Origin of the sequence: Streptomyces sp. NPDC012935 (assembly GCF_042900345.1) — a bacterium.
Taxonomy (GTDB): domain Bacteria; phylum Actinomycetota; class Actinomycetes; order Streptomycetales; family Streptomycetaceae; genus Streptomyces.
On sequence record NZ_JBIBBC010000012.1, the window covers coordinates 111,202 to 168,351 of the forward strand.

At 69.4% G+C, this 57,150-nt stretch carries 45 protein-coding genes and 6 pseudogenes (2 of these 51 cut by a window edge); 27 read left to right on the forward strand and 24 right to left on the reverse strand.

Annotation, left to right across the window (positions count from 1 at the left end):
* On the forward strand, positions 1 to 164 hold the 3' portion of the coding sequence (locus ACFY5C_RS26865; protein WP_389448254.1) for a dTMP kinase. The gene continues 61 nt to the left of window position 1, outside the view; the window shows 164 of its 225 coding nt (coding positions 62–225); the start codon falls outside the window, past its left edge; its stop codon occupies positions 162 to 164.
* 443 nt (positions 165 to 607) lie between these two features.
* On the opposite strand, the gene ligA is transcribed toward ACFY5C_RS26865, so the two are convergent.
* On the reverse strand, positions 608 to 2,698 hold the full coding sequence (gene ligA, locus ACFY5C_RS26870; protein WP_389448256.1) for an NAD-dependent DNA ligase LigA: 2,091 nt from the start codon (positions 2,696 to 2,698) through the stop codon (positions 608 to 610).
* A gap of 222 nt (positions 2,699 to 2,920) precedes the next feature.
* Positions 2,921 to 5,038, reverse strand: coding sequence for an NACHT domain-containing protein (locus tag ACFY5C_RS26875; RefSeq protein ID WP_389448258.1), 2,118 nt, complete (start codon positions 5,036 to 5,038; stop codon positions 2,921 to 2,923).
* A 168-nt stretch (positions 5,039 to 5,206) separates the two neighbouring features.
* Between ACFY5C_RS26875 and ACFY5C_RS26880 the strand changes: the two are divergent.
* Positions 5,207 to 5,473, forward strand: a pseudogene (locus tag ACFY5C_RS26880) (transposase); the annotation flags it as partial.
* 758 nt (positions 5,474 to 6,231) lie between these two features.
* On the opposite strand, the gene ACFY5C_RS26885 reads toward ACFY5C_RS26880, so the two are convergent.
* From ACFY5C_RS26885 to ACFY5C_RS26915, 7 genes are all read right to left on the reverse strand, one after another.
* The gene (locus tag ACFY5C_RS26885; RefSeq protein ID WP_389448259.1) at positions 6,232 to 8,631 is read right to left on the reverse strand and encodes a beta-L-arabinofuranosidase domain-containing protein; all 2,400 of its coding nucleotides are present in this window, start codon (positions 8,629 to 8,631) and stop codon (positions 6,232 to 6,234) included.
* Positions 8,632 to 8,892: 261 nt separating this feature from the next.
* Complete coding sequence (locus ACFY5C_RS26890) at positions 8,893 to 9,309, reverse strand: hypothetical protein (RefSeq protein WP_389448613.1); 417 nt, start codon at positions 9,307 to 9,309, stop codon at positions 8,893 to 8,895.
* 133 nt (positions 9,310 to 9,442) lie between these two features.
* Entirely contained in the window at positions 9,443 to 10,345 is a 903-nt protein-coding gene (locus ACFY5C_RS26895) for an STM4011 family radical SAM protein (protein WP_389448261.1), read from the reverse strand.
* Positions 10,346 to 10,355: 10 nt separating this feature from the next.
* Positions 10,356 to 11,693, reverse strand: a complete 1,338-nt coding sequence (locus ACFY5C_RS26900; protein ID WP_389448263.1) for an STM4012 family radical SAM protein — start codon at positions 11,691 to 11,693, stop codon at positions 10,356 to 10,358.
* Positions 11,690 to 12,505 carry an STM4013/SEN3800 family hydrolase gene (locus ACFY5C_RS26905; RefSeq protein ID WP_389448616.1) on the reverse strand — a complete coding sequence of 272 codons (816 nt, stop codon included), beginning with the start codon at positions 12,503 to 12,505 and terminating at the stop codon, positions 11,690 to 11,692. Before ACFY5C_RS26905 ends, ACFY5C_RS26900 begins: the two co-directional genes overlap by 4 nt.
* A 97-nt stretch (positions 12,506 to 12,602) precedes the next feature.
* Complete coding sequence (locus tag ACFY5C_RS26910) at positions 12,603 to 13,772, reverse strand: STM4014 family protein (RefSeq protein WP_389448265.1); 1,170 nt, start codon at positions 13,770 to 13,772, stop codon at positions 12,603 to 12,605.
* Positions 13,769 to 14,728, reverse strand: a complete 960-nt coding sequence (locus tag ACFY5C_RS26915) for an STM4015 family protein (RefSeq protein WP_389448267.1) — start codon at positions 14,726 to 14,728, stop codon at positions 13,769 to 13,771. Before ACFY5C_RS26915 ends, ACFY5C_RS26910 begins: the two co-directional genes overlap by 4 nt.
* 170 nt (positions 14,729 to 14,898) lie before the next feature.
* On the opposite strand from ACFY5C_RS26915, the gene ACFY5C_RS26920 reads away from it, so the two are divergent.
* From ACFY5C_RS26920 to ACFY5C_RS26930, 3 genes are all read left to right on the forward strand, one after another.
* On the forward strand, positions 14,899 to 15,225 hold the full coding sequence (locus ACFY5C_RS26920; protein ID WP_107906371.1) for a hypothetical protein: 327 nt from the start codon (positions 14,899 to 14,901) through the stop codon (positions 15,223 to 15,225).
* 79 nt (positions 15,226 to 15,304) lie between these two features.
* Positions 15,305 to 16,381, forward strand: a complete 1,077-nt coding sequence (locus tag ACFY5C_RS26925; protein ID WP_389448268.1) for a DUF6745 domain-containing protein — start codon at positions 15,305 to 15,307, stop codon at positions 16,379 to 16,381.
* Positions 16,382 to 17,009: 628 nt separating this feature from the next.
* Entirely contained in the window at positions 17,010 to 18,248 is a 1,239-nt protein-coding gene (locus ACFY5C_RS26930; RefSeq protein WP_389448269.1) for a Rieske 2Fe-2S domain-containing protein, read from the forward strand.
* A 43-nt stretch (positions 18,249 to 18,291) separates the two neighbouring features.
* On the opposite strand, the pseudogene ACFY5C_RS26935 reads toward ACFY5C_RS26930, so the two are convergent.
* A pseudogene (locus ACFY5C_RS26935) lies at positions 18,292 to 18,729 on the reverse strand (FAD-dependent monooxygenase); the annotation flags it as partial.
* Between the two features lie 241 nt (positions 18,730 to 18,970).
* Between ACFY5C_RS26935 and ACFY5C_RS26940 the strand changes: the two are divergent.
* A complete protein-coding gene (locus ACFY5C_RS26940; RefSeq protein ID WP_389448270.1) occupies positions 18,971 to 19,402 on the forward strand; it encodes an ATP-binding protein in 432 nt (143 codons plus the stop codon).
* Between the two features lie 308 nt (positions 19,403 to 19,710).
* On the opposite strand, the gene ACFY5C_RS26945 is transcribed toward ACFY5C_RS26940, so the two are convergent.
* Positions 19,711 to 20,799 carry a hypothetical protein gene (locus ACFY5C_RS26945; RefSeq protein WP_389448271.1) on the reverse strand — a complete coding sequence of 363 codons (1,089 nt, stop codon included), beginning with the start codon at positions 20,797 to 20,799 and terminating at the stop codon, positions 19,711 to 19,713.
* A 484-nt stretch (positions 20,800 to 21,283) separates the two neighbouring features.
* Complete coding sequence (locus ACFY5C_RS26950) at positions 21,284 to 21,862, reverse strand: TetR/AcrR family transcriptional regulator (RefSeq protein ID WP_389448272.1); 579 nt, start codon at positions 21,860 to 21,862, stop codon at positions 21,284 to 21,286.
* A gap of 388 nt (positions 21,863 to 22,250) precedes the next feature.
* Here ACFY5C_RS26950 and ACFY5C_RS26955 point away from each other — a divergent pair, with 388 nt between their 5' ends.
* The 4 genes from ACFY5C_RS26955 to ACFY5C_RS26970 are packed head-to-tail and all read left to right on the forward strand — an operon-like array spanning position 22,251 to position 27,118.
* Positions 22,251 to 22,829, forward strand: a complete 579-nt coding sequence (locus ACFY5C_RS26955; protein WP_389448273.1) for a (2Fe-2S)-binding protein — start codon at positions 22,251 to 22,253, stop codon at positions 22,827 to 22,829.
* Complete coding sequence (locus tag ACFY5C_RS26960; RefSeq protein WP_389448274.1) at positions 22,826 to 23,818, forward strand: FAD binding domain-containing protein; 993 nt, start codon at positions 22,826 to 22,828, stop codon at positions 23,816 to 23,818. The genes ACFY5C_RS26955 and ACFY5C_RS26960 overlap by 4 nt, the downstream gene beginning before the upstream one ends.
* Positions 23,815 to 25,938: a xanthine dehydrogenase family protein molybdopterin-binding subunit gene (locus tag ACFY5C_RS26965; RefSeq protein WP_389448276.1), complete on the forward strand. Its 2,124-nt coding sequence runs from the start codon at positions 23,815 to 23,817 to the stop codon at positions 25,936 to 25,938. Before ACFY5C_RS26960 ends, ACFY5C_RS26965 begins: the two co-directional genes overlap by 4 nt.
* Positions 25,931 to 27,118 (forward strand): XdhC family protein, encoded by a 1,188-nt coding sequence (locus tag ACFY5C_RS26970; RefSeq protein ID WP_389448278.1) that lies wholly within the window; start codon positions 25,931 to 25,933, stop codon positions 27,116 to 27,118. The genes ACFY5C_RS26965 and ACFY5C_RS26970 overlap by 8 nt, the downstream gene beginning before the upstream one ends.
* 180 nt (positions 27,119 to 27,298) lie before the next feature.
* Here ACFY5C_RS26970 and ACFY5C_RS26975 read toward each other — a convergent pair whose 3' ends face one another.
* From ACFY5C_RS26975 to ACFY5C_RS27000, 6 genes are all read right to left on the reverse strand, one after another.
* Positions 27,299 to 27,475, reverse strand: coding sequence for a hypothetical protein (locus ACFY5C_RS26975; RefSeq protein WP_389448280.1), 177 nt, complete (start codon positions 27,473 to 27,475; stop codon positions 27,299 to 27,301).
* 124 nt (positions 27,476 to 27,599) lie between these two features.
* Positions 27,600 to 28,103 (reverse strand): hypothetical protein, encoded by a 504-nt coding sequence (locus ACFY5C_RS26980; protein ID WP_389448282.1) that lies wholly within the window; start codon positions 28,101 to 28,103, stop codon positions 27,600 to 27,602.
* Entirely contained in the window at positions 28,060 to 28,803 is a 744-nt protein-coding gene (locus tag ACFY5C_RS26985; protein ID WP_389448284.1) for an alpha/beta hydrolase, read from the reverse strand. Before ACFY5C_RS26985 ends, ACFY5C_RS26980 begins: the two co-directional genes overlap by 44 nt.
* 513 nt (positions 28,804 to 29,316) lie before the next feature.
* Complete coding sequence (locus ACFY5C_RS26990) at positions 29,317 to 30,081, reverse strand: hypothetical protein (RefSeq protein ID WP_389448286.1); 765 nt, start codon at positions 30,079 to 30,081, stop codon at positions 29,317 to 29,319.
* A 297-nt stretch (positions 30,082 to 30,378) separates the two neighbouring features.
* Entirely contained in the window at positions 30,379 to 31,032 is a 654-nt protein-coding gene (locus ACFY5C_RS26995) for a DUF6328 family protein (protein WP_389448288.1), read from the reverse strand.
* A gap of 577 nt (positions 31,033 to 31,609) precedes the next feature.
* Positions 31,610 to 31,969: a hypothetical protein gene (locus ACFY5C_RS27000; protein ID WP_389448290.1), complete on the reverse strand. Its 360-nt coding sequence runs from the start codon at positions 31,967 to 31,969 to the stop codon at positions 31,610 to 31,612.
* Between the two features lie 158 nt (positions 31,970 to 32,127).
* Between ACFY5C_RS27000 and ACFY5C_RS27005 the strand changes: the two are divergent.
* From ACFY5C_RS27005 to ACFY5C_RS27020, 4 genes and pseudogenes are all read left to right on the forward strand, one after another.
* Positions 32,128 to 32,876, forward strand: a pseudogene (locus tag ACFY5C_RS27005) (transposase family protein).
* Positions 32,877 to 33,189: 313 nt separating this feature from the next.
* Positions 33,190 to 34,002 carry a class I SAM-dependent methyltransferase gene (locus ACFY5C_RS27010; RefSeq protein ID WP_389448292.1) on the forward strand — a complete coding sequence of 271 codons (813 nt, stop codon included), beginning with the start codon at positions 33,190 to 33,192 and terminating at the stop codon, positions 34,000 to 34,002.
* A gap of 490 nt (positions 34,003 to 34,492) precedes the next feature.
* On the forward strand, positions 34,493 to 34,828 hold the full coding sequence (locus ACFY5C_RS27015) for a hypothetical protein (protein ID WP_389448295.1): 336 nt from the start codon (positions 34,493 to 34,495) through the stop codon (positions 34,826 to 34,828).
* Between the two features lie 69 nt (positions 34,829 to 34,897).
* A pseudogene (locus tag ACFY5C_RS27020) lies at positions 34,898 to 35,231 on the forward strand (hypothetical protein).
* On the opposite strand, the gene ACFY5C_RS27025 reads toward ACFY5C_RS27020, so the two are convergent.
* Positions 35,215 to 36,576: a lanthionine synthetase LanC family protein gene (locus tag ACFY5C_RS27025; RefSeq protein WP_389448298.1), complete on the reverse strand. Its 1,362-nt coding sequence runs from the start codon at positions 36,574 to 36,576 to the stop codon at positions 35,215 to 35,217. The pseudogene ACFY5C_RS27020 and the gene ACFY5C_RS27025 overlap by 17 nt on opposite strands.
* Before the next feature lie 146 nt (positions 36,577 to 36,722).
* Positions 36,723 to 37,597, reverse strand: a pseudogene (locus ACFY5C_RS27030) (IS5 family transposase).
* Between the two features lie 145 nt (positions 37,598 to 37,742).
* Here ACFY5C_RS27030 and ACFY5C_RS27035 point away from each other — a divergent pair.
* Both ACFY5C_RS27035 and ACFY5C_RS27040 read left to right on the forward strand, forming a co-directional pair.
* Positions 37,743 to 38,149: pseudogene (locus tag ACFY5C_RS27035) on the forward strand (dihydrofolate reductase); the annotation flags it as partial.
* Between the two features lie 32 nt (positions 38,150 to 38,181).
* Positions 38,182 to 39,024, forward strand: coding sequence for an alpha/beta fold hydrolase (locus tag ACFY5C_RS27040; RefSeq protein ID WP_389448301.1), 843 nt, complete (start codon positions 38,182 to 38,184; stop codon positions 39,022 to 39,024).
* Between the two features lie 262 nt (positions 39,025 to 39,286).
* Here ACFY5C_RS27040 and ACFY5C_RS27045 read toward each other — a convergent pair whose 3' ends face one another.
* Entirely contained in the window at positions 39,287 to 41,479 is a 2,193-nt protein-coding gene (locus tag ACFY5C_RS27045) for an MMPL family transporter (RefSeq protein WP_389448304.1), read from the reverse strand.
* A 354-nt stretch (positions 41,480 to 41,833) separates the two neighbouring features.
* Here ACFY5C_RS27045 and ACFY5C_RS27050 point away from each other — a divergent pair, with 354 nt between their 5' ends.
* A complete protein-coding gene (locus ACFY5C_RS27050) occupies positions 41,834 to 43,042 on the forward strand; it encodes a sensor histidine kinase (protein ID WP_389448307.1) in 1,209 nt (402 codons plus the stop codon).
* Positions 43,039 to 43,713, forward strand: a complete 675-nt coding sequence (locus ACFY5C_RS27055) for a response regulator (RefSeq protein WP_389448310.1) — start codon at positions 43,039 to 43,041, stop codon at positions 43,711 to 43,713. The genes ACFY5C_RS27050 and ACFY5C_RS27055 overlap by 4 nt, the downstream gene beginning before the upstream one ends.
* A gap of 695 nt (positions 43,714 to 44,408) precedes the next feature.
* Here ACFY5C_RS27055 and ACFY5C_RS27060 read toward each other — a convergent pair.
* Positions 44,409 to 45,455: a M4 family metallopeptidase gene (locus tag ACFY5C_RS27060; protein ID WP_389448313.1), complete on the reverse strand. Its 1,047-nt coding sequence runs from the start codon at positions 45,453 to 45,455 to the stop codon at positions 44,409 to 44,411.
* Positions 45,456 to 45,731: 276 nt separating this feature from the next.
* Between ACFY5C_RS27060 and ACFY5C_RS27065 the strand changes: the two genes are divergently transcribed.
* From ACFY5C_RS27065 to ACFY5C_RS27105, 9 genes are all read left to right on the forward strand, one after another.
* Positions 45,732 to 46,190 carry an SRPBCC domain-containing protein gene (locus tag ACFY5C_RS27065; RefSeq protein ID WP_389448316.1) on the forward strand — a complete coding sequence of 153 codons (459 nt, stop codon included), beginning with the start codon at positions 45,732 to 45,734 and terminating at the stop codon, positions 46,188 to 46,190.
* Positions 46,187 to 46,537, forward strand: a complete 351-nt coding sequence (locus tag ACFY5C_RS27070) for an ArsR/SmtB family transcription factor (protein ID WP_389448319.1) — start codon at positions 46,187 to 46,189, stop codon at positions 46,535 to 46,537. Before ACFY5C_RS27065 ends, ACFY5C_RS27070 begins: the two co-directional genes overlap by 4 nt.
* Before the next feature lie 2 nt (positions 46,538 to 46,539).
* Positions 46,540 to 46,983 carry an SRPBCC domain-containing protein gene (locus ACFY5C_RS27075; protein ID WP_389448321.1) on the forward strand — a complete coding sequence of 148 codons (444 nt, stop codon included), beginning with the start codon at positions 46,540 to 46,542 and terminating at the stop codon, positions 46,981 to 46,983.
* Between the two features lie 455 nt (positions 46,984 to 47,438).
* A complete protein-coding gene (locus ACFY5C_RS27080) occupies positions 47,439 to 49,028 on the forward strand; it encodes a hypothetical protein (RefSeq protein WP_389448324.1) in 1,590 nt (529 codons plus the stop codon).
* 890 nt (positions 49,029 to 49,918) lie between these two features.
* Entirely contained in the window at positions 49,919 to 50,461 is a 543-nt protein-coding gene (locus ACFY5C_RS27085; RefSeq protein WP_389448326.1) for a hypothetical protein, read from the forward strand.
* A gap of 792 nt (positions 50,462 to 51,253) precedes the next feature.
* The gene (locus ACFY5C_RS27090; RefSeq protein ID WP_389448329.1) at positions 51,254 to 52,234 is read left to right on the forward strand and encodes a branched-chain amino acid ABC transporter permease; all 981 of its coding nucleotides are present in this window, start codon (positions 51,254 to 51,256) and stop codon (positions 52,232 to 52,234) included.
* 10 nt (positions 52,235 to 52,244) lie between these two features.
* Positions 52,245 to 53,237, forward strand: a complete 993-nt coding sequence (locus ACFY5C_RS27095; RefSeq protein ID WP_389448332.1) for a branched-chain amino acid ABC transporter permease — start codon at positions 52,245 to 52,247, stop codon at positions 53,235 to 53,237.
* Positions 53,227 to 54,099: an ABC transporter ATP-binding protein gene (locus ACFY5C_RS27100; RefSeq protein WP_389448335.1), complete on the forward strand. Its 873-nt coding sequence runs from the start codon at positions 53,227 to 53,229 to the stop codon at positions 54,097 to 54,099. Before ACFY5C_RS27095 ends, ACFY5C_RS27100 begins: the two co-directional genes overlap by 11 nt.
* A 2-nt stretch (positions 54,100 to 54,101) precedes the next feature.
* Positions 54,102 to 54,842 (forward strand): ABC transporter ATP-binding protein, encoded by a 741-nt coding sequence (locus ACFY5C_RS27105; RefSeq protein WP_389448338.1) that lies wholly within the window; start codon positions 54,102 to 54,104, stop codon positions 54,840 to 54,842.
* A gap of 22 nt (positions 54,843 to 54,864) precedes the next feature.
* Here ACFY5C_RS27105 and ACFY5C_RS27110 read toward each other — a convergent pair whose 3' ends face one another.
* Positions 54,865 to 56,112, reverse strand: a complete 1,248-nt coding sequence (locus tag ACFY5C_RS27110) for an ABC transporter substrate-binding protein (protein ID WP_389448341.1) — start codon at positions 56,110 to 56,112, stop codon at positions 54,865 to 54,867.
* A gap of 629 nt (positions 56,113 to 56,741) precedes the next feature.
* Positions 56,742 to 57,150: the final stretch of an ABC transporter substrate-binding protein gene (locus ACFY5C_RS27115; RefSeq protein WP_389448344.1), read on the reverse strand. Its footprint extends 848 nt past the window's final position; only the last 409 of its 1,257 coding nucleotides appear in the window; the start codon falls outside the window, past its right edge — the gene reads right to left on this strand; its stop codon occupies positions 56,742 to 56,744.

The following is a 57,150-nucleotide window of genomic DNA, read 5'->3' on the forward strand; positions in this document are numbered from 1 at the left end:
TTGCCCTCCTCACCCCCGCCGTCCTCGTGGCCCTCGCCGCGGTACTCCCGGCCCTGGCCCTGCTGCCGTTCCTCCCGGGCGGCACCGACCGCGCAATCAAGCTGCTCACCGCGCACACCCGGTACTTGAGCACCCTGCTGACCAACAGCCGACCCGCCCCGTGAGCGGTTCGGACGGCCGCAGCACTGGAGATGGGGTGGGCACAAGCCGAGGTGGGCCAGAGGGCAGCCAGCGACTGCTTCGGTCGTTCAGGGTCGATGGAGAGGTTGTTCAGGGCCCCGCCGAGGCCGGGGGGGGGGAGGAGGCGTCAGGTCGCTGACGGGCCAACACGCGACTTCGTGGGGAAGCCCCGGCTGGACGGGGGAGACCAGCCGGGGCCGCGTGCGGTGTCGTGCGGCGGGCGGTCGCCTCTCGGCGGGAGGCTCCATGAGGCTTCAGCCGGACGATCGTCCCCGTGGGCTATGGGTGGGCCCGCTATGGGTGAGGCCCGGGGACACTGTCCCCTCCGTGGTCACATACAGGCGACCGGCGAGCCGTGTCGGGTTGTTCCCTTCGCTGCCGGGGTTCCGCTGTGAGGTAGGGCACCACCGGGTCTCACAGCTGCGGGTCATGTCAGGAAGTCGGCGACGAGGGTGGCGAATTCGTCCGGACTGGCCAGCCTGATACCCAGGTCTTCGGCCTTGGCCCGCTTGGATCCGGCGCCCTCGCCGGCGACGACCAGCGTGGTCTTCTTGGAGACGCTGGAGGACGAGCGGCCCCCGGCCCGTTCGATGAGTTCGTTCATCTGGTTGCGGCTGAGCTTCTCCATCACGCCGGTCATCGCGCCGGTCACGACCACGGTCATTCCGGCCAGCGGGCCGCCGGCCGCCTCCTTCGCCCTCCCCACGCTGCTGTCGGCATTGCCGGCCGCGGGGGCGGGCGGGGTGGCGCCGGGTTCGGTCATGTTCACCCCGGTGGCAGCGAGTTTGTCGATGAGTGGGGCGAGTTCGGCGAGTTCGGCGACGATGGAGGGGGCCTTCTCGGTGCCGATGCCCTCGACCTGCTGCATGGCGTCGGCGTTGGCGGCACGGATGTTGTCCATCGTGGCGAAGTACCGGGCGATCCGGCGGGACATGGAGCGGCCGGTGCCACGCACTCCGAGCGCGCACAGCACGCGCGACAGCGGCTGCTGCTTGGCCGCGGTGATAGCCGTGAGGAGATTGTCGGTACTGGTCTCGCCCATCCGCTCCAGTCCCAGAAGCTGGTCGCGGGTGAGGGTGAACAGGTCGGCGAGGTCGGCGACGAGATGGGCGTCGACGAGCTGGACGATGCGGGTGGTACCGAGGCCTTCGATGTCGAGTTGGTCGCGGCCGGCGGCGTAGGAGAGGGCGGCGACCAGGTGGCAGCTGCGGCCCATCGTGCAGCGCCAGCGCTGCTCGCTGGTGTCGATGCCGGCACCGCACCGCGGGCACTCCTCGGGGAAGAAGATGGGCTGTTCGTCGCCGGTGCGCAGGTGGGCGACGGGGGCCTCGATGCGGGGGATGACGTCGCCGGCCCGGTGGACCGTGACGTGGTCGCCCAGGCGCAGGTCGCGGCGGGTGATGTCGGCCGGGTTGTGGAGGGTGGCGTAGGTGATGGTGGCGCCGTCGATGTCGACGGGTTCCAGGACGGCCCGCGGGGCGATGATGCCGGTGCGGCCGACGTTCCACTCCACCTCGAGCAGCCGGGTGATCTTCTCGACAGCGGGGAGTTTGTAGGCGATCGCCCAGCGTGGGGCGCGTGTTCCGGAGCCGGCGGTCTGCTGATCGGCGGCCAGGTCGGCCTTGATGACAATGCCGTCGATCCCGAACGGCAAGTCGGGTCGCAGGGCGGCGATTTCCTGCACCCGGGCCAGTACTTGCTCGACGCTGTCGGCCGTGGTGCCGGGCACGGGCGTGGTGGCGGTTGTGTTTACTCCGTACGCGGCGGCCTGCGCCATCTGGTCGCTGTGTGCGTTTTCGCCCAGCCGCGCGGCGAGCGCCGTCTCGGTGTCGGGCAGGGGCAGCAGGCCGTAGCCGAAGAACGTCATCGGCACGGTGTAGGCACGCTCCTTGGCGCGCAACGTGCCCGCCGCCGCGCCGCGCGGATTGGCGAACGGCTGCCCGCCGTGGGCGGTGCGCACCTCGGTGGCGTGTTCGAACTGAGCGGTCGTCATCAGGACTTCGCCCCGCACCTCGACCGTGACCGGTTCGGCGAGTTCTTTCGGCAGGCCCTCAATCGTGCCGATCGCGTGCGAGACGTCCTCCCCGGCCGTCCCGTCGCCGCGGGTGATCAGCTGTCTCAGGCGGCCGCGGGAGTAGCGCGCGGCGATCGCGAGGCCGTCCAGCTTCGGCTCGACACTGAACCGCTCGACCTCGTGGCCGATCCTGCGGGCCAGCGCGGCGGTCCAGGCGGTGAACTCCTCCGACGAGAACACGTTGTCCAGGCTCAGCATTGCCACCGTGTGCGGGACGTCGCCCTCCGCGGCGCCGCCGGCGACCTTCCCCGTCGGCGAGCCGGGCAGCACCTGGTCGGGATGGTCGGCCTCCCACGCGGCGATGCCCCGGACCAGCCGGTCGTAGGCGTCATCGTCCAGCACTGAAGTACCGTCCGCGTAGTAGGCGGCTGACGCCTTCATCGCATCCTCGACTGCCTGCGCGTAGGCGGCGGCGTCCACGATCACTGCAGCTGGTGTTGTCATGCCCGCCATCCTGCCCGCCACCACTGACAACGCCCCTGGCGCGCGTGGATCCCCGGTGTGAGAGCAGGGCGGCCACGCCGTGGACGTCAGGAGCGCCGTCAACGTCGAGCGCGCTGCGTGCAAGGACTGTTGGCTTACCACCCAGCGCCGTGTCCGGTCCCCCATCCGCCACAGGGCTGGCGCGTGCTCCTCCGACCCCCGACAGTCAGAGCAGACCGGATGTTAGAGGGCAGCCAGGTGGCGTTGCAGATCAATGTGCCGGAATTGGTACACCGATCCAACCCGCCGTAGTACCCCGCGATGTTCATGTGCGTCGTGCAGGAATGCCAGCAGGTACCACGGGGTGTTGTGGCGCACAGCCAGGTAGGCACGGGCGACTATGAAGTTTCCCCACGCTGTCGCCCCCAATCGTGTCGTGCCCCCGACCGCCAGTGCGCAGAGCACTACCGTGAGCCCGATCGTGAGCCCGAGCATGAGGCCGTCCGTGAATCCGAGCACGACCCCGAGCACGCCCCCGACCATGATTCCGATCATGAGCGCGTGCGCGAGGTGACTACGACGGTCCGAGATCAACAGAGCGTGCGGGCTGGGGCTGGAGGCCACGTCGGCCCTGTTCGTCTCAAGTCCGAACGTGGGCCCGGTGAGGAGCCCAACCGCGAGTCCGCCTGCGAGTCCGGTCGCGAGTCCGGTCGTGAGTCCACCCACGAGCCCGAAAACGAGCCCGCTCACGAGGCCGGGTAGGGACCCTGATGCTGACAGGCGAAGCCCAGTGCGAGGAGTGTCCGGGCCCTCAGGCCCTGCGATGAGCGCGCCCATGAGCCCGGCCACGAGCCCGAGTGCGAAACCAGTCGTAAGCCCGGCCGCGAGTCCGATCTCGAGCCCTTCCGTGTGCCCTGCGAAAAACCCGATGATGAGCCCGGACATGAGCCCAATGGTGATCGCGGCCACGAGCCCGAACGCAAGCAAGCGGGTGCGGCGTGGAATGGCGCTGGACAGCTCCCACCAGGCGACGTCGGGGCTGCCTGCACGCTGATTGTGTTGAAGTCTGGCTAGGAAGGCGAGGGTTTTGTGGGCCTGGTGGGCTGTCCAGCGGGGCGGGTTGGGCTGGTGCGGGGTGTAGGCGGCGGGGATGAAGGCCTGGAAGAGGCGGGCGTTGATCGCGGCGTGGTCAGGGTAGGCGGTGGTGTCGCACAGTTCGTCCGGACGGGGAGCTTGAGGGGCCCCAGGAAACGCGCCGGGGCGGGGGTTGTAGATGGTGCGGGCGAGGAACAGTGCCAGCGGGGTGGCCAGCGCCTGTCCGACCGGGGTAGTGGTGCCCAAGCGGCTGATCACGGAATCCCACCGGTCGAAGGCCGGCGCCGAAGGACCGCCCGCGTCCCGGCGCAGATAGGAGGCGGCGGTCTGAGCGCCGAGGGGGAGGAGCTGGATGATGGCGGCGCCGTTGAGTCGGATGTTGGTGCCCGGCCGGGTCAGGGCTGTGCGGTAGGGGATGGTGCGGCTGGTCAGGACCAGGGCCTGTCTGGCAGGCAGTGTGCGATTGAGCGTGTCGAGTGCGGCAGCGTGCCGAGCGGGGGGCAGTTCGTCCAAGCCGTCCAGCAGCGGCAGGATGAGGTCCGCGTTCAGCAGGGACGTGGCCAGATCCTTCGCCCTGTCGCCAGTGGTGTGATTAAGAGCGACCGACGACGGAGCCTCGGCGGCCAGGCCGGGGTAGGTGCGGCGTAGCTGGTCGGCCATCCAGGTTTTCAGCGACTGGCGGGGGTCCCAGGAGGCCAGGGAAAACAGCACCGGCACAGGGTCGCTGTCATTCCGGCGGGCAATGAGATCCTGCAGCAGCCGGATCAGCAGCACGCTCTTGCCCGCACCGGGCTCTCCCAAGATCACCAGGCGCCGAGTGGGAACCCGCTCTGAGAACACCTGCCCGATCTCCGCATCCTGGCCTGCCAGCCCAGAGGCATCCGGTGGCCATAAGGCCGAATCACCTGGAGGACCGCCTGGCCGGGCGCGGGCCAGGTCTCCCAGCAGTGTCCAGGACTCAGCTATGTCGTCGTCGGCGGCCCGCCAGGCGACGGGCAGCGGGTAGGGGTCGTTGACCCGGCGCACCTCCGCCTCACTGTCCCACTGGTTCTTCACCGCCACCGCCAACTCGCCCACGACCTTGCCCAGATTGACCGGGCCGGCCTCCAACCGGTCAGCATGGAATGCCGCCCAGGCAAGGTAGACCGGCGCCAGCCCCAACAGGACAGACACAGCAGTTTCGGCCGTGTCGAGATCAAAGCGCTGGGCCACAACGAGCGCAGCGACAGCCCCGAGCACCGACAGCAGCAAGTACACCTTGCCCACACGCCCCGGCCCCAGGCCGCGTCCCCCGCTTCTCATAGCAGGACATTACTTCCTGCCCGGCACGCTGAGCACCCTGTATGGCGCATTGAGGAACAGGAGCAGCCCAGGTCTTCAGGGGGACTGGCACGGTGGCTGGTTCGCCGTTTCTAGGGCCTGTCCGATGGGTCAGTGACGAGCTGGACTACCGATCGTTCAAGGGCATGGGGAGCGGGTGATCTGACCGACTCCGAATGGGCCCAATCGGAGCCGCACTTGCCGAAGAACACCGGTCGAGGCGGCCGGTCGACGGAACACCGGCAGGTCATCCACGGATCTTCTTCCGCATGCGGACCGGCATCCCTTGGAGGGACCTTTCGAGGAGGTTCGGTGAGTTGGCAGACCTGTTACCTCCGGCACCGGCACCGGCGCTGGACCGTGGACGGCACTTGGAAAAAGCAACCTGTCCAGTCACAACAGCCTGTCCACCCGGACCTGGCTCGAGGACCATCCCCGCATCCACCATGCCTTCATCCCGGTGGGCCCGTGCTGGCTCACCCTGCAGGAAGGCTGGTGGCGCATCTTGGGGCAGACCTACACCACCAACTCGCCGACTACGGCGCCGCTATGCGTACACCATTTCTGGAACCCGGCTTCGATGGAGATACCGGCTCGCCAGACTTGCGTACTACAGCCAAACACTCCAAGCGAAAGGCCGGAAGATGCATGGGGCACGGACACCGACGGAGCAAGCTCTGGCGCGTTCGTACACCAGCGCTGACGGAGTCGGGTTCAACATCACTCAACTGACCGTCGAGCACCATCCGGACCGCACGGTGACGTTGACATTCGGACTCACTGTGCAGCGACCTGACGACTTGGACGAAAGCTGGGTGGTCACCCTTCCATGGGCCGACAAGTCCTTCGTGGACGTGTTCACTTCGCCCGCCCCCCACCCGGACCGGTTGCAGCAGCTGGTTCACATCGTCCGCGCCCTGCTGGAAGAGTGGTGGGATACTAAGAGCCGCAACAGGCGGTCGGCGAGGATGGGCCGTCAAATCTTCTGAGGCGGCTTCCGGAATACGGGCTGAGCCGGGATTTGCCCGTTGGGTCAGGCATTGGGCGTCAGGCAAGCCCTGGTATGACGCGGAGGCGGGCCACGCGCGCTCGGACGGTTGGACAGCGTCCGCCTCAAGCAACAAGGCGCGCTCACGCTTTCACAGGAAGCGCCAGAGGTGATCGGCCGTGCCGTTGTCGTCGAACTGGACCACTTGCGCGCTGTCGGCGGTCGACATGCGGTCCACACCCAGCACCTTGTTGCTGTTCTTGTTGAGAACGCGGTACCAGCCGTCGCCGTTGTCGATCAGCCTCCAGAGATGATCGGCTGTTCCGTTGTCCTCGAACTGCACGACGACGGCGCTGTTCTCCGTCGACATGTGGTCGACGCCGAGGACCTTCCCGCTGTGGCCGTTGCGGATCAGGCACCAGCCGTCGCCCTTGTCGACGAGCTGCCAGGCGTGGTCGCCGGTACCGGTGTTGGCGAACTGCACGACACGGGCGCTGTTCTCCGTGGACATCCCATCCACTGCCAGGACCTTACCGCTGTGCTTGTTCGCGAGACGGCGGAAGGGCGGCTCTGGCGTCCACTGCCTGCCGTCAGGCGCCGCCGTGGGGAAGGAGGTGATCCGAAGTCGGGCCGCACCCGAGGGGATGAGGGTGACGGTTTCCACGGGTGCGGTGCTGCGGGCCGGGCTGTTCTGGAGCGGGGCGACGACATGTTCGTCGTCTGCGATCCACTCCGGTATGCGCCGGGCCTGCGCTGAGATCCGCACGGGCGCGGCCTGTGGAGTGAAGGGCTGGTCCGGCACGCCGGAACCGGGCAGTGTGACGGTGAGCTGCGTGTCCGGGACCAGGCCGTAGTTCCACGGAGCCGTGGCGTGGACCTCGTAGGCAGGGAAGGGATCCGTCCCGCCCATGCGCTCGTAGCGTTCGCCGAGGTCCAGGGAGTACGTGAGCGGGCCTCGCTCGACGCTCACGGCGCCGTGCTGACCGGGCCAGCCGCGCAGCCGGGTCTGCTGGGGGAAGCGGACGCGGACGACGTCTCCCTCGCGCCAGGTGCGTTCCACGTGTGCCCAGGAGGGGCCGTCCGAGGCCGCGAGCGTGGCGCCGTTCACGCGGAGCTCGGGGCCACGGCACCAGCCTGGGATGCGCAGGTGCAGGGGGAACCGCACGGGGCGGGGCGTGGAGACGGTGAGGGTGACCGTGTCCCCGAAGGGGTAGTCGGTGGTCTCGGTGACGGTCACGGTCGTGCCGCCGGCGACCTGGGTACGGACCGAGTTGGGTGCGTAGAGCGCAGCGGCGAGGCCTCCGTCAGGGGTGGCGAGCCAGAGTTCCTCGGTGAAGTACGGCCAGCCCATGCCGTAGTTGTGGGGGCAGCAGCGGTACTGGTCGACGCCGGCCTGGAAGGCCTGCATGGCGAAGCCGTTCTGGAACTGCCCCTGGGTCTTGGTCCGGTTGTCGAGGTCGATGCTGTTGGCGCTGGTGATGTAGTGGACTGATGTGCCTCGCGGGTCGAGGGATGCGGGGAGCATGTTGAACGCCAGGTCCTCGCAGCGGTCCGCCCACACGGGATCCCCGGTGATCCGCGTCAGCAGCTCGTGGCTGGCCATGAACTCGACGATGCCGCAGGTCTCGAAGCCCTGGCGGGGGTCCGTGAAACCGGGCCGGTAGTTCTCGTCCCCGGCCATCCCACCACCTGGGAATCTGCCGTACTCGGCCATGACGGTGTCGTAGGCACGGTAGGTCGCCCGGGTGAGGTCGGCGGAGTCGATCAGCTGCGCGTACTGGGCGGGCTCACGGAATCCCTGCGCGATGTTGACGTTGTGCCGGCTCGGTGTGACGCCGGCCCAGTCGGCTCCGTGGGTGTGCATCTTGGCCGCGAGATCGAGCAGGAACGACTCACCCGTACGGCGGTAGAGCCATACGGCGATGTCGAGTCCGTCGCCCCAGCGAAAGGACACCCAGCTGGTGTTGAAGGCGCCCGGCCCCTGGGCGTTCATGAAGCGCAGGAAGCGGACCAGGAAGGGCACCACGCGCTGATCGCCGGTGTACTCCTCATGGCTCCGCAGGGCTTGCAGCAGCGGCAGGAAGGGCCAGAAGTCGGGGCCGCCGTTGAGGGAGGAGCGTAGGGCCCGCGGCCCGAAGAACCCGTCGCTCTGCTGCGTGGCGAGGATGGCGTCCACCCACTCGCGCGACCTGGCCAGCGCACCGGCGTCGCGCGTGGCGATCGCCAGCGGAATGTAGCCCCGCAACCAGTACGGCACCTCCTCCCAGGCATTGCGCTCGGGGTGCACCCAGCCGGTGGTCGAGAAGTCCAGGAAGTGGGAGCCGGCCTCGAAGCGACCGCACAGGCCGCCGAGTTGCAGCCGGAGCTGCCCGGCGAGCCAGCCACGGGCAGTGACGCTGCCCGGCCGAAGCCTGTGGAACTTGTCGGGTACGCGGGTCTCGGCCGACGGAGCGGGCGCCGCCGCCGCGGCCCCGGCGAACGAGGTGCCGAGAGCCGCGGCTCCCAACGAGAACGAGCCCGCGCCGAGCAGCGCCCGTCTGCTGATGGACATGGGGATGACCTGCCTTCCGGAAGGAGCCGGAGCCGACGTGGAGACATCGTCGTCTCACCTGGCGAGGCACAAGCTGCGAGCATCTACAACGTTGGAAATTCCGGCCGTTGGCATGACAGCACGCCCGAAGGGGCCTGTCCAGGGGTAGCGCACCGAAGGGCGCGGTGGCGAACCGCTCACATGCCTGGCCTTCTCGGGCCTACAAGTACTGCGGTTGACCGGCCAGGGTCGGACGACTGCCCGACCGTTCTGTCTGACCAGCTATGAATCCGAGCGCAGCCCCAACGCGCTGTGCTGAATCACCCCGGCGGGCGCATCGGCCGCCCCGGACTCCCGGCGCGTCAGCTCGACCAGTTCCGAGCGGAGGTCCTGCGCTTCTTCGCCCAGCACGATGGCACTGAGCACCAGCTCGAGCATGAGGCAGTCGTAGTCGTCGTCCGTGCCTCGGTAGCGCTGGGGGTCGCGTTCCACGACCGCCGAGGCAATCCGCCAACCACCGTCATCCACCGGCGCGAAGGTCGCCGCGAAGACACCGCGACCGGTCCAGCTTCGGTGCAGGAAGACAACCTCGCCCTCCGCGAAGACGTTCCACTTCTCGTCCATGTCCCGCGCCGCGTAGCCGCGCTGGATCCGCTCCCAGTCTTCACCGGACCAGATCCGCCGGGGCAGTCGCGGCATCGGCTGAGGGGTGGATATCGGCTTGAGGCGACGGGAAAGCATCGACCGGGTTATGCGTTCGGCAGCGGACATGCGGTGATCTTACGGAACGAGCCGAACGCGACCGCAGCAGGTCCTTGAGCGATCTCACGGGTCAGCCGACGTCGCGGCTGCTTCGGGGCGTGATGGTCAGGGCCCGGGTGGGCTGTGCCTCGGCCAGGCGCGCCGGGATACGTTCCAGGACCCCGCCGGCGAACACGTCGTAGAGCGGGAGGGTTTCGAGGTGGACGTACCCGATGTGGCAGTCGCAGACCTTGAGCGGGCAGGGGCGTGGGCGCAGGGCGGCGCGGTAGGAGCCGTCGTAGACGTTGCCCAGTTCGGCTCGGACGAAGTGGCAGCGGCGGACGGTGCCGTCACCGTCGACCGAGATCACGGATTCTCCGGTGCGGCAGGGCAGGCCGGCACTGGCGTGCGGGTGGCGGCTGTAGGGGAACAGGGGGTCGAGCGCGGTCCAGTCGTCGGCCTCGGCGTCCTGGTAGGTGTGGCCCTCGGCTGCGTTGATCCACACGTACACATGTGCCGGTAGCTCGGCGCGCAGGCGGCGGGCCGCCTCCAGGTGTTCGGGCAGGCCGACGACGCCGACGCTGAAGCGGACCCCGCGGTCGGTGAGGTCGTGGCACTTGGCCAGGAAGCGGTCGTAGGGGGTCTGGCCCGGGTGGTAGGTGCACCACAGCGCAAGGGTTTCCGGGTCGGCGTCGGCCAGCCAGTCGGTGCGGCAGCTGAGGTTGGTCTGAATGGCGACACGGCGGATGTGCGGCAGGTGCGACAACTCGGCGAGGGTGCGCCGGTACCAGGAGCGGACGAGGCCCTCTCCCCAGGGCGTGAACAGCAGGGACAACCGGTCGTCGCTGTCGGCCGCCCAGCGGGCGAAGCGTTCCAGGGCGGCCCGGTCGGCGCGCAGTTGAGCGGTGGAGTCCCGTCGCTTGGCGAACGGGCAGTAGGGGCAGTCGTAGTCGCAGGAGGCGAGCGGGCCGCGGTAGAGGACGGTCAGATCCATGGCGGGCCGGTCACTTCTTCTCGTACGCGGCCATGGCGGCCTGGACGGCGGGGGAGAACAGCTCGGGTCCGACGGCGTCGGAGTGGGCGAGTCCCTCCGGGGTGAGCCGCAGGTGCGCGGAGGCCGCCTCGGCCAGCCAGCCCCGGTCGGCCAGGCGGTGGAGTTCCGGGCCGAAGTCGTCGAGGGGCGTGGTGCCGAAGCGGGCCTCGTAGTCCTCGAAGGGCAGGCCCTCGGCCTGGAGGAGGGACTGCAGCAGGTGGCGGCGGCGCGCCTCGTGCGGGTCCATGCGGTAGCCGACCTCGGCGCGGGCGAAGTCGGTGGTGGCGACGTAGTCGTCGATGATCCCGCGGATCTCGTGCATGCCGACCGCGTAGTCGAAGGAGTAGTGCAGGTCGGCCGTGTACGAGCGGGCGCCGCAGCCCAGACCGATCATGCCGTCGCTCTGGCAGGCGTAGTCGTCGGCGCCCTGCTGCGGAGCGTCGGTACGGCGGAACATCCGCATCGACTGCTGGGTGTAGCCGCGGGCGATGAGATGGTCGCGGCCTGCGCGGTACAGGCGCAGCCGCTGGGCGTCCCAGTCCGGGTCGGGGCCGTCCGCGGCGCGGTGGCGGTCGAGTCCGGTCAAAGGCCTTACGTAGAGCGGGTAGAGGTACAGCTCCTCCGGCTGCCAGGCCAGGGCGGCGTCCAGGGACCGTAGCCAGGTCTGCTCGGTCTGGCCGTCGATGCCGTAGATGAGGTCGATGTTGAGGACCCGGATGGCCGTGTCGCGGATGCGGGCGAGCGCGGCCTCGACGTCGGCGCGGCGCTGCGGGCGTACGGCGGCCCTTGCTTCGGAGTCGATGAAGCTCTGGATGCCGAGGCTGAGACGGGTGGTGCCGCGCTCGGCCAGGACCGAGAGACGGTCCGCGGTGGCCGTGGCGGGGGAGGCCTCGACGGACAGCGGGATTGCACGGAGGTCGGCGCCCATGCCCTGCTCGGCGATGTCGCAGAGGCGTTCCAGCTCGGCCGCGGTGAGGAAGGTGGGGGTGCCTCCGCCGAAGGCAGCGGTGGCGAACCGCACCGGCTCGCTGTCGCCCAGCGCTTCGCGCACGGCGCCGGCCTGCCGGTGAAGGGCGTCGAGGTAGGCGCCGGTCAGGCCGTCGGGGGCGCCGATGCGGGTGAACAGGTTGCAGAAGCCGCAGCGAACCTCGCAGAAGGGTATGTGCAGGTAGAGGGCCAAGGCGCTCTTGTCCTGCGCCGCCCACAGGGATCGCAGCGCAGGCCGGTCGGACAGCCGACGGTAGGCGGTCTTGTGCGGGTAGGCGTACACATAGTGCTGGTACGGGCTGGTGAGCTGGGCGGTGGTCATCGCGGGGCCTTGGCTGGGTCGAGGAAGAAGTGGGCGTACGGCACGGTCCACACGGACTCGTGGCCGAGGCGGTGACCGGTGTAGCCGTCGTCGCCGTAGGCGGTGCCGTGGTCGGAGCAGACGATCGCGAAGCAGCGGCGGCGGGAACTGGCGGCGACGAAGAGCCTGCCGATGTGCCGGTCGACGTATTCCAGCGCGGCGGCGTGCGTCTCGCGGGTGTCACCGGCCTCACGGGTCGCGCCGGGCAGGTGGAACCAGTTCGGCTGGTGCAGGGCGGAGACATTGATGAAGAGGAACAGCCGCTGCTCCGCCGGGAGTTCGGCGACGACGTTCTCGGCGCAGGCGACCTGGTTCTCGAAGGACTGCGGCGAGGTCACACCGAACTCCCTCTCCCAGTGCGCCTCCTGGAAGAGCCCGGGCAGTACGGTGCCGAGCGGGCCCTGCTTGTTGAAGAAGCCGACGCCTCCGATGCAGACGGTCCGGTAGCCCTGCTGGGCGAGCCCGGAGACGAACTCGGGGGTGTCGTACACGAACGTGCCGTCTGCCGTGGTCTCGCTTCCGGCGAAGCTCGCCGCGAACAGCCGCGGGTGCGGCCCCGGTTCGGCCGGGGTGGGCAGGAAACCCGCGAAGATCGCCTGGTGTGAGGCGTAGGTGAAGCTGCCCGGCGCGTGACGCTTCTCCCAGCGGCCGCCGGGCAGGTGGCGGGCGAGATTCGGAATACGCCCCTCGGCCGCCAGCTCGACGGCCACGTCGTGGCGCAGCGTGTCGAGGGTGACCAGGAGGATGTCGTCGTGGCCGACGACCTCGTTCATGTCGGGCTCGGGCATGGAGCCTTCCCGCACGTCGGGCTCAGGCGTGGGGAGCCTGTGCACGTCGGGCTCAGGCGTGGGAAGTCTCTGCACGTCGGGCTCAGGCATGGGATGTTCCTGTTCTGTGCTGGTGGAGCGGGCCGGGTGCAGCTGGAGCGCGCAGGGCGGCCGTCACCTGCGCGGCGTACGTGTCCAGGCCTTCCGCCCCGCTGCCGGGCAGTCCGGTCAGCCGGGGCAGCAGGTCCCCGAAGGCGTTGACCTCGCCGACGAAGGCCCTGCGCCAGCCGATCGCCGGCAGCAGGTCCACGCCGACGCACAGGGTGCGCGGGAAGCAGGCCGCGGCCCGCTCGCACACCTCCAGTACGTCGGTCCAGCGGCCGCCCGCCCCGCCGACGGCGTGCCGGACGGTGGCGAGGTCGCCTCGCCTGCCGCCGAGGTGCAGATTGGTCAGGGGTGTACGGCTGGTTCGCACCACGGCGTGGGTGGCCCGGCCGGCCACCACGACGACGCGCAGGTCGGCCGCCCTGCCCTGCTGGGAGGCCTTGGGCACCCAGCGCTCCAGGTGCAGTCCGTCGGGTGCGAGCGCGTCGACGATGGTGGCGACGTCCCGCTCGCTGTCGTAGCGGCGCACCCGGAGGGAGTTGTGGAGCGTGCCGTCCGGGGCGAGCTCGACGGATGTGGTGGCCCTGATCCGGCCGCCAGCGCCCGTCTCGACGGCGAGGACTCCTGACGCCGAGGACCCGTGAGCCAGCTTGACGAACAGCCGGGGCATACGGTGCTCGCGCACCAGCATCCGTACGTCGTCCCAGCCGCGCACCGGGGCCCCACCCGGACCTGAGGTGGGTGAGGCGGGTACCGGCACACCTGCCGCGTCGAGCACACCGTGGCAGGCACGTTTGTCGAACAGCACGGCGAGATCGCCGGTGTCGTCGAGGCGGATGCCGCCGCGCAGGGTGCGCAGCGCTGCGGTGAAGCGGGCGTACCAGCGGGCCGAGCCCTCGACCCGGGTGGGATCCGTGGTGCCCCGCAACAGCCGGTCGACCTCGGGATTCTCGCCGGGGGAGTCGACCCGCACGATCTCGTCCGCGGCGAAGTCGGCTCCGCCGCCACGCAGGACGTCCTCCCATGCGACGACGCGCGGGCCGGGCAGACCGGCCGCGCGCACCGCGTCCGCGAAGAGGGACACCCGCCGGTTCTCGGGATTGCCGACCACGGCGAAACGCGACGCGCCGCGCCGGGAAACCGGCGGGGCCAGGGAAGGTGTACTCACTCGCCCACCGCGACGTAACGCCAGACCGTGCCGTCGTCCTCCGTGTCCTCCTCCGCGTCGTTGCGGTCGAGGTCGACCTCAACGCCCGCGGCCTCGAGCGTCTGGCGCACCCGCTCCTCGACCGCCTGGCTGAGGTAGTGATGGTGCAGGTCAAGCTTTCTCAGGTGAGTCAGAGGCTGACCGCTCAGCAGCGCGGCGGCTCCCTCGTCGGTCAGCACCCCCATGGACAGATCCAGCACTTCCAGGCGCTCCACCACGGGAGCGGAAGCCACGGCCGCGGCCACCGCGTCCTGCATCTCACTGTTGCGCAGCGCAAGATGGCGCAGGCGCGGCAGCCGGGCGCCCGACAGGATCGGCTCCAGGTCGGACGCCTCACTGTCGCCGCCGTAGTCGGGCGTGCCGAGCCACAGGTCGAGGAACTCCAGGGCGGGCAGGTCACTCGCGCCGATGCCGCGCACCACCTCGGCGGGCAGACCGCCGGTCTCCACGACGAGCCTACGCAGCGCGCTGTGGCTCAGTGCCGTGAACTCCAGCCCCGACCCGCCCCGCACACCGAACTCCTCCAACGCCTGGAACCCGGCGAGAAGCGGAGACACGTCGGTCTGGTTGATCCAGGAGATCTCGCACTCCTCCATCACCATGTCCCCGAGGAACAGCGCCCGCAGCGCGGGGAAGCGGTCCCGGGCGGCCAACAGTGCCTCGATCACGGGGGAGGGGTCGGAGTCGTACGCCTCCTGCCAGGCCCCCACTATCAGCGCCCGCACCCGAGTGGTGTCGACGGCTGCGCAGAACCGGGAGAACGCCTTCTGCCACTCCTCGTCGGCGTCGTACACGTCGCTGGTGATCCGCCAGGCGACGGAGTCCGGCTCGGGCAGGTCGTCCGTCGTCGCGTCCGGGCCCGGAAAGTTGTGCGCGGGCAGCCCGTGGAACAGGTCGAGGTGGTCACCGATGGTCATGCGGCCGCTCCCGAGGAGGAAGAGTGTGCGGTCTGTGATGTCGGCAGTTCTACCAACAGCCACTGACAACAGCGTGCGGCGGGGCGGAGTTCGGAGCGTTGTCAGTGGTGCCGCCTACGGTCGTGGTCATGAGGCCGGTGCGCGGTGCACCCGGCGGTGAGGGGACAGCCATGTACCGACAGGGAGACGTGCTGATCGTGCCGGTGACGGAGGAGGCGGTACCGGCGCATGTGGCACACGCGCCCAGGGAGCAGCGCGACGGGCGGGGGCGGCTCGTGCTGGCGCTGGGCGAGGTCACCGGCCACGCCCACGCGATTGTCGGTCCGGGCGAACTGATCCGTGAGCCGGGGCCGTTCGGCCCATTGCTGCTGCGCCTGCCCCAGGGCGGGCGGGTCGTCCACGAGGAGCACGCGGCGATCGCGCTGCCCAAGGGCTGGTACCGGGTGATACGGCAACGGGAGTACGTGCCCGGATCAGTGCGGATCGTGGCGGACTGAACGGCGAAGGCCGGTAGGGACAAGCCGGCAAAGGGCGGAGAGACAGACGGTGGAGAGAACCGGGGTGGAGGGGCAGCAAATGACCACAAAAAACGTCGAGTCCGAGACCGACATTGCGGAAACTCAGGGGGCGGAGAACAACGCCTCCGGCGAACTGGGGCCATGGCGCGCGTGGGCCTCGGCGACCGGCCCAGCCGATCGCGCGGCCGCCGAGGACGGTGTTCGCCGGGCCTACCGGCTCGCGGGACTCGCCGAACCGGAGCGTGTGGTGTGGGTGGGTTCGCCGCGAGCGGCGATCACCCTGATCCGCGACGACCTCTCGGACCGCGGCCCGAGCGTACGGGACGCGGTGCGCAGTGCCCCCTGGGCACAGCAAAGACGCTCGCTGCACGTCGAGTTGGGTGCCGAGGGCTGGTCCGCGCACTGGGCGGCGACAGGCGGACGGTTGTGGGACTCCACCCAGGCCCTCGTGGACCGCATCCGCACCGGCGTCATCGAGGAACTCGCCGGCCGGGACACCGGCAAGGAAGCCGCCGAGATCCGGCTGCTCCTCCTGGACGCCGTCCTCGGACAGCACGACGCGCCGTGGCTCGCCGCGTTCCCCACCGTCGGCGGCCCGCTCGACGCGCTGACTGCGGTCTGCCGCAACGCCGGCTGGTGGTGGCCCTACGCCCGAGTGGCGGTCCTGTCCGAGCGGCCCGTGGCCCTGCACCGCGACGAGGCCGGCCGACTCGACCAGGGCGACGGCCCGGCCCTGGCCTACCCGGACGGCTTCGCCCTGCACGCCTGGCGCGGCATGCCCGTGCCCGCCGCCTTCCTCGCCGAACTGCCCACTCTCACACCGGAGCGCATCCGAGCCGAGGAGAACGCCGAACTTCGGCGCGTGATGCTGGAGTACTACGGCTACGACCGCTACCTGACGGACTCGGGTGCCCGCCCCCTCCACCAGGACGAGACAGGCACCCTGTGGCGCATCGACCTGGTGGACGACGAACCGGTGGTCATGGTGGAGGTTCTCAACTCCACCCCCGAGCCGGACGGGTCACGGCGCACCTACTGGCTACGGGTGCCGCCGTCGACGCGGACAGCGCGAGCGGGCGTTGCGTGGACCTTCGGGCTCGAGGAGCGGGAGTACGCGCCGGTGGCGGAAACGTGAAGGGGAAGGGCGAACGGGAGTGTTCTGCCGGAACGGCGTCCCCGGCGGGCCTGACGCCGCCGTGTGGCGACGCCACGGGGAACGTCGGCACACGGTCCTGGTCCGCTCGTCTGGTGCAGCAGCCATTCCATCCCCGGGGGCGCTGATCCCCTCGTCTTGCGCAGCCGCAGGAAGCCGGGAGGCGCCAGGGGATCGCGACGCCGATCCTGCGCGGACACGCGTCCTGTCTCGCCAGATCCACCCGGTGACAGACCGCTGGAGGTGGTGCCGGACCTCCACCGTCCGGACGACGTCCTCTACGAGGTGCTCGCGGACGGCAAGCCCAGAGGCAACCATCGCCGGTACGACGGAAGTCTCCTCGCCGCTGGGACAAAGGCTCTGGCGAGCACCTTCGCCCGTCGTACGTCAATCCGGCGTGGGTCCGTGCCAGCGGCGCCGCCGGCCGTGTTGTCCGACTGTGTCTCTCCCCGGGTCGGGCCGAAGTCGGGGAGGTAGGGCAACCGGCGGCCCCCAGGAGGACGGTTCTGGGCCGGGACGCATCTACCGCATGCGCCGACGGGTCAGAGATGCCTGGCAGAGCAGGTGACTGCTAGTGCCGGTGCTCGGTGTGTGCGAGGAGAGGAGAGACATGACGGAGACCGACTCCGAGGAAGCGGGGGCAGCGGCTTCGGCGGCCGGGAACGGTGGGGCTTCGGCGAATCGCCATCCACGTTCCGGCACGGTCGACCTGAGGCGCGTCGGGGCGAATCCCGATTTCTGGTACCCGGTGGCACTGTCCAGGAGCGTGCGCCGCGGGCGGGTGGTTGCGACGACGTTCGCCGGTGAGCGCATCGCGCTCTATCGCGGGGCGAGTGGAGCCATCCACGCGCTGGAGGACCGGTGTGCACACCGGCAGGTCCCGCTGAGCATGGGTGTCGTGGAGGGCGAGCTGCTGCGCTGCTGCTACCACGCGTGGGCCTATCGCGGTGACGGACGTATCTCGCAGATCCCGTACCTGTCCAAAGGCGATGGCCGACCGCCGCGGGGTGTGCGCGGGTACCCCGCTCGCGAGGCGTACGGGCTGGTGTTCGTCTTTCCGGGCGCACCGCAGAAGGCGGATGACACGGCATTGCCAGAGCTGCCGGCGTTCGGCTCACCGCGCTACAAGACGATGACGTTCTCGAGGACGGTGCGCTGCCACTACTCGTTCATGCACGAGAACCTGCTCGACATGAACCATCAGTTCCTGCACCGGGGCGTCGTCGGCAGGCTCCACCCCGAGCTGCTCGGATTTCACACCGGGGCGCAGTCGGTGGAGGCACGGTATCTGTTCACTCATACCGGGGGAAAGAGGAACCGTGGTGCCAGCCTGCTGGCTGCCGAGGGCATCGGTGGCAGCACCTCCCGCGACGTCATGACCATCCGCACCCGTTACCCGTACCAGACTCTCGACCTCGTGCCTGAGGGCGCACCACGCCCGGCCTTCTCCCTCTGGGCCGCGTACGTGCCCGAAGACGCCGAGCAGCGCACCTGTCACACCTACGGCCTGCTCATGATCGAAAAGCCCAGGATGCGTGGCGCTCTGAACCTGGCCTGGCCATTCATCAGACGCTTCACCGAACGTGTATTCGCCGAGGACCGCATGGCCGTCGAAGCGGAGCAGCGAGCGTGGGACGAGCACGGCGAGGACCGCAATCACGAAGTCTTCCCTCTGATCCTGGACGTTCGCGAAGTGCTGCGCTCGAACGGCGTCCCCCTGCGATCCCCGGCTGCCCTGCCCGCCACCGATCCGGTGTGCGACCGTTCGGCGCCGTCCTGCACGCAACGCCCGGCGGGGCCGGGTGCCGACCATGATGCGCAGCCCTGCGATGAAGTTCCGGGCGGGTGAATCGGGAACGCAGCATCCGTTCCGTCGGGCGGCTCTGGTGTCGTCAGCTTAGGTTCGGTGGTGTGCAACCAGCTTGGCGCAGAATGGCGTGAACGGCCGCGCGGGAGGGGACAAGCCGCAGGGCTGTGCTGCGTACGGCGACGGCCAGAGAGCGACTGAGCTGCTGGCCCGGACGACCGGCCTGGCGGGCGGCACGTGCGACGGACTGGCTGCGCGGGCGGCGCTCGGCGTCGTAACGAGCCAGTGCGGATTCGACGGTGGGCTCTCCGGCGCGTGCGCCGGCCAGGGTGGCCGCGTCCTCAAGGGCCTGGCAAGCGCCCTGGCCGAGGTGCGGGTTCATGGCGTGCGCCGCATCACCGAGCAGGGTCGACGCGGTCCGCGGTGAACGCGGGCAGGGGCGTGGCCAGTTCGAGGACGTCGTGGTGCAGACGGCGTCGGGGCGGGTCGCGTCCAGCAGGACGGGGCTCGGAGCGTGCCAATTTCCTCATCAGCCATGCCGGTGATCCTGGCACGCCCCAATCGGGGGCCCAAGCGGCTCCACATTGTTGGAGTGAACCCTGCGGGTAGTGGAGCCACAGTGGGCCATCGCGGCGTCACCGTATGCGGGGGAGTCAATCGGGCCCGACTGGGTAGGCGCGGCGTGTGAACGGGGAGCTACGGCATTGGTAAGGGAAGCGGCGCCGCTGGGTGAGGACGGCGGCGCTCACGGCGGGTGTTCTTCCTTGCAGACCACGGTGGCGTTGGAAGGCGGCGGCGCGACGATCGCCGAGGCCCGTCATCTGGCCGCGGATTTCCTGTCCCGGGTACAGGAGCGGTGCGGTCGGTGCGCGGTGCCGGTTTCGCGGCGCGTCGTGGAGCTCACGCAGTTGGTTGTCAGTGAGCTGGTGACCAATGCCTGCAAATACGCTCCCGGGCCGGTGCTGATGCATCTGAGCATCACTGGGCAGGCTGTGGAGATCGTGGTGTGGGACTCCGACCCAGTCCTGCCCGTTGCCCGGGCCGCAGATGCCGGCCGCGTCGGCCAGCACGGCCTGGAGATCGTCATGGCCGTCGCCGAAGGCCTCGAAGCCCAGCGAGAGCCGGTCGGCAAACGCATCACTGCTCGCATCGCCTTGCTCGACGATGCCGACGACAGCCGGGGCCGACCTCAGTAGGACACGCAGGAGCCGTCCACGCAGTTCTGCCAGGAGAACGTCGAGCAGAGCCCTGGAGTGCTGGGTGCCTGGTCAGAGCACTCGGGGGCAGACAGATCACCCACGGGATGCAACGGGTCGCGGACATGACTTCCGGCTGCCCACAGTCTCCTCAACATCCGCGCTGCTGCCGCCGGCACAACGCATGTGCCTCCGAGCCCAGCAGCCGGAGGACACATACAGGGGCTAGTGGGGTACTGGCCCGGGGGGCCGGGGGCTGGCCTTGCCCTTCATGAAGTTGAGCCGGCACCTGCCTCTTGACGCAGGCTTCATGAGCGGGTGGCGGTTGCGCAGTCGTTGTCCGTGGCCGTCGTGCCGTCGCCCGTTTCGATCGGCTTGCTGCGGTCGTACGGGTCGACCTGCTTGGCCTCGTCGGGCTGCTCGTCGGCTGTGCCGAAGGGCGGCTCGAAGTAGCCAGTCGGGGCGGAGCATCCGCCGTTGGTCATGTCGAGCGTGTACGAGACGAGAGACATCGTGCCCGGTTCGGTGATGACCTTGGCCGGATCGTCCCAGTTCATCACCACCTCGCGTCGCACGATCGTACGGACGACCTCGGCGCCCCGCCCGCCGTCGCCGGCCGGGGTGACCGGGTACACGAAGGTGACGTCAGCCGTCACCTCGAGCGCCCCCCGTTCTCCCTCCTCGTACGCGAGTCGGCCGCGTGTCTTGACCACGTCACCGACCAGCTGGGCCTGTGCCGGCCGGAAGCGGCTGAACAGCAGCAGCGGGTCGGTCTCGGGAGTGGGCGCCGTCGACGACAGGGCGGTACGCAGATACTCCTGGACGTCCTTCTGGTGCGGGTTCAGCAGCGCGATCGCCTTCGTGGGCCTCTCGCCGCGCAGCACGCGGGAGTCGAGTCCCGCGGCCGCCAGGAAGTCCCGGCTCCGCCGCAGTGCCTGCTCGACCTGGGCGGCGTCCATCCAGCCGGTCGCTTTGGCCGGTGGCACCGTGATCCCTGCCGCTCCGTCGGCCCAGCGGGCGGCAGGCGAACCCCGGAAGGGCTCGGCGAGGGTGGGGTGCAGAGCCGGCTCGGCGCCGGGCGCCTCCTGCGGGCGTTCTGATTCGGCAGCCAACGGCTCCCCGTCCTGCCCGCCCTCGTTGCCGCCGAACCAGCTGACGACCTGTTGGGGAAAGAGTCCCACCACCAGGAGGGCCACGGCCGCCACCAGCCCGGTCACGTACCAGCCTGTCCTGCGCCGGGGCCGCGCCGGTGAGTACGTACGCCAGCCTTCCGGCTGCCCGGACCGCTCGCGCAGCCGCCGTTCCACCCCACGAGCGCGCGCCGACGGCTCCACGGGCGCCCCGGCCGCACCCGTCACCGATTCATGCAGGAACCGCTCCCACTCCTCTTCAGGCACAGATGACCCGTCTTCGGGCACAGATGACCCGTCCCGCCCCCCAGCCCCGCTCACAACCCACTCCCTTTCTCGAAAAGCTCGATTGCCCGATGGCGCGATTCGCTCCACCGTCTCACCGTCTGATCAGTTGACTATGCACTGGTCGATCGAGAGTCGCACGCATGATCGCATGAGTCAGCCGCCGGGCGGTGGGTCGGACCGCCGTGCCCATCCGGCCACGGGTGGCAGACCGTTGGTCTGCCACCCGCACTGGGAAGAGGCCCACCAGAGGCAGCCGCCCCGCAGCCGCGACCCACTCCCGCATAGGTCTCACCTCCTCTCGCACTTGCATCGGCGACTCGCGGATCCACCGCGTGCGCATCGCGACGGCTCGCGATGGTCGCGGTCGCTGTCGAGAGGAGGTGGCCGATGTGCCGTACCTCGGAAGCGGTCTTGAAACAGCACGTCCGGTCGACGGTGGCGTGCGGTCACACGACGCTGACCTTCACGGCCGCGCCGCACCCGTCCGCAACCCGTCCATGACCAGGTCGAGAAGCCGTGCAGCGCGCGGTCGCCAGTCCTTGGTCGGGGTCATCTGCCACAGGCCGGCGATGGCGAGGACGAAGTCGTCGGCGGTGACTCCTGGGCGGATGGTGCCTGCCTCCTCGGCTGCGCGGAGCAGGAGTTCGGCTGCCTCGGTGACAGGTGTGGGGGAGGGTTTCGCCGGGCCCCCTGGTGCACTGGTGGCGAGGCGGATCGCGTCGGCCAGGCCCGCCTTGGTCATGGCGAACTCGGCCAGTCGGTCCATCCAGGTGCGCAGGGCCTGGTGCGGCGGCAGTTCCTGGAGCAGTTGCGTCGCGCTGTCGGCGACCTGCTGCATCTCGTGGCGGTAGATCTCCAGGACCAGGGTCTCGCGGTTGGGGAAGTTGCGGTAGAACGTGCCCTGGCCGACCCCCGCCTTCTTGGCGATGGCGCTGAGGGGCACGTCCGGGCACTGCGTCAGTTCGGTGAGGGCGACGCACAGGATGCGTTCACGGTTGCGTTGCGCGTCCGAGCGCAGAGGGCTGTCTTTTCTGTGCTGCACCGTCACTCCTTGAGGCACGTGGCAGGAGCGCACCCTTGCCAAGCGGACAACTGTCCGTTACGTTTTCCGGGTAGCGGACAGGTGTCCGGTTGGGGTCCACTCTAGCTCCGGACGCGACAGGCACGTCAGTCCTCTGCCGCCGTTCGCGATGTTCATCTCCCGCCGTGTACCTCATGCACTCCAGGCGCCCCCACAAGCACGAGCGAACCACCATCACGCCCCCCACTGACGACAAGCGCCCCCCGATCACCAGCGATGCCGCGCACCACCGGCGCACCCTCACGGCGAAGCGCACCCCTGGTAGCCGAGACGGCGCCGCCCGGGCCCCGTACCTGCCCGAAGCTCCGGCGGCCCCCCGCAAGTACCGAATGCCTGAAGGAAGTTGCTCATGGCCTTATCGACGTCCAGCGTCATCACCCTGCACATCAACGGCGAGAAGCACACGCTGCCCGTCGACCACCGCACCACCCTGCTCGACGCCCTGCGCGAGCGACTCGATCTGACCGGCACCAAGAAGGGCTGCGACCAGGGGCAGTGCGGTGCCTGCACCGTTCTGGTGGACGGCCGCAGGACGGTCGCCTGTCTGCAACTCGCGGTCGCGACCGAAGGGCGTGAGATCACCACCATCGAGGGCGTCGCGGACGGCGACCACCTGCATCCGGTGCAGCAGGCGTTCCTCGAACTCGACGGATACCAGTGCGGTTACTGCACCCCCGGACAGATCTGTTCGGCGATCGGCATGCTCGCGGAGCACGCGGCCGGATGGCCGAGCGCCGCTTCCGACGACGTGCGTCCTGAGGCTGGGCCGCCGCCGCTGACCCCGGACGAGATACGTGAGCGGATGAGCGGCAACCTGTGTCGCTGCAGCGCCTACACCTCGATCGTCGAAGCCGTCGCGCGAGCCGCCGAGACCGACGCCCCGTCAGCTGGGGACGTGCCGGCACAGTCCAGGGAGGCCGCCGCATGAGGGAGTTCGACTACCGAAGGGCCCCCGACGTCTCGGGTGCCGTCGCCCTCCTCGACGACGATCCGGACGCACGCTACCTCGCCGGCGGCACCAACCTGGTCGATCTGATGAAGAGCGGCGTGGAACGCCCCGCCCGCCTCGTCGACGTACGGGAACTGCCCCTGGACCGCATCGAACCGGCCCCCGGCGGCGGACTGCGCGTCGGCGCGACGGCCACCAACAGCGACCTCGCCGCCCACCCCGAAGTCCGCGGCCACTACCCGATGCTGGCCCAGGCGGTGCTCGCCGGTGCCTCCGGCCAGCTGCGCAACATGGCCACGGTCGGCGGCAACCTCCTCCAGCGCACCCGCTGCGCCTACTTCACCGACACGACCAAGCCGTGCAACAAGCGTGAACCCGGCAGCGGCTGCCCGGCCATCAGCGGCGAGCACCACAACCACGCCATCCTCGGCGCGTCCGAGACGTGTGTGGCCGTACACCCCTCGGACATGGCCGTTGCCCTGACCGCCCTCGACGCCATCCTGCATTACGAAACCGCAGACGGGCAGGGCGAGTTGCCGATCGGTCAGCTGTATCTTCCCGTTGCCGGGACCCCGCACCGCGAGACGGCCCTGCCGGCGGGCGCGCTGATCACGGGCGTCTCCCTGCCTCCGGTGCCGGTCGCGGCCCGCTCCAGGTACCGGAAGGTGCGCGAGCGCGCCTCCTACGCCTTCGCCATCGGTTCGGTCGCGGCCGCGCTCGACATCCGCGACGGGGTCGTGCACGACGCACGCCTGGCGTTCGGCGCGGTCGCCTCCCGGCCATGGCGCGCACACACCGCGGAGCGGGTCCTCATCGGGGCGCCCGCCACGGCCGAGACGTACGCGGCCGCCGCCGAAGCCGAACTCGCCGCGGCCCGGCCGCTGACGCACAACGGATACAAGGTGACCCTGATGCGCAACCTGACCGTGGCCGTGCTGAGCGAGCTCGCCGAGGAGGCCGCGCGATGACCACCACCGCGCAATCAGCCGCCGTACGCGCGGTCGGCACCGGTCACGTCCGGGTGGAGGGCCGGGACAAGGTCACCGGCGCGGCACGCTACGCGGGCGACATACCGTTCACCGAACTCGCCTACGGATGGCTGGTGTTGTCCACGGTGGCGCGCGGCCGCATCCGCGACATCGCCAGCGCTCCCGTCCTCGAGATGCCCGGCGTCGTCGCCGTCCTGGACCACCGCAGCGCCCCGCGCCTGGAGACCGACTACGTCGGCCTGCTGGGCATCAGGCCCGACCCCACCTGCGCCGTCTTCCAGAACGACACCGTGCCCCACCTGGGCTGGCCGGTGGCCCTTGTCGTCGCGGAGACGCCCGAGCAGGCGCGGGAGGCGGCCGAGGCTCTGGTCGTCGAGTACGAACCGCTGCCGCACGACGTCGACTTCACCGGCGAGCACCCGGACTCCTATCCCGTGGACGGCCACATGCCGGGAGTGACGGACAAGGGCGACCTGGAAGCCGAACTGGCTACGTCAGCAGCCGTCGTGGACGAGGAGTACACCACTCCGGAGGAACACCACCACCCCATGGAGCCCCACGCGGCGACCGCCCGCTGGGAGGACGGCCGGCTGGAGGTGGTCGACTCCAACCAGGGCGCCACCTGGGTCGTCGGCGAGCTGGCGAATCTGTTCTCGCTGGATCCCGCGTCGGTGCGGGTGCGTTCGGAGCACGTCGGCGGTGGCTTCGGCAGCAAGGGCGTACGCGCCCACCAGGTGGCGGCCGTGATGGCTGCGACGATCCTCCAGCGGCCGGTGCGCGTCGCTCTGACCCGGCCCCAGATGTTCGCCTTGGCCGGGCACCGCAGCCCCACCGTCCAGCGGGTCAGGCTCGGAGCCGACGCCGACGGGCGGCTGCGTGCCCTGGACCACCGCTCGGTCAGCCGCACCGCCACCGTGTACGAGTTCGTCGAGCCGAGCGCCGGGGTGGCGCGGGTGATGTACGACGCCTACGCCCACCACACCGAGAACCGCGTCGTACGCCTCGACGTGCCCAGCCCCACCTTCATGCGCGCGCCCGGTGAGGCTCCGGGAGCCTTCGCGCTGGAGTCCGCGCTCGACGAACTCGCCGAGAAGTGCGGGATCGATCCGATCGAGCTGCGCCTGCGCAACGAACCCGACAAGGGCCCCGTCTCCGGCCTGCCCTTCGCCAAGCGCAACCTGCGCGCCTGCTTCGAGGAGGGCGCTCGCCGTTTCGGCTGGACGGAGCGCGATCCGCGGCCGGGTGTGCGGCGTGAGGGCCGGTGGCTGCTGGGCACCGGCACCGCCGCCGCGTCCTTCCCCGCGGGCGCCGCCCCCTCCACCGCCGCCATCACCGCCGAGGCCGACGGCCGTTTCACTGTGCGGATATCGGCGGCCGACATCGGCACCGGCGCGCGGACCGCGCTCACGCTCGTCGCGGCCGACGCCCTCGACGTCGTACCGGAGCGGGTGAGCGTGCGGATCGGGGACAGCGAGTTCGGCTTCGCGATGATCGCGGGCGGTTCGATGGGCACCCGCTCCTGGTCCATGGCGATCATCGCGGCCGCCCGCGAGCTGCGGGAACGACTCGTCCCCGGCATGGCGATCCCCGCCGAAGGGATCACCGCACGCTCGGACACCACCGCGCAGATCGCCGCGCTCGCGAACATGGAACGGCACTCCTACGGCGCCCAGTTCGCCGAGGTGGCCGTGGATCCGGCCACGGGTGAGGTGCGTGTACGACGCATGCTCGGCATCTTCGCCGCCGGCCGCATCGTGAATCCGCTGACCGCACGCGGCCAGTTCACCGGCGGCATGATCTGGGGCATCTCCATGGCCCTGCACGAGGAAGCCGTGCGCGACCCGGCCTTCGGCGGGCCCGTCGGCGCCGACCTGGCCGGTTATCACGTGGCCACCCACGCCGACGTCCCGCGCATCGAGGCGGACTGGGTGGACGACACCGACCCCGACGACCCGGTCGGCATCAAAGGCATCGGCGAGGTGGGCATCGTCGGCGCCGCGGCCGCCATCGCCAACGCGGTCTGGCACGCCACCGGCGTACGGCACCGCAGTCTGCCCATCCGCCCGGACCGCGTCCTGACGGCAGGCAGCGATGCTTGACCTGCTGCCGGAGCTGAAGGGCTGGCTGGCCGAGGGGCGTGATGTCGCCGTCGCCACCGTCGTGTCCGTCGGCGGCAGCGCCCCACGGGGCCCCGGTGCGACCCTCGCGGTCGACCGGGCCGGCACGGTGATCGGTTCGGTGTCGGGCGGATGCGTCGAGGGCGCGGTCTACGACCTGTGTGCGCAGGCGCTGGAGACCGGGCAGAGCGTGCTGGAGCGCTTCGGCTACAGCGACGATGACGCCTTTGCCGTCGGTCTGACCTGCGGCGGTGTTCTCGACGTGATGGTCACGCCCGTGCTCGAGGACACGCCCGTCAGGGCGCTGCTGTGCTCCGCCCTGGATGTGGTGGCCCAGGGCGGGCCGGTGGCCATGGCCCGAGTCGTCGACGGCCCGGCCGGGCACCTCGGTGCCACGCTGCTCGTCCACGGCGACGGTTCCACGGAAGGCGGCCTCGGTTTCCACGAGGACCTCGACCGCACGGCCGCGGCACAGGCTCTGGCCGCGCTGGACGCCGGACGCACGGGCACGGTGGAGCTGTCGCCGGACGGCTCGCACTGCCCTGACGGCCTCACCCTGCTCGTGGAGTCGAGCACGCCTCCGCCGCGGATGATCGTCTTCGGTGCGGTCGACTTCGCCGCGGCGCTGGTGCGGGTCGGCAAGTTCCTGGGCTATCACGTCACCGTGTGCGACGCCCGGCCGGTGTTCACCACGCCGGCACGCTTCCCCGAGGCGGACGAGGTCGTCGTGGACTGGCCGCACCGCTATCTGCGGGGCACCCGGACCGACGGCCGGACCGTGCTGTGCGTCCTCACACACGATGCCAAGTTCGACGTCCCCCTGCTGGAGGTAGCGCTGCGGCTGCCGGTCGCGTTCGTGGGCGCGATGGGCTCGCGCCGTACCCACGCCGACCGGGATCGCAGATTGCGCGAAGTGGGCCTGAGTGAAGAGGAGTTGGCGCGGCTGAGGTCACCCATCGGGCTCGACCTCAATGGCCGTACGCCCGAGGAGACCGCCTTGTCGATCGCGGCGGAGATCGTCGCGACCCGCAGAGGCGGAACGGGTCTCCCGCTGACCGGTTCGGGGACACCGATCCACCACAGGGCAACGGCTCCGGCTCGCTCCCCCCGCTCACCCGGCGGGCGGGAGCTGTCCACCGGGGTCACAGACCTCGCTTCCTAGCCCCGGCACCCACCCCCCACCCACACCCCTCGCTCACGCCCTCAGGCCCTCAGGCCCGCCCGAGTGTGAGCGCGCGACCAGCGCACCCGCCGTCCCCGGTTCCGGGTCCGGACCGCCGCCCCGACCACATGTGACACCGCCATCGACGCGCATACGGCCCCGGCGGCGCCGCGCCCGGGATCACCTCACGGGCATGAACTCGGGCAAGGTGAGGGCCCAATGGGTAGGGGGCCCCGCTGCGGCGGGCATGGCGCTGAGATTGCGCAGCATGTCGTTGCGCTGCTTCAGGGCAAGGGCGGTGGTCGGGAAGAGCGCGGCATCGCCCTCGCCGACCTGTTCCGTTGCCTGGCTGGTCATCCGCAGTCGTCGTAGCGCTGGAAGCAGCCCCGGAGTGGGGTGACCGCTACCAGTGACCCGTGCGCGCGCCGGGGCCCGGTGTCGGCCGGCCCCGGTGCGTCCGTGTTCGCCTGCGGTATTGGCCTCAATCCACTTGTGTCAGTACGCCGTCGGCGTCCATGAACCAGCTTCCGCTCTCGACGTCGTAGACCTTCTTGTCCTTGAGCCACTTCCAGGACATGTGCTGCAGGGTCTTGGCGGCCTTGCGTTCCCAGACCGGGTTGTGGTCCCAGCCCTCGACACGGAACATCAACTTCTCGGCCTTCGGGATGGCCTTGTAGAGCTTCGGAACGGAGAAATGCAGTACCGGCCCCAGCTCCTCCGGGGTGTTGGCCGTTCTGTCCTGGTCCCCGTAGACGATGCACACCGGCACGGTGCTGCCGAGCGTTGATTCGTGCGGCACGGTGCTCTCGTTCCAGCCCCACCAGTAGGAATTGCGCCACCGCATGACGCCCTCGGGTGGCCCCGGGGGCGAGCCGCCCCACTTCTGGCCGATGCTGTCGCAGTCCATGATGGCCTGCCACACATGGTCGGCCAGTTCCTTGTCACTGATGCCGGCTTGGAGGCCCGCCTTGCTGGTCAGGTTCATCGGGAAGCCGAAGACCGCGGGCGGCTTTGACTCGGGCTTCGTGGGCAGGGGCGTTCCGGGAGGCGGAGCGAAGGGGTCTGCGATGTTCGTCGACCATCGGCCGTTGGGGGGGGAACATGGGCGCGAGAAGGAACATGCTCGCCACATCCCCGGGCTTCCGCAGAGCGTACGGGCCCATGACGAACGAGGCGGCGGACCAGCCGATGAAGGCGACCTTCTCGTTGGCGCACCGCTTCCTGATGAACTTGACGACTGTGCCCAGCTCGTCCCATTCGCTCTGGGAATTCCCGAGCTGGAACGGGTAGTTCGCTGTCGGGTCGCAGTCATCCGTACCCGGGTAGGTCTTCAGGAGACTCCGCTGGGCCGGGTTGGCGTTGCACGGGTCGTGCATTTCCGGGCGAGGGGAGAGCCCGGACCCCTGGAGGTCCATGATGTACACGTTGTAGCCCTTGCCCGCCAGGGCCTGCGCCCAGCTGAGGCTGGTGTCCGGCTGCGGGGGACTGCCGTCTGCAGGGAGCACGAGGTCGCAGCCGGGCAGGGCCGGAACGCTTCTGCCGTGGAGCATGAGGACCGGCTTGGGAGTGCCCCCGGATCCGGTGTCCTTGTATTCCCGCACGAAAAGCTCGATCTCGGTGCCGAAGTTCGCGGGGATGGTCGACTTGTGCTTGACCTTGTGGTCGACGGGAGTCAAATTCGTCATGGTCGCCTCCGATGGCTGTTCGCCCTGAGGAACGGTTGTTCCCGGGGATCTACGCCCGGAGTATCTGCACGCCCCCGGGCGATATGCAGAGCAGGGCGTGACTGATCGGGAGCGGGGCGGGTACGGCGCCTGGGCGGACGGGCCTGCTCACCTGGGGCCCGGAGGCGGGCAGGACAACTGTCGGCCACGGCGACGAGCCTGATTAGCGTGTTGTCGACGCGTGAGTGCTGGGCACCGCCCTGCCCGACGTCATTGGCCGCCGCTCTGTTGTCGCGTCCTGGGTCAACATGCGGATGGAGGGTATTTGTCACTCTCTCCATGATCGTGTCTTCGGGGCCTGACGTGATCGCGGACTCGTGATCTGCGCAGGATTGTCCCGCTAGCCATCCTTCACCTGTTCGGAGTGTCCGGCAACTGGCGTGCGACTGCGTGAAACTGAAAAAGCATGGTTCAAAGTTAAATGCCATTCAGGTCAAGATTTCGCGCGTATGCATCGCGCTCATGGAGCGTTGCCTATCTCGGGCTGCCGACGCCTGCGGGCAGCCTGCCGACGGCATCCGGCGCTGGATTCGACGTGCAATGGTCCGGCAGCCGTCGGCATAGTTGCTGACCGTCATGCCGCCCGCGCTCATATGCATCTCTCACGACCTCCTCGATAGCGGATCTTGCCTCGGCCTTTGCGTTGGCTCCAGCCCATGTCGCCAACGCCCCTACGCAGATGATCAGCAGAAAGACCCCTACCAGCCAGCGCTTGACGAGCCTCGTCGGCCAGGGGGCGGGACGGAGGTCGCCGCTCAAGGAGTGGCGGGGCGTCACTGCAGGATGGGGGCCGTCCAGGAGCAGCTTGTACGTGATCTTTTGACCCCTGTGAATGACGTGAGGTCGGACAAAGAAGGTGTCGTCGCTGAAGTCTGCGGGTGGGACCCTTCGATCGCCCCCGGTTTCCTCAGCCAGTTTCGCGACGATGCGGGAGCCGAGTGCGAACTCAACGGGCCTGTCATTGAAGTGGGACGCTTCGAATTCTCCGTGACCCACGTTGATCAGCGTGAGGGTCATGGTATGCGGGTGTGCGAGGCGCTGTTGTCCCCGGTACACGGTGACGTCGCTGACCGTGCTCTTGATGAGCGGCGTGATCTCGACGGAGTACTCAGCCTTTCGTCGCGGCACGTTCGCGCGATAAGCCCAGTAGATCGCGGCGGCTCCCACCACCACTGAGGCGATCGTTCCCACCGCACCGGCTATGTCGGTTGCGTTGCTGGCCACTGTCAGGCTGGTCATGGTGATTCTTATAGCAGTGACCGCATGACCGTGTGGTCAATTGTGCTCTGGTCGGACTTCTTCCGGCTGGGGTCGAGCATCATGGACCCTGGCGCCCTGCCTCAGCGCATGAAGTGCGCTGTACAGCGCAGAAGTTGAGCCGGGAGCCAAGTCGGGGGAGTGTGCGGCCTGGCGGTGGCGACCAGGAGGCGATCGTCGCCACCGCATTTTTCGGCATGCCTCTGTTGCCCCCTCGGAGACGCCCAGGTCACCTCATCCTGTCCTGCGGACTCCGCGTGGGAAACATCGTGGAAAACATCAGCGAGGTGGGCCCTCAGCGCCTCCGACCGCGGAGCCATCAGCTGCGGGCCGGCCACTCCCGCTCACCGCTTCAGCACCCCCCGGACCGCGAGCGCCGTGGGGGCGTTGGTCGGCACGGCGTCGTAGGTACAGGGGTAGTACGTACCAGCACAGGGCGAACCACAGCATGACCGAGCCGGCGAGTATTTCAGCGAGGACGCCGGGAACGACGAAACGGAGTATCAGCAGGAGTGTGCAGCCGATGGTCAGGGCGAGGAGGATCATGCCGCACATCATCAGACGGCCGGCGGCCTCCACCACTTCGTCTTTCATGCGTTGTCCGGACAGGAAGCGGTGGATGGAGACGGGTGCTATGAGCGATCCGGTAGCCGCCGCGCCGAGTACGACGGTGGTGACGTAGATTGCCCGGTCCAGCGTCTCCAACTCCCTGAACAAGGGAGTGAAAGCGACACTCAGCAGGAATCCGAAGAGGATCTGCACACCTGTCTGGGTGACCCGCGTCTCCTGCAGGATCTCGTTCCAACGTCGGTTAACGCGTTCACGCGCTGTTTCCGGTGCTTCGCCGCCGGGCTCCGCACTCGGGCTGTCGTGCTGTGCGCAGCATGCGGTGTAGTTGCCTTCCGGTGTGGCTGTCTTCTCAACGGTGGTCACAGCATCCTCCCCATGTCAGGGGATCCGCTTGCCCCGCGTGTGTGCGTTCCATGCAGGTACAGGGGGCGAAGAAGTGCTTCCAACCGCTCGCAGGCGGTTACTCCACGCTATGGATGTCGGGCTTGGAGGCAGCGGGAGCCGGCATGATCGCGCGGCTTCCGCTGCCAGTACGACTGGTTGACCGAGCGTCGTCCGGCCAGACCCGAAACGCATTGCTTCGCCGTGGGCCCTGATCTGCCTTCCGCCAACTGCAATGCCCTGTGGCCGATTTCCGATGCCGGCGTATAGAGCTGTCGGAGCGGTCGCCTTTGGTTTTGTGTCGCGGACGAAGGCCGTCCGCCACGTCCCCGGCGTCTCCTGGCCGTTGACGCTCCGGAGGAGCCGATGAAACGGCTCTCGGGTTCTGGCCCGGAGTGCTGGGGCGATCGGTCGTTGCACGTCTGACGTGCCGCCTCGCACGTCGCGCTGTCGATTTCGCACCTGCCACTGAGGTTTTCTCAGCGAGCATTCTCAGCGTGACCACCTATCAGGTGACAGCTCCGGCGCCTCTGGCGTCAAGCACTTGCCGGGGAGGCAGTCAGTTGAAAGCGTCGGTCATGCAGTCCACCCGGCAGTCGGCAGCCTCAAAGCGCTGGCGGAGGGCGGCAGCTGCTTCTTCGCGCTCCACAAAGAGGTACCCGTAGTGCTGGCGCGCCACCCTGGTCACGTCTCCGACCGTGACGATGGCCGGTTCGCCGTGTGCGGCCCGTCGACGCGCTCCGGCGATTGCCATGTCCGCAGAGCGCAGCAGGTTTCTGGAACGATCCCGGATCACGGCTGCCTGGGCGCGTTTCGCCGAGAGGGGGCGCAGGACACGTCCCCTCCAGATGTAGCCGGCGGCGACAAGGATGAGACCGAGCGCTACGAACAGGAGTCCGCCAGGGGCGTGAGGTCGCATTTATCCAGTCTTCACCACTCGCGTGGTGATCGTCATGCCCGCGTCGGCGACCGATTGTCGGAGCGACTTGGTGTCAGTGAGCCCATGCGAAACGCACGAGGCTCCCGTGCCGTTGAGGGAGGTGTTCGAAGTCTCAACCCACAGGCACAGGAGCCGCGTTGGTTCCGTATTCTGCCGCACTCGACCTGCCTCACGCCCTGGTCGAGTGGGTCACGATGCTCATCGTCACCCGCGAAGGTGACCGCCGCTGCAAGCTCCCACCGCAGCAGCGTGCCCTGGTCGGCCTGGTGTACCTGCGCCGGCACGACACCCTCGCCCAGCTCGCTGCCGGGTTCGGCATCTTCGTCGGCACCGCCCACGCCTACACGACAGCCGTCGTCGACCTGCCCGCCACCGGGCTCCCGGCCTGCTGCGTGCTTTGCGCGAGACGGACCCGGACTACGTCCTGCTCGACGGCACCCTTGCCGAGTGCGACCGGGTCGGCGACAGCCGGGCCGACTACTCCCACAAGCACCGCCGACACGGGGCGAACGTCCAGGTGGTGACCGACCCCGCCGGGCGGCTGCTGTGGATCTCGCCGACGATGCCCGGCCGCGCGCACGATCTCACTGCGGCCCGCGCCCACCAGATCATCCGGATCTGTGAACGCCAGGGCGTCCCGATCCTCGACGACCGCGCCTACATGGGAGCCGGCCCATCGGTGACAACACCCCTCAGACGCCCGCCGGGCCGTGACCTCACCCCGACCCAGCAAACCATCAGCCGAGCGCTGGCCACGGCACGGGCACCGGTCGAACGCGGCGTCGCACGACTGAAGTCCTGGCGGATCTTCCGCAAGTCCCGGTGCAGTCCGAATCGAATGTCGTCAATCTCCGCGGCCGTGCTCACTCTGGAGCGGCAACGCTGAAAGACCTCAGTGGTGATCACTTCCAGATTCCGTTGAGAACTCGGCGACGCGGGTGAGGCCGCCGATGCGGTTGGGGCTGAGTGTGACGTGCGGAGGGTGCGTCATCGCTGCTTGAGCTCGGCGGCAGTCGTCGCAGAGCGGGCGCATGTGCCGCCCAGCGGGCGCGGAAGATCAACCGTGCGTTGGCGGAGCTGGCACGACACGCGCATCCGGAGTTGGATTTCGGAGCCGTTCGAGCTGCTCGTGGCCGTTGGTTGGTTGGCGGGTCCGACAGCGTAGGAGGCCTATCCGCCTCCGTGTATGGTCCGGATTCATGGGTGATCTGGCAGGGCGCTGGCGGGAGTTGAACAAGGCGTACTGGGATGAGCGGGTGCCCATTCATCTGGGCGCGGACTTCTACGACATGGAGGGGTTCCGGGCCCGGCCCGATTCGCTGAAGGACTTCGAGACGGCCGAGGTGGGGGATGTCAGGGGTAAGCGCCTGATCCATCTGCAGTGCCACTTCGGCCGGGACACGCTGTCGTGGGCGGTACGAGGAGCCCAGGTCACCGGGCTGGATTTCTCTCCACCTGCGATCAAGGCGGCTTCACGACTCGCAACAGAACTCGGCATCGACGCACGCTTCCTGACCGCGGACGTCTACGACGCGGCCTCGGCGGTCGAGGGGGAGACCTTCGACATTGTCTACGTCAGTTTCGGGGCGCTGAACTGGCTTCCCGACATCAGCCGCTGGGCGTCGGTGGTCGCTGAACTGCTCGCTCCCGCTGGGTACCTGTACCTCGCGGAGTTCCATCCCTTCAGCTTCGTCCTCGACGACGAGACCGGAGGCACGGTCACACACGACTACTTCGATGAAGGTCCGGAAGCCTCGGGAGGCCCCGGTACGTACGCCGATGAGGCGGCAACGACCGAGGACAATGAGACCGTCGAGTGGCGGCACAGTCTGTCGACCGTTGTCTCGGCGATCGCCGGAGCTGGGCTACGGATCAAGTTTCTTCACGAGCACGACTACACCTTCTACCTCCAACGCCAGTCGCTTGAGCGCCACGACGGCGACATTTACCGGCCTCCCGAGGGCGCTCCGCGCATCCCCCTCACCTACTCAATCCGCGCCGAGAAGGCTTGAGCCACTCGGTCCAGCGTGGATCGAGTGTGTGGCCCCCGGGCTCGAACAGACGTGAAGCCGCTGGTAAGACAGGCCTCTCTCACAAGATCGTTCGCTGAGCCGGAGGCCTCGCCTTGGTCATCCATGCTGCCGCGCTCGACGTTGCGCGCCACGTCGTGGAGTACCTGTCCCGTCTGCCGGCCGCGCACCGACGGCGCATCGGCACTCCGCGCGGCAGTCGCGCACTCGGCCCGTTCCGCCAGGCCGTGTTGGTCCTGCGCTGGTTTCGTGAACGCGGCTGCGCACACTGCCTGGCCCGAGACGCCGGCTTCTCCCAGGCCACGGGCTACCGCTACCTGCACGAAGGCATCGACGTCCTCGCCGACCAGGCCCCGGGCCTGCACCAGGTCCTGGACCGCTGCCAACGCGAGGGCATGACCCACGTGAGCCTCGACGGCACGCTGATCGAGTCCGACCGCGTCGCCGGGGTCAGCGACAACGGCAACGACCTGTGGTTCAGCCAGAAACACAAGGCCTTCGGCGGCAACGTGCAGTTTCTGTCCGCCTGGACGGCACATCGCTGCGGGTCTCCGACGTCGAGCCCGGCTCCACCCCCGACATCACCGCCGCCCGCATCCATGCATTGCCCGCGCTGTACAAGGCCGCCGCCGACGGCCTGCCCACCCTCACCGACAAGGGCTGCATCGGCGCGTGGATCGGCATCCTCGTCCCGGTCCGGCGTCCGAAGGGCCACTCCGAACAGACCCTGCACGCGGACACGCGCACCACCAACAGCCTGATCAGAGGCCGCCCTAGGCCGTGTATCGGAAGTGAATCTTGCACATAGGGTGTCGGCATGTCACTGAGTCACACAGCCCTCCCGCCTGGACGTTCGATCGAACTCACCGAGCTGTGAATGTCTTCGACCTACGGAGGGATGCTGGAGGGCTACCCGTGCAAGCCCGTCAATGACATGAAGGTCAGGAGTCTCCAGCGGCAGGCTGAACGTGCGTTCCCCTCCACGCCGGTCCATGCGGTTCCCCCCTCCCGCGAGTACCCGGACCAGGCTGCCGACGCCTTCGGCCCCGTTGAGGTGCTGCCTTCCGTGGCCTGCATCGGGCGCCTTCCGCACGACAGCGGTCGCCCCTGAACTCGACCCGGTCCTGCACCGTTCCGCTCTTGGCCTAGGGCGGCCCACGCATCGCACAAGGCCTGGGCCGAGATCGTTATGGATTACTTGTCTCGAATGAGGCCACCACTCGCTCCTGAGTCCGTGCGAGTACTCCGCAGGTGCGCCGGCACGGCCCACCACTGGTCCGGGCGGTCCACGACCGGGGCGTCTGGGCCGCTCTCGCCGTACCGGGCGAGGCGCAGAAGGTAGGCCGCGATGCCTGCCGCGCCCTGCATCCACGTCGTCTGGGGCGGCAGCAGCGGCGGGTCCTCGCGGTGTTCCAGAAAGCGCCAACGGGCGCCCGCATCATCCCTGATGACCCGGTCGACCAGCGCATCGCCCATCCGGTGCGCGGCCCGCAGCAGGGTCTGCCTCCGCTGCGGCGCCCGGCAGTCCTGGGCGGCGTCCAGCAGGACGTCTCCGACGCCTGCCGTTCCGCAGCAGCGGCTGTCGTTGTCCCAGAAGCCGGGACGGAGGCGTTGCGGCAGGCCCGAGGTGAGGATCGAGGTCATACAGCGGTGCCGCAGTTCGTCGACGTCATGGCCCGCCACCTCGGCGACCCCTGCGTGCGCCAGTGCGGTGAACAGGTGCGAGGTGCCCGCCGGGCCGTGGCACCACGTGTACGTCACCGGTTCCACCTCCCGTTTCGACGGCGGGATCGTGTGCGGGACGACGAAACCGGCGTCCTCCAAGGACCCCACCGAGAGGACGTGCCGGGCGCCTTCCACCGCGGCCTCGATGAAGTCCTGACGGTCCAGGGCGGTGCCCGCGACCGCCAGTGCGGCCGCGATGCCGGCGGTTCCGTGCGAGTAGTTCGGTGCCCTCGACGGCCTCCCCGGCGTCATGCCCCAGTCGAGGCCCGCTTCCGTACGGTCCGCCGCCCGCAGGAGCGCCTCGCCTCCCGTCGTCGCGATCGCCTCTGCGAACTCGCTCTTCGCCCAGACCGCCGTCATCACGACGCCCGCGGTCCCCATGATGACGTCGGTGAGGGGCGCGTCGGAGCCCGGTTCGAAATCGAGGGTGGTCTTCCATCCGTCGCCGGTCGCCAGGGCGGCCAGCCGCCGCAGTGCCACCGCTTCCTCGCCCGGGGCGAGCAGTCTGAGCGCCGTCGCGTCGCCTGCGAGGCCGTCGTACAGCGAGGGTTCCGTTCGCTGCCCGGCCTGTGCCGACAGCCTGGTCACGATGCCGGTCGCCAGTGCCGCTTCCCGCGCGCTCAGCTCCCGGTACTGCGCGATCTCGGCCAGCACCGGGGCCAAGCCGGCGATCCCCGCGTACAGCGAATCGCGGTCCTGTGGCGGCGACACGGATTCCGGACCGCCCTCCACCACCGCCTGCACGAGCCATGGGCCCTCGGCCTCGCGCACGTGGTCCAGCACCCACGACCAGGCGGCCTCGCCCACGTCCCGATATACGTCGCTCCTCATCCGGTCACGCTACAACCCCCCGGATGAGCAGCCCGTTCGGCGGGGTGCCGCCGGTCTGTCGGTTCCGGCGGTCCTGGGTACCGGCTTCCGCGGCCGCCTTCAGGGCACGCAGCCCTGCTTCGAGGCCGTCGCGCGACGGGTGCCGATCACAGCCACTCGTTGATAGCAGCGTCAGGACGGTCGCCTCGTAGCGGACCGCCAGCTTGTCGTAGCGCGTGGCGACGGCGCGGTGCCTCTTGAGGCGGTTGAGGCCGCACTCGACCGCGTGGCGCTTGTGGTTGTCGGCCGGGTCGAAACGTGGTGGTCGGCCGCCGCGGGAGCCGAGCTTCTGGCGGTTGCGTGCCTGGTCGGCCTTGTCGGGGATGGTGCAGCGGATTCCGCGGCGCCGCAGGTAAGCGCGGTTTCTGCGCTAGGCGTACGCCTTGTCGGCGCGGACCCGACGGGGACGGACACGTGGCCGGCCCGGCCCTATGTGGGGCACGCGGACTTTCTCCAGTACGGGTTCGAACTGCGGCGAGTCCCCGCGTTGCCCGGCCGTGATCACGATCGACATGGGCTTTTGGCCCTGTTCGACGGCGAGGTGCAGCTTGGTGGTGAACCCGCCGCGTGAGCGTCCCAGTCCGTGGTCCCCGGGCTCGGCGAAGACACCGCCCGGTGGTTCCTTCTGCAGGCCACCCTGCCTTCGGGCTCCGGCCGCGTGCTGGTGGGCGCGGCAGACCGTGGAGTCGACGCTCAGGTCCCACGTGATCGCACCCTTCGCGTCGGCCAGGGACTGGAGCCGGGTAAGGATCTGCTGCCAGGTTCCGTTCCGCTGCCACCTGCGGAAGATGTCGTAGACCCGGCCCCACGGTCCGTACTCGACGGGGACGTCCCGCCACGGAACCCCGGTCCGAACTCGGAAGCGTATGCCGTCGATCAACTGCCGCCGGGACCAGACGGGCGGCCGCCCCGCCCTCATACCCTTCGGTAGCAACGGCTCCAACACCGCCCACTGCTCGTCCGTGAGATCACCCCGACCCATGAACTGTGATCATTCACAGCCCAAGATCCACTTTCGATACACGGCCTAGTTCTCAACGGCGTCTGGAAATGATCAGCACTGAGAAAACGCCACTGGCTTCATGCGTAAGCGATGAGTTTGGGCGGCGGATCAGGTCTGCCCTGGCATGACGAGAATCATCGCTGACACGTCGGTCTCTCATGCCGGCTGCTTCACCGGGCCCGCCCCCAGCCCGGGCATCGACCTGGGCACCGGTGGCGATGCCGTGCACACGTGGGCGTTTTCCGAAGACCTCGACGACCGCCGGGCACTGCGCCAGGGCAGCGTCCGCTCGGGGGCTGTCGTCCTCGGCCGCCGCGTCTTTGACGTTGCAGACGGGCAGAACGGCTGGGACGACATGCCCGGTTTCGGCGCCCGCGAGGTCGGCAAGCCCGCGTTCGTCGTCGTGACGAACTCGCCGCCAGGGTCGTTGCGGACAACCGACCTTGACTCCATGTTCGTCACACCGGTCTGCCTGACGCAGTCACCGCGGCGCGCGAGCGAGCCGAGGCAGTGTCGGACAGCGACCGCGACGCACCTGACCTGCGACGACTCCCGGTGATCCGATGACCACAGTCAACGCCAATGGGATCGCCTTGGGCACCGAGTCGTTCGGTGACGACGCCGCGCCGCTCGTCCTCCTCGTGGGCGCGACGACGATGCTCTCCTGGCCCGACGCGCTGTGCGAGGGCCTCGCCGCCGGCGGGCGCCGTGTGGTGCGCTACGACCTGCGCGACAGCGGGGAGTCGACGACGACGGATCCGGAGTCGCCCGCCTACACCTTGCGCAGCCTCGCCGCCGACGCCGCGGCCCTTGCTGACGCGCTCGGCGGGGGCCCTGCGCACCTCGCGGGGATCGGCGTCGGCGGGATGGTCGCCCAGGTGGCGGTGCTCGACCATCCAGGCGCGTTCTCGGCGCTCACCCTCGTCGGCACCCGCTCGGTTGCCCCTGGCCCGCCCGACGATGATCTCCCCGACCACGACCAGGCGACGATGCACCGGCTGTTCGCGCGTCCGATGCCCGATTGGACCGACCGCGAGGCGGTTGCGGAGTTCGCCGCCGCAGGCGCGGAGATCCTCGGCGACGACCCCCACGCAGCGCGCGCAGTCGCTGCGCGCATCTGGGACCGCACTCCCGGCACCGCACCCCCGGTCCAGATGGCCAACCAGATGGGCATGGTGTTCTCCAGACTCGACTGCCGACCCCGCTGGCGCGAGCGTCTGCCCGAGATCGAGGTCCCCACACTCGTCGTCCACGGCCGCCGAGACCGGTTCTTCCCCGTCGGCAACGGCGAGGCGATCGCGCGCGAGATCTCCGGGGCACGGCTGCTCGTCCTCGATGAGGCCGCAACAGCGATCCCCGATGCGGCGGTCGGCGAGGTCGCCGAGGCGATGCTCACGCTCGGATAGACACGGCGGGTACCGGCGCGGGTCTGGCCTCCATGCGCCAGTGGACGTCGGAGGCCCGATCCGGCCGCGCGCCCGCAATCGGCACGCCCAGAACCGAGGTTCTGCGGGTAGTTTCTGTCGATCCATGGCCCCTCGGCCCATGGCCCCTTGGCCTACAGCTCCTGCCGTCAGCGCTCCACATCGAGCGCCGTAGTCACCACGGAAGCGAGGCCGCAACCAACTGGAGCACTTCCGACCACACGGCCCCACCAGCGCCCAGTACTCACCGGACCTGATCCTGGCCGGCAGCACCGAGCGCGGGCTCGCGCTCTCGCTCGGGCGGAGGCGGGACGGTGGCGCTGTCCACGCCGATGCGGGGCAGGCGCAGGTCGAGTGGGCGGGGTATCCACCAGGCGGCGCGGCCCAGCAAGGCCATGACCGCGGGGACGAGCACCATCCGGACGACTGTTGCGTCGAGCACGATGGCGGTCGCCAGACCCAGGCCCATCATCTTGACCAGGGGCGAGGGGTTGGCCACGAAGCTCAGGAAGACCACTGCCATGATCAGCGCCGCGGAAGTGATCACGCGACCGGTGACCGAGATGCCGCGGGCCACAGCCTCGATGGTGTCTCCCGTGGCGTCGTACTCTTCGCGGACGCGCGAGAGCAGGAACACCTCGTAGTCCATGGACAGGCCGAAGAGGACTGCGAAGAAGATCGTCGGCAGGGGCGAGGCTATCGGCAGAGTCTCTTCCAGGTTGAACAGCCCGCTCAGCCAGCCCCATTGGAAGACGGCTACCACGACGCCGTACGCGGCGCCGATGGACAGCAGATTCATGACGGTGGCCTTCAGCGGGACCGCGATGGAGCGGAACACCAGCATCAGCAGCAGGAACGACACCACGAGGATCGCGGCGATGAACACCGGCAGCGTGTCGGCGAGTTGGCGGGTGAGGTCGTCGGTCATCGCGGTAAGGCCCGACACGGCGACATTGTCGGGGATGAGGTCGCGGACGCGTGCGAGGGTCTCCGAGGTCGCTGCGTCGGCGGGTGCGGTGGTCGGGATCGTGGGCAGCACGACCGTGTCCTTGGCCGCGGAGAATTGGGGCTCGCCGACCGACGCGATGCCGGGGTCGTCGGCAAGGCGCCGAGCCAGCTCGGGGATGTTCTCGGCGGCCACTCCGGGGCTGCGGAGGTCTGCGACGATCAGCAGCGGGGCGTTGAAGCCCGGGCCGAACCCCTCCGCCAACAGGTCGTAGGCGCGGCGGTGGGTGGTGCTGGTCGCGTCGTTGCCCGCGTCGGGAAAACCCGTTTCCATACGGAGGGCCGGAACCGTCAGTGCCAGCATCGCTGCTGACGCGGCGAGCAGGTACGGCCACGGCCGGCCGGAGACGTGGTGCGCGAACCGCCACCATGCCGTCGTCTCAGGTCCTTCGGGCTTCTTCACACGGCGCGTTCGGAAGCGTCGGCGCCGCTGGTTGTGGATACGGTCGCCCAGCAGGGCAAGCAGCGCCGGCAGTAGCGTCAGGGCGGTCGCCACGGCGAACAACACGACCAGCGAAGTGCTCAGGCCGATCGAGGTCAGAAAGGACAGGCCGGTCACCGCGAGCGCGGTCATCGCCACGACGACCGTGCCGCCGGCGAACAGCACGGCCGCGCCCGACGAAGCCATGGCGTTCGACAGGGCGGTGGAGCCGTCCTGGCCGACGGTACGGTTCTCGCGGCAGCGCGCCACGATGAACAGGGCGTAGTCGATGCCGACACCCAGGCCGATCATCGCGCCGATCGTGGGCGCCGCGGGGGACACGTCCATCGTATGAGCCAGCAGCGCGATGCTGCCCAGACCGGCGGCGACGGCGGCCAGGGCGAGCACGATCGGGACCAGCGCGGCAACGATCGTGCCGAATGCCACGATCAGGATGACCAGGGAGGTCAGCAGGCCCGCCGCCTCCGCGCCGGATGTCGGCGTCTCGGCCTTGATGAAGACGGCATCGCCGCCGAGTTCGGCGACGACACCGTTCCCGCGTACGGGTTCGATCGCGCGGCCCAAAGCCGTGATGTGCCCGGGAGTCATCTCCATCGCCGGTACGTCGAAGGCGACTTGGGCGAAGCCGATCCGTCGGTCCGGCGAGACGGTCCCGGCGGTGAAGGGATCGGTGACCGTGGCGACGTGCTCCACGTCGGCGATCCTGGCGACCGCAGCCTCGATCGCAGCCCGGTGGCTGTCGATCCGCTCTCCTTCCGGCGTGGCGAAGACCGCCATGGCGTTGCCACCGGACGCTTCCGGGAAGCGTTCTTCGAGCAGTTCCATCGCCTCCTCACTCTGGCTGCCGGGAGCGACGAGATCGTCGACGAACGAGCCGCCGGCCACGGCGGCCAGAGGCAGTACGAGGGCCAGTGCGGCCACCCAGGCCGCGATGGTCACCCACGGCCGGCGGGCGCTCGCGTCGCCGATACGGCGCGTAAGTCGGTTCATGGATGGGGCTCCTGTGGGGCGGCCGCCGAGCGGCGGTACCGGGCGTGGGAAGGCCGCAGACGGCGGCACGGGGCGTGGACGGGTGCCGACCGGCACCACGTTCGGCGCGCGGGGGGCAGGAGGCTTGTGCGGTTCCATCGTGGGCGCCGGCCTCGGCCCCGTCTCCCGCCGCCAGGGGGGTCCGGCCCTCCCACGGTCGACGGGAAGAACGGAGCGGTGTATCCACCCGGGGACGGAGGGCCATATCCGTCCGCAGACGGGTGACGGTGCCTCGGAGCTGGAAATACGATGACCTGTCCGGTGCGCTCCCCATCACCCGCGCCAGGGCACTGGACCTCCCTTCATGGAGCGACGATGAACAGCACGGCGCGGCACACCCAGACGCCGGGCCGCAACGTGCCCGGCAGGTTCCGCAGCCCGTTCACGCGTTGGCCACGCGGCGCCGACGCCGTCCTGGCGACGGCGCTGTTCCTGCCGACGACGCTCCTGGAGGAGGCTCCGGGGGACGGGGTGGCCGTCCGCCCGGTCTCGGGCATCCTCCATCCCGCACTCCTGCTCTTCCTGGTGGCCGGCGCGGCGATGTACCGGCGTCGGAGCAGGCCGGTGGCGGTACTGTGCGTGGTCCTCGTCGCGTGGGCCGTGACCCTGGGAAGCAGTCACTCCACCCTGGGCGGCATGGTGATCCTCGCGCTGTACAGCGTCGGGCGGCACGCCGAGGACAACCGGTGGGGCCCCCTCGGCGTCGTCGCGGCCATCGCCGCGCTCACGATCGACGGCGTGCTCCTTTCCGTCCAGTGGGAGGACATCGGCTTCGGCGCGTTGGTCATGTCCGGGGCCTGGTACCTCGGTCGGCGCCTTCGGCTACGTTCCGAGCGTGCAGCCCGGCTCCTGACGGAGCAGGCCGCCGAAGCACGGCGGATCGTGACCGAGGAGCGCACCCATATCGCCCGTGAACTGCACGACGTGGTCGCCCACCGGGTGAGCATGATGACGGTGCAGGCCGGTGCGGCCCGTATGGTGGCGGCCGAGGATCTGCAGAGTGCCCTCGAAGCAATGGCCGCGGTAGAGGAAGCAGGACGCCAGGCGCTGGACGAACTGCGGCACCTGCTGGGAGTGTTGCGACCGGACGCCGGACGCGACGGCCTGGGGCCCCAGCCGGGCCTGGCCGATCTGCCCCGGCTTGTGGCCGAGGTCCGCGAGGCGGGTCTGGAGGTCTCGGTCTCAGGCAACGTCCAGGGTCCCATCCCGGCGCGCCTGGATCTCTCGGCGTACCGAATCGTCCAGGAGGCCCTGACCAACGTGCTGAAGCACAGCGGACCTGGCACCCGCACCGAAGTGCACCTGCGCGGGGAGAGCGAGGGCATCACCATCGAGGTGCTCGACAACGGCCGAGGCGCCGCCGTCGGGCCCGAGGGGACGATCCACGAGAGCCGACCGGGCCACGGCATCGTCGGCATGCGGGAACGAGCCCTTCTGCTCGGCGGAACCCTCGACGCACAGCCACGCCCCGGTGGAGGATTCCGGCTCACCGCCCATTTGCCCACCAAGGGAGAACCGACGTGACGATCCGCGTCGTCGTCGCCGACGATCAGGCGCTGGTACGCCGGGGCTTCACCATGATTCTCCGGGTCCACCACGACATCGAGGTCGTGGCCGAGGCGGGCACGGGTCTCGAAGCGATCGAGGCGGCCCGCCGGCATCACCCGGATGTGATCCTCATGGACATCCGCATGCCTGAAATGGACGGCCTCGAAGCGACCTCGCGGATCCTGGAGGAGGCCGATTGGGGAGCGCGGGTACTGATCCTGACGACCTTCGACCCGGACGAGTACGTCTACAAGGCGTTGCGCTCCGGCGCCAGCGCCTTCGTGCTCAAGGACATTCCCCCCGAACAGTTGGCCACCGCCGTACGCACCGTGGCCGAGGGCGGGACGCTGCTGGCTCCCTCGATCACCCGGCGGTTCATCGACCGGTTCGCGCAGCGCCGCGTCAACACGGTCGCCGCGGCCCGCCTGGAACGCCTCACCGGCCGCGAACGCGAGATCATGACCGCCGTGGCCCGCGGCGCGAGCAACGCGGAGATCGCCGAGAACCTCGTCATCGGAGCCGCCACGGTCAAATCACACGTGTCGAGCATCCTCACCAAACTCGGCCTGCGCGACCGGATCCAGATCGTGATCTTCGCCTACGAAAGCGGCCTCATCGAAGCGGGCGACCACGATGTCGGCCACTGACGACGCCCTCGTGGTCAGTTGTGCGTGTTCTGCCGGCAGCGGAGCGGACCGGCGCACCCGGACTGATAGTGCTGGGAGTCTGCCGAAACCGGACTGATCCAGGTCCCACAAGAACAGCGGGCCCGCTGGTCAGGCGTTTCGACGGCGTCGGCGGCTCTACTGGGCCTGCAGCTACAGCAGTTGTAGCCAAGCCCGATCCGGTAGACCTCCCCGTCTCGATCCGCAGCCATGGCTCTGCGGCCAGGGAACGGCAGAGGCCGTCCTGCCCGGGCCAGGTGCCAGATCTCCGCTGACGCGCGGGAGAATCTTGCCGTGGACCGGTTCGAGCAGAATCAGAAGGCGCCGGTGAATGAGGGCATCTGCCTGTTGACCGCCGTCAGCCCGCGTAGGGACGAGGCGCCAGCCCGACCGGAATCGTCGGCCGGTGCCTGGCACGACGACTCCTCGCCTCGGGCGGGGACGTGCGGGTGCCGGCCGAGCCGGACCAGTGCGGAGGCCGGCCGACCTCCCAGTGGCTGGAGTCGGAGCCTGGAGCCGCGGCGGCGATGCCACACAGGTACGCGACTCTGCCGCCGCTGACTTCGAAGGCTGCGACGCCCACGACCCTGTCGTCGGCCACGGCAAGGACGGCTGGGGTCCCGGAGGCAGCAAACTGGCCGCCTCCGGGACGTCGCGTGTCAGATGACGCCCGTGTGTCAGATGACGCCGGGGATCGCGCGGGCCTGGAACGCGGCGCGGACCGCGTCCGCCGCGCCCTTGCCGTACATCTTCTGCGCCGTCGCGACCGTCGTGTTCGCGGCAGCCGCGAAGCTGGTGTCGGGAGCGAAGCCGAATTGGGCGTTGACGATGATCCGGTCGGCGACGCGCGGGCCGAGGGCCGTGCGGATGTCGAGCAGCGCACTAGACCAGATCTCGCCGTCCGCGTGGACCTCGCCGACCCGGTCCGCGTACGTCTTGTCGGAGTCGATCCGGCGCAGACAGTGCGGGGCGTCGCTATACGTGACGGAGTCCCAGTCGGCGACACAGGCGACGTCGGCCTTCAAAGGCCAGCCGTACCGTGCGGCGGCGTGCTCGCCGACGGCGACGGCCAGGTAGTCACCGAAGGCCTCGCCGATGGAGCCGGCCTCCACGGAGCTGCCGAAGCCGGGCACTTGGGCGTGGTGCACGGCATGGCCGTACTCGTGCACGACGACCTCGGCGTCCTCGGCATCGTCCACGCCGCCCTTGCCGAAGCGGATCTCGGCCTTCCTGTCGGTGAAGAAGGAGTTGTCGGCGCCCCACTGGTTGATGCGAACCGGCTGCACCCGGTCGTTGGCGCCGGGCAGCTCGCTGCCGAAGCCGAGGCCCTGCAGGTACTCCTGCGCCTCGTTGACCCAGAAGTACGCCATGACCTGCTCGAACTGGTCGTCGTGCCGGTCGTACGAGGTGGCGTCGGCGATCCGCGCGGAGGCGCCGGTGTCGGAGCGGACCGAGGCCCAGCGGCCGGAGAGTCCGCCGCTGCCGTCCAGGTTGCGCAGCTCGACGGTGGCGTAGGCGGTGGCGGGGACTGCGGCGGCAGCGTCCTTGCCGTCGGTGAGGGTCTGATCGCCCGAGGACTGAACGGGGTTGACCATGAAGACCCGGGCCTGCGGGCCGGCCACGGTGGCGACGGTTCCCGTGGCGGAGGCCGAGCCGGTCGTGACGATCAGAGCCACGGTGGCGGTGGCTATGGCGAGCAGACCGCGGGGTGTGCGGAGAGCCATGTACATCCTCCCGTTGCGGATGGCTTGGAAGTGGTGGTGTGGTGCGGGCGCGATCTTCGCGCACCGACCCCGCCTTTGACCAGGTCCATGGCAAGCCGGCGTCCCGGCGCGGCCGTCTCCAGCTCGGGGGCGTATGCACTGAACCGGACACAGCTGCCCTTCGTGCGCCGTCAGAGCCGAGGTCGATCCCCCCAGCGATCCGCAACCTTTTGTTGCGCATCGGCGCTCGTGCGGCGTATGCTGACGTGCAACGAAAGGTTGCGAAAGGGTCGGAGTATGGAGTACGGCAGCATCGAGCGCGACATCCACGTCGACGCCCCACCCGAGGTGGTCTTCCAGGTCATCAGCCGCCCGGAGCACATGCGGGAGTGGTGGCCGGACGAGGCCAGGTTCGAACCCGTGGCAGGGGAGCCCGGCGAGCTCTTCTGGCGCGATGACGCGACCGGCGAGACGATGACGGTCGCGCTCACCGTCGTCGAGGTCGACCCGCCGTCGCGGTTCTCCTTCAGGTGGTGCTATTCCGGCGCTGACCGCGACGGGGACTCGCTGCTGGTCACCTTCGATCTGGTGGCGACGGAACAGGGGACCCTGGTGCGAATGACCGAGACCGGGTTCCGCGAGATGGGCTGGGAGATCGCCGTCCTCGAGGAGCAGTACCGCGATCACACGAGTGGCTGGGACCTCTACATCCCCAGGCTGGGCGCGTACATCACACGGCTGGTGTCGACCCCATGAGCACCACCGATGACGACGAGTTGTGGTCGGCAATCGGTGACCCGACCCGGCGCACACTCATAGATCTGCTCCTCGCGTCGGGAACCGGCACGGCCACCTCACTGAGCGCGGGACTCCCACTCACGCGACAGGCCGTGTCGAAACACCTCGCCGTTCTCGACCGCGTCGGCCTGATCCATGCGGAGCAGGCCGGCCGCGAGCGGCACTACCGGATCGACCAGGCGCAACTCGCCCGCGCCGCCGCGCAACTGGCCACGGTCGGGGCCGCCTGGGACGCCCGACTGCACCGGATCAAAAGCATCGCGGAGGCAATCGCACGCAGCCGCAACGACACCGAAGGAGCATGACCATGGTCGACATCCTGCATCGGATCGGCGCCGTCGCGCCGCTGGACGACGTCTACCGGGCCATCGCGACGCCCGAGGGCATCGCCGGCTGGTGGACGACCGACACCACCGGCAAGAGCGAAGTCGGCGGCACGCTGGCGTTCCGGTTCGGTGACGTCGGCGGCTTCGACATGGAGATCCTGGAACTCGACCCGGCCGGCCGGGTGCGGTGGCGCGTCACGGAGGGCCCCGAGGAGTGGATCGGCACCGAGATCGACTGGAGCATCAGCCGTCGCGAGGACTACACGATCGTCCTGTTCAGGCACGAGGGCTGGCGTGAGCCGGTCGAGTTCATGCACCACTGCAGCACGAAGTGGGCGATCTTCCTGATGAGCCTCAAGGAGTACGTGGAATCCGGGCATGGCAGGCCGGCGCCCGACGACGTCCGGATCAGCGACTGGCACTGACAGGGGGAGCGGAGCACCGCACCGGCGCCGCGTGCCCGCAAACGACGCCACGGCCCACTCGCGCGGCCTGCGCCTGTGAGTTGAGACCGCGCCGCCTTCGAAAACGACGTTGCGAGGCCAGGGGGAGGTACTCGTCTATGAGGCAACCAAGGCGGTCAAATACGTCACCGTGTCCTGGTGGGGAGGAAAAGGAGCGCCGGGTGAGGCGTGCAGAACGCGCGCGGTCCGACGTACCTGCCTCGACGGCTCCGGCACGGCAGGCGGGGGTGGGGCGGGACCGGCGGGGGCAGGACCGGGCGTCGTCGAAACCGCCAGCTCGGCGCGAGGCCGCGGACGCGGGTACCGGAGCGAAGCAGTCTTTCCCGATCACGTACACGGATGAGTCGATTTCGTCGGAAGATCGCAGGGAAGCGCCGGGCCTGGCAGACTGTGCGCCACCTTGGGGGGAGAGGGTCGTGCAGGATGAGCTGACCGTCCGCCGGATACTGGGGGACCAGCCGCTCGCCGAGATCGGCCGGCCCGTGTGGGCGGTGACCGACGAGCGGCACGGCTGCGTCATCGCGGCCGGTAACCTCGGGCACGTCATGTGGCGCGGTACGGGCGACTGGCTCGGCCACCGGATCGGCGTGTACGAGGCCGGCCCCCTCCGTCCGCGCCACGTCGTCGCCTCCCGCTACTCCGTGTGCGCCATCGAACCTCACCCCGAGCTGCCGCTCGTCGCCATCGGCACCGGCCGCTACGACGGCTCTTGGGACTTCCAGGGAGAGCTGCTCCTGCTGCACCTGGAGACCGGGTGCGTGACGAACCTGCTCAGCAAGAGCCGCCAAGTGCGCCACCTGCGCTGGCTGGAGGACGGCAGGCTCGCGATGCTGCTCTCCCCCGAGGACAAGGACGGCGGCTTCCACAAAAGCTTCGAGCTGGCCGTCGCGGTGGACGACTGGCTGTCTGCTCCGGCCGGTCTGGTCGACCCCGACGACGCACGCCATCCGATGGTCGAGAGCGGGCTCCTTTACGACCCCCGTGCAGAGGATGCCCTCGCGCGGCTGACGGACGGCCGGTGGCGGCGGCGGGCGGAGGTGCGGGACCTGGCGTTGCTGGCCGACGGCCGGGTACTGGCCACCGGGCGCCACACGGACCTTGAATGCTGGGATTCGGCAGGCGCGCCGGCGTGGGCCCTTCCCGCGGACGGTGAGGGAAGCGTACGGGTCGAGGCGGCCCCTGACGGCGAGTCGGCGTGGGTGACGTACCGGGGCTACCGGCGCGACGAGGTGACGGGTCGACGGGACGACCGCGCGGTGACCGTTCGGCGGATATCGACGGCCGACGGCGGTGCGTTGGACTGCGTCGAGGTGCCGTCGGCCCCCGCACTGTGCGCCGCGGACGAAGGCTGGCTCGCCTTGCGCCCGCAAGGGCGCGACGCACCCGCCGCGCTGCTGCTCGACCCCACGCACCGGGAGGCGGCACGCCTCGGCCTCGCCCCCAGCCGCTCCAACTCCCCGGCGCTGCGCGTCAGACACAGCGCCCGTCTGCTGTATGTGGACGGCCCGGGCCCGGAGGACGACGCGCCGTGGATCCACGTGATCGATCCTCCGGGCGCCCACGGCCCCGCCACCCTGCGCGCCCTCTTCCCCTTGCGCTGGGACCCGGCGTTGCCACGCCAGCCTTGGTACGGCCCTGCCGTCGAGCTGACGGACACCCTCGTCCACGCGGGCCGGTCGTATGAACGGGGCGCCACCTACACGGACGCCCGCGAGGGCACGTACGTCGTGAGCCGCCGGCTGCCGGACGGAGAGGCGCGCTGGGTGTACGACACCGACAAACCGCTTGCCGATCTCGACGGCGACGAGCGGAGGATGTACGTCGTGTATCTCACCGGCGAGGTGGAGACCTTGGACGCGGCCACAGGAGAGGTGCGAGCCCGGCACACCCTGCGCGCGCACGGCCACCCGGTCACGCCGGTGTCCGCCGCGTACCGCGCGGAGCAACAGCGCCTGGTCGTGGGGACGGTGGACGGGCGGATCCTGGACTGCTCGGTCCGAAATTGACAAGGTCGATTGCGGCGGTACGCGGTGCCGTCCTCGACGGCTGCGGGTGGAGCGAGGACGGGGTGGGTCGCCGCCACGGCTGGGGCTGGGTGGGCACGGTCACGGCTGCGTGCCGGTGGCTGGTGCGGAGGCCGCTGTCGGCTGCGGAGACCGCGTGTGCGACCGGCGGCAGCGGCAATGCCTGGATCGGGACCTGGGCCGCGAGTGGTCAGGGCGCCCGCGGCGGATACGTCAGAGGCGTTGGCGTCCGTCGCGTTTCCCGCGCCGGGGGCGCGTGTCGTGCGGTGGGCTGTCCTGGACCAGGGCTGGGCTCGGGTTTCGGCAGCGCGGATTGTCGGGCCTGGGTGATGACGCCCCGCTCCGGTGGTGGCCGCGGGTTCTGACTGGTCGTCGGCTGGCTGGGGTGTCATGGTCCTGGTCTCTGGCAGGTCTCCTTGCGGGATTGCGGCGGCTGCCCCTGGACGGCGCGTGATCCGGCCTTCGTGCGGTGGTGTCGGCAAGTCTGTCCGTGGTGGCTGTGTGTGCCCGCTAGAGTTCCTGCTGTGAGGCGCTGATCAGGGCAGATACAGATGTCCGGGAGCGGTGCCCTAGTCGTCGTGCGGTGCATTGTCAATGCCCGACACGCGCGCAGAAGTGTGACGGGGTGTCAGTGAGATCCCCCGTATGGCCCATCGTTGTGGCCAAGTCGCTTCTGCTGCCACTTTTTGATGATCCGTCACATGTCTCGTACAGGGTTCTTGAACGCCCGATCGGCCCCGTTCTGGTGTCCGTCATGGATTTCTGAAGTGGCGACAGAATTCGCCGTGAGTAGGTTCTTTCGTAGGCGGCCGGGTCGGCTGGCATCCCTGAGAGATGGAGAAAGCATCATGCCTGCGAGAGGGAGAAGCGGAATGCGTACGCGTACCGTGGTCGGGATCGCATTGTCGGTGGGCATCACCGTCGTCGCTGCAACCACCGTGAACTATGCCTCGGCTTCGAATTCAGTTCCGGAGTCCGCCGCGTCGGTACAGGAGGCCGCTGCCTCCTTGCCTCAGGGAGGGGACGTGGGCGGGAACGGCCAGACGGGCGGGAACGGGCAGACGGGCGGGGACGGGCAGAGGGGCGGGGACGGGCGGTCGAATCACGGCGACTGGAGGGACGATGACGATCGCGAACGGGTCTACGTCAACGAGCGGACGTATTCGGTCAAGGGGGGTGAGTGCATCGCTGTAATCAGCAGTCCGGCAACCAGCTTCAATGTCCGGAACGAAACTGACAAGAGGATCGAATTCTTCACAGGGATTACCTGCGACAACGGTGCAGCAATTGCGACCATCGGGCGCGGAGACTCCAGCAGCGCAATCCCCGGAACTGTCGTTTTCGACGGGACTGTGGTGCCGTTCGCACTCGTCGGCAGCTTCCGGGCAGTCGACAGGAAGCACGACCACCACTGACCCCCATGCCGGCCCAGGAGGTAGCGGCAGCCCGGCCCGCGTGGCATGCGGCCCTGGGCCCGCCGACACTGGGCCGGGCCCTGACCGTCGAGCCGTGGGCCGGCAGTAGACGCGATCCCTGCCCCTCACCCCTGGCTGTCTGCTCACGGCCCGAGATGGGACTGCCGGCCTCCTGTCCCGGGGCCAGTCGGGCCGGTGATTGTGGCGACGGCATCGGACACCAGTCCTGAATCACGGACGGCCAAGACCCCCGCCGCGGCGAATGCGCAGCCGCGTCCACGCAGGGCGCCCCCACGGCAAGGTGCACGCGATGCGCTGATCCGTTCCCCGGGACACGACCGACTCGATCCAGAACGGTAGACGTCACCCACGATGGGCCCGGACCGCTCGGTCCGGGCCCATCCCGCGCATGGTTCGCACCCGCGCGCAGGCGGTCGGGCTCTGATGGCGAACGTGACTGGCGTTCATGTCGTATCGCCGGTCGCAAGTGAGGGCGGACGCGGAGCTTGCTGAGCAGGCGACCAGCGAAGCATTGGCCGAGGCCGAAGGTGTGCTCGGGCAGCCGCTTCCCGTGGATCTTGCGTTCCTGCTCCGCGAGTACAGCGGAGTGCGCGGGCACGACGGCACCGACGTGGTGGGGAGTGCCGAGCGGATCGCCACCGGTTGGCCTCCGCTGCGATCAGCGGGCCGAAGCGGGAGGAGCGCGGCCCATGTCACCGCCCCGACCTGCGCTTACACTGACCCCATAAGGGACGTTCGTGACGTACCGGAACCATCGTGCGCTGTCAGCGGATGCTCGTACCGGCCCTCGCCCTGGTCCTCGTAACGGTGCCCGCGATCTCCGCGCGGGCACAGGGTGAGGAAGTCCCGCGCGGCCCCACGTTCGCCGCGCGCGCTCTGCAGGCGCTGATCGACGGTATCCAGTTCGGAGTGATCATCGCGATCACATCGGTCGGGCTCTCGCTGATCTTCGGCACCATCCACCTGATCAACTTCGCGCACGGTGAGTTCGTCACGATCGGCGCCACCTTCGCCTTCTTCCTCAACGCCTCCGCGGCCGGGCCGGGCTGGCACCTGATTCCCGCCGCCCTCGCCGCGGTGGTCGTCGGCGCCCTACTGGGCGGAGCGGTCGATCGCGGCATCTGGCGCCCGCTGCGGGCACGGGGCACCGGGCTGATCAACATGTTCATCGTCACCATCGGGCTCTCGCTACTGCTGCGCCACGTCGTCCTCGTGCTGTACGGAACCCGCCCCGCCTCCTACGCGCAGTACGACATCCAGAGCACGATCGACCTGGGCCCGGCCGGCATCACCCCACGGGACCTCACGGTCACCCTGCTCGCCGTGCTGGTGCTGCTCGGCATCGCCGCGCTCCTGCAGAAGACGCGGATCGGCACGGCCGTCCGGGCCGTCTCCGCCAACCGTGACCTCGCGGAGGCCTCAGGCATCGACGTGCAGCGGGTCGTGCTGTTCGTGTGGATGCTCGCCGGCGGACTGGCCGCACTCGGTGGCGTCTTCTTCGGCCTCGTGGAGATCGTCACCTGGGACATGGGCTTCAAACTCCTGCTGCTCATGTTCGCGGGGATCATCCTGGGCGGCCTCGGCTCCGCCTACGGTGCGATGGCCGGCAGCCTCGTCATCGGCATCGTCGCCCAGATGTCCACCCTGTGGTTCCCGGTCGACCTGCAGTACGCCTGGGCGCTGCTCGTCCTCATCCTCGTTCTCCTCGTCCGGCCGCAGGGCATCCTCGGCCAGGCCGAACGTGTCGGGTGAGGAGCGCGCCATGGACTTCTCGGCCATCGTCTCCGACGCACTCCGCTCCGGAATCGGCCCCATCGCCGCCGTCTACGCCCTTGCCGCGATGGGGCTGAACCTGCACTTCGGTTACACGGGGCTGCTGAACTTCGGCCAGGTCGGATTCATGTTGGTCGGCGGTTACGGACTCGCCATCACGGTGTCGACGTACGGCGGCCCGATGTGGCTCGGCGTCCTGGGCGGAATCGCGTGCGCGGTCGTGCTGGCCCTGCTCCTCGGCCTGCCCACCCTGCGGCTGCGCGCCGATTACCTCGCGATCACCACGATCGCGGCGGGGGAGACGCTACGGCTGTTCTACCGCTCCAGCTGGGCCGAGCCGGTCACCGGTGGGGTGTTCGGGCTGCAGAGATTCGCGAACGACTTCTACGAACTCAGCCCCATCGAGCCCGGCACCTACGGCGTGTGGCTCGTGAGGTTCAGCTCCCGCGATCTCTGGGTGATGATCGTCGGATGGGCGCTGGTGCTCGTGGTCGGAGGTCTGCTGGCCCTGCTGATCCACAGCCCCTGGGGCCGTGTCATCCGGTCGATCCGTGATGACGAGGTCGCCGCGCGCAGCCTCGGCAAGAATGTCTACGCGTACAAGATGCAGAGCCTCGTGCTCGGTGGCGTCATCGGGGCGGTCGCGGGCATGATGCAGGCGATCCAGGTGCAGTCCGTGAACCCGGACAACTACGATCCGGGCGTCACCTTCTTCCTGTACACGCTGCTCGTGCTGGGAGGCGCCGGGCGCATCCTCGGGCCGGTCGTCGGCTCGATCCTGTTCTGGTTCGTCCTCAGCTTCCTCGACAGCGCGCTGCGCCAGGCCATCGACGCCGAGTACATCTCGCCGGACCTCATCAGCACGTCGGAGGTCGGCGCGGTGCGCTTCGCCCTGGTCGGGGTCGCCCTGATCCTGCTGGTCACGTTCCGGCCACAGGGCATCCTCGGCAGCCGGAAGGAGATGCTGCTCAGTGGCCGCTGACCCTGTCGTGTCCCAACCGGGCCGACCCTTCGCGATCGATCCCGAGCCGGGCGTGCGCAAGCCCGATCCCCTGCTGATCCTGGACCAGGTGACCCGCACCTTCGGCGGCCTCGTCGCCGTGCGGGTCGAGCACCTGGAGCTGCAGCGCGGGGCCATCACGGCGCTCATCGGGCCCAACGGCGCCGGCAAGACCACGTTGTTCAACGTGGTGAGCGGGTTCGACCGGGCCGACGGCGGCCGTTGGTCGTTCGACGGACAGCCGCTCACCGGTGCCCCGGCGCACCGGGTGGCACGGCGCGGAATGGTCCGTACGTTCCAGCTCTCCAGGGCGGTCGCCCGGCTCACGGTGCTGGAGAACCTGCTGCTCGCCGCACCCGGACATCGCGGCGAGCGGGTGTTGCCGGCGCTGCTGCGACCGCTGTGGCGCGGGCAGGAGCGGGAGTTCGAGCGCCGGGCCGACGAACTGCTGGACCGGTTCCGGCTCGGGCCCCTGCGCGACGACCATGCCGGCACGCTCTCCGGCGGCCAGCGCAAACTGCTGGAACTGGCCCGCGCGCTGATGACCCGGCCGGTCATGCTCCTGCTCGACGAGCCGATGGCCGGGGTGAACCCCGCGCTGACCCAGTCGCTGCTCGGACACATCACGCAGCTGCGCGAAGAGGGGCTGACGGTGTGCTTCGTCGAGCACGACATGGACGTGGTCATGGGCATCAGCGACTGGGTGGCCGTCATGGCCGACGGCCGCCTTGTGGCCGAGGGCCCGCCGCACACGATCGGCCGGAACGCCGCCGTCGTGGACGCCTACTTGGGCAAGCGGCACGACGAGCCGGAGGCGACCGACGACCAGGGCAAGGAGGGGTAGCGATGTCCCCTGAGGAGCAGGCACCGGTGCTGGCGGCCGACGGCATCGTCGCCGGTTACGTCCGCGGTGTCGATGTGCTGCGTGGATGCAGCGTCGAGGTGCGACCGGGCGAGGTGGTCGGCGTGATCGGCCCCAACGGCGCCGGCAAGTCGACGCTGGTCAAGGCGATCTTCGGGTTGCTGCAGGTGCGCGGCGGGACCGTGCGGCTGCGCGGCGAGGACGTGACCGGCCGGCCCGCGCACGAACTGGTCCGGCGGGGCGTGGGCTACGTACCGCAGTTGCAGAACGTGTTCCCCACGCTGACCGTCGAGGAGAACTTGCGGATGGGCATGTATCTGCGGCCCAAAGACCACGCGCGGCGGGTCGCGGCCGTCGAGGAGCTCTTCCCCGTTCTGGCCGACCGCCGCAAGCAGAGGGCCGGCGCGATGTCCGGCGGCGAACGCCAGATGCTCGCGATGGCCCGCGCCTTGATGATGGAGCCGCAACTGCTGCTGCTCGACGAGCCGTCGGCCGGCCTGTCACCGCTCCATCAGGACCACGTCTTCGACCGGTGCAGAATGATCAACAGCGCGGGCGTAGCCGTGCTCATGGTCGAGCAGAACGCCCGCAGGTGCCTGCAGTTCTGCGACCGCGGCTACGTCCTCGACCAGGGCCGCAACGCGTACACGGGCACGGGCACGGCCCTGCTGCACGACGAGAAGGTGATCGAGCTCTACCTCGGCACGCTCGCCCGTGTCCGTTGACTCCCGCTGTCAGTCCGCCCGGTCACTCCTCGGCCTTGCTGGTCTCGGTGCGCAGGGTCTGCAACTTTCCCTCGTCGTCGTAGCCGTACACCTCGATCGACGCCTGGCCGGGCTCGCCCTGGTCGGTGAAGTCGAGCGGCCCGCTCACGCCGTTGTAATCGATGTCCCTGCCGTCGGCGAGCAGCTCCTTGCAGGCGGCGAACGAGTTGCACTTCTCGCCGTCCTTGGTGATCCCGTTCATCTCCGTCACGTACTCGCCCGGGTCGTCGGACCCCGCCTTCTCGGCGGCGAGCGCGATCGTCGTCACGCAGTCGAACACCTGCGGTGCGAACTGCAGCTCCTTCAGATCCGGCGCGAACTCCTTGAGGTCCTTCACATACTGCTCGTTCGACGCCGACGCCGGTGCCGTCCCCTTCATCCCGGAGAGCTTCTCGGGCTGGCCCGGGGCGACCAGCGAGGGCAGTTCCTCACTGCGCAGTCCGTCGGCGCCGTAGACACCGATCCGGTCGGGCCCGAGTCCGGACTCGATCATGCCCTGCAGGATCTGGGTGCCTTCCTCGAACGCGATCACCACGGCGGCGTCCGGCCTGGAGTTCTCCATCTGCTGAACGACCTGGTCGAAGTTGGTCGCCTTCGGGTCGTAGGTCTCGGCGAGGGTCACGGTGGCTCCGCGGTCCTCCAGCGTCTTCCGGGTGGCCTCCATCAGGCCGCGACCGTAGTCGTCCGCCCGTGCGACCAGGGCCACCCGATTGTGGCCGTCCTCGCGGACGACATCCGCGAGGATGGGCCCCTGCAGTGCGTCGCTCGGGACGGTACGGAAGTAGAAGCCGTCGTCCTCGTAGTCGGTGAAGGTGGGAGCGGTGTTCGACCCCGAGCACTGCACGACGCCTGCTCCGGTCACCCGGTCGATGAACGCCAGCGACATTCCGGAAGCCGCGGCGCCGACGATCGCGTCCACACCTGCCGCGAGGACCCGGTCAGCCGACTGCGCGGCAACGGCCTCCTGGCCCGCCTCGTCACTGGAGACCACAGTCGGCACCGACTTGCCCAGGACCCCGCCGGCGTCATTGATCTTCTGTATCGCGAACTTCAACGACTCGATCTGGGGTGGGCCGAGGTAGGCCAACTGTCCCGTCTCCGGCAGGACGTAGCCGAACTGGAGCTCGCCGTCACCCGGCTCGGCCTGGGCAGTGCCCGTCGCACCGCAGACGGCTATCACAAGAGCAGCCGCGCTTGCGAAGATCGCGGACCGCCGTATCGACGCTTTCATCTCCGCCTCCGCTCGTTACAGGCGGCGGTGGTCGACTGGCCGGCCGTCCGCCCGCCATCTGTACATGAGAGTAGAACTCATTCGGAGTCGGCAAAAGTGCAAACGTACACTTTTGCGATTAGTTGCGCTTTTCGCCCCGCCCGGTCAGTGCCGACGCCGGGTGGCGGCGCCCCGGAGGGCGAGCGACCGCACCCCTTGACGAGCATGCCGAAGACCGCACGGGCCACCCGGGCGGTCTTCGCGCGGTCGGTTCGCCGTTGCGGTCAGACGTCGGCGCCCGGCGGGTGGCCGTCGTCCCGGACGATGCGGATCCGAGGCCTCGCCGCGCCCTTGCGCTGCGCCGGCCCGGAACCGCGGTTTGCGCACTGCTCCCGAGCAGTCGGCGCACGCCCTGGGGATGAGCGGCTCGTCGGGCGAGCGGACTACGTCGGAAACCCTCCGGCACTGTCCGGGCAGAGCCTTCTCGTCCATGCCTTTCGCTCGGTTTGGCGCTCGCAGCACCGTCCGGCCCGCGGGCCTGCCCCGGCAGCCGCCTCCGCGTGCAGCCGGGCCAGTGCCCGCTCCCGGCCCACGAGTTCCTCCTGCTCAGCCCGGACAGGTCCGTGGCCGTGCCCTCGGGTCGGGCCGGTTCAGGTCTTGGGCAGGGTGTAGGTCCGCGCCGCGGGCACCTCGTGGGCCCGTTCGACGTTCACGAGGCCGCCGGTGGCCGTCTTCGCCGGCTTGTGGATGAAGCTCTGGTACGTCGCCGGCTTGGTGCGGTCCGAGAAGTCCAGCGGCACGCCGAGCACGGTGAGCCGGGACTGCTTGCGGTGGGCAGCGGCTATGCCCTCGCGCGTCAGGTCCTTCGCCTTGCAGGCCGCCTTGAGGTCCTCGCCGAGGACGCTGATCGCGTTCCAGCCGCTGACCACACCCGGGTCGAGCGGGTCCTTCGGGTACTTCGCCTTGTAGTCCTTGGCGAGCTTCTGCATCGCGGGGTTGTCGGCGCTGAACGCCGGGGCGGGGCTCACCACCTGGAGCATCTTCTCCAGGGCGGGTCCG

What these genes read in the sequence shown, in the direction of transcription:
- ligA (WP_389448256.1), bottom strand. Translation starts at nt 2,698, where the DNA reads ATGACAACACCAGCTGCAGTGATCGTGGACGCCGCCGCCTACGCGCAG.
- ACFY5C_RS26885 (WP_389448259.1), bottom strand. Translation starts at nt 8,631, where the DNA reads ATGTCCATCAGCAGACGGGCGCTGCTCGGCGCGGGCTCGTTCTCGTTG.
- ACFY5C_RS26890 (WP_389448613.1), bottom strand. Translation starts at nt 9,309, where the DNA reads ATGCCGCGACTGCCCCGGCGGATCTGGTCCGGTGAAGACTGGGAGCGG.
- ACFY5C_RS26895 (WP_389448261.1), bottom strand. Translation starts at nt 10,345, where the DNA reads ATGGATCTGACCGTCCTCTACCGCGGCCCGCTCGCCTCCTGCGACTAC.
- ACFY5C_RS26900 (WP_389448263.1), bottom strand. Translation starts at nt 11,693, where the DNA reads ATGACCACCGCCCAGCTCACCAGCCCGTACCAGCACTATGTGTACGCC.
- ACFY5C_RS26905 (WP_389448616.1), bottom strand. Translation starts at nt 12,505, where the DNA reads ATGAACGAGGTCGTCGGCCACGACGACATCCTCCTGGTCACCCTCGAC.
- ACFY5C_RS26915 (WP_389448267.1), bottom strand. Translation starts at nt 14,728, where the DNA reads ATGACCATCGGTGACCACCTCGACCTGTTCCACGGGCTGCCCGCGCAC.
- ACFY5C_RS26920 (WP_107906371.1), top strand. Translation starts at nt 14,899, where the DNA reads ATGTACCGACAGGGAGACGTGCTGATCGTGCCGGTGACGGAGGAGGCG.
- ACFY5C_RS26925 (WP_389448268.1), top strand. Translation starts at nt 15,305, where the DNA reads ATGACCACAAAAAACGTCGAGTCCGAGACCGACATTGCGGAAACTCAG.
- ACFY5C_RS26930 (WP_389448269.1), top strand. Translation starts at nt 17,010, where the DNA reads ATGACGGAGACCGACTCCGAGGAAGCGGGGGCAGCGGCTTCGGCGGCC.
- ACFY5C_RS26955 (WP_389448273.1), top strand. Translation starts at nt 22,251, where the DNA reads ATGGCCTTATCGACGTCCAGCGTCATCACCCTGCACATCAACGGCGAG.
- ACFY5C_RS26960 (WP_389448274.1), top strand. Translation starts at nt 22,826, where the DNA reads ATGAGGGAGTTCGACTACCGAAGGGCCCCCGACGTCTCGGGTGCCGTC.
- ACFY5C_RS26965 (WP_389448276.1), top strand. Translation starts at nt 23,815, where the DNA reads ATGACCACCACCGCGCAATCAGCCGCCGTACGCGCGGTCGGCACCGGT.
- ACFY5C_RS26970 (WP_389448278.1), top strand. Translation starts at nt 25,931, where the DNA reads ATGCTTGACCTGCTGCCGGAGCTGAAGGGCTGGCTGGCCGAGGGGCGT.
- ACFY5C_RS26975 (WP_389448280.1), bottom strand. Translation starts at nt 27,475, where the DNA reads ATGACCAGCCAGGCAACGGAACAGGTCGGCGAGGGCGATGCCGCGCTC.
- ACFY5C_RS26980 (WP_389448282.1), bottom strand. Translation starts at nt 28,103, where the DNA reads ATGAACCTGACCAGCAAGGCGGGCCTCCAAGCCGGCATCAGTGACAAG.
- ACFY5C_RS26985 (WP_389448284.1), bottom strand. Translation starts at nt 28,803, where the DNA reads ATGACGAATTTGACTCCCGTCGACCACAAGGTCAAGCACAAGTCGACC.
- ACFY5C_RS26990 (WP_389448286.1), bottom strand. Translation starts at nt 30,081, where the DNA reads ATGACCAGCCTGACAGTGGCCAGCAACGCAACCGACATAGCCGGTGCG.
- ACFY5C_RS27000 (WP_389448290.1), bottom strand. Translation starts at nt 31,969, where the DNA reads ATGCGACCTCACGCCCCTGGCGGACTCCTGTTCGTAGCGCTCGGTCTC.
- ACFY5C_RS27010 (WP_389448292.1), top strand. Translation starts at nt 33,190, where the DNA reads ATGGGTGATCTGGCAGGGCGCTGGCGGGAGTTGAACAAGGCGTACTGG.
- ACFY5C_RS27025 (WP_389448298.1), bottom strand. Translation starts at nt 36,576, where the DNA reads ATGAGGAGCGACGTATATCGGGACGTGGGCGAGGCCGCCTGGTCGTGG.
- ACFY5C_RS27040 (WP_389448301.1), top strand. Translation starts at nt 38,182, where the DNA reads ATGACCACAGTCAACGCCAATGGGATCGCCTTGGGCACCGAGTCGTTC.
- ACFY5C_RS27045 (WP_389448304.1), bottom strand. Translation starts at nt 41,479, where the DNA reads ATGAACCGACTTACGCGCCGTATCGGCGACGCGAGCGCCCGCCGGCCG.
- ACFY5C_RS27050 (WP_389448307.1), top strand. Translation starts at nt 41,834, where the DNA reads ATGAACAGCACGGCGCGGCACACCCAGACGCCGGGCCGCAACGTGCCC.
- ACFY5C_RS27060 (WP_389448313.1), bottom strand. Translation starts at nt 45,455, where the DNA reads ATGGCTCTCCGCACACCCCGCGGTCTGCTCGCCATAGCCACCGCCACC.
- ACFY5C_RS27065 (WP_389448316.1), top strand. Translation starts at nt 45,732, where the DNA reads ATGGAGTACGGCAGCATCGAGCGCGACATCCACGTCGACGCCCCACCC.
- ACFY5C_RS27070 (WP_389448319.1), top strand. Translation starts at nt 46,187, where the DNA reads ATGAGCACCACCGATGACGACGAGTTGTGGTCGGCAATCGGTGACCCG.
- ACFY5C_RS27075 (WP_389448321.1), top strand. Translation starts at nt 46,540, where the DNA reads ATGGTCGACATCCTGCATCGGATCGGCGCCGTCGCGCCGCTGGACGAC.
- ACFY5C_RS27085 (WP_389448326.1), top strand. Translation starts at nt 49,919, where the DNA reads ATGCGTACGCGTACCGTGGTCGGGATCGCATTGTCGGTGGGCATCACC.
- ACFY5C_RS27090 (WP_389448329.1), top strand. Translation starts at nt 51,254, where the DNA reads ATGCTCGTACCGGCCCTCGCCCTGGTCCTCGTAACGGTGCCCGCGATC.
- ACFY5C_RS27095 (WP_389448332.1), top strand. Translation starts at nt 52,245, where the DNA reads ATGGACTTCTCGGCCATCGTCTCCGACGCACTCCGCTCCGGAATCGGC.
- ACFY5C_RS27105 (WP_389448338.1), top strand. Translation starts at nt 54,102, where the DNA reads ATGTCCCCTGAGGAGCAGGCACCGGTGCTGGCGGCCGACGGCATCGTC.
- ACFY5C_RS27110 (WP_389448341.1), bottom strand. Translation starts at nt 56,112, where the DNA reads ATGAAAGCGTCGATACGGCGGTCCGCGATCTTCGCAAGCGCGGCTGCT.